Annotated in this window: 61 protein-coding genes (2 of these 61 only partly in view); 44 read left to right on the top strand and 17 right to left on the bottom strand. The window is 71.9% G+C overall.

The genetic code is table 11. The annotated features are described in order from the left end of the window. Both BU204_RS04790 and BU204_RS04785 read left to right on the top strand, forming a co-directional pair. Positions 1–349 carry the 3' end of a LysR family transcriptional regulator gene (locus BU204_RS04790; protein ID WP_075124299.1) on the top strand. The gene continues 551 nt to the left of window position 1, outside the view, so only the last 349 of its 900 coding nucleotides appear in the window; the start codon falls outside the window, past its left edge; the stop codon is at positions 347–349. 94 nt (positions 350–443) lie between these two features. Then, positions 444–1,352 carry an AraC family transcriptional regulator gene (locus BU204_RS04785; protein ID WP_083660993.1) on the top strand — a complete coding sequence of 303 codons (909 nt, stop codon included), beginning with the start codon at positions 444–446 and terminating at the stop codon, positions 1,350–1,352. A 26-nt stretch (positions 1,353–1,378) separates the two neighbouring features. Here BU204_RS04785 and BU204_RS04780 read toward each other — a convergent pair whose 3' ends face one another. After that, positions 1,379–2,131 (bottom strand): VOC family protein, encoded by a 753-nt coding sequence (locus tag BU204_RS04780; protein ID WP_075124297.1) that lies wholly within the window; start codon positions 2,129–2,131, stop codon positions 1,379–1,381. A 27-nt stretch (positions 2,132–2,158) separates the two neighbouring features. Then, the gene (locus tag BU204_RS04775) at positions 2,159–3,070 is read right to left on the bottom strand and encodes a serine/threonine dehydratase (RefSeq protein WP_075124296.1); all 912 of its coding nucleotides are present in this window, start codon (positions 3,068–3,070) and stop codon (positions 2,159–2,161) included. A gap of 152 nt (positions 3,071–3,222) precedes the next feature. Here BU204_RS04775 and BU204_RS04770 point away from each other — a divergent pair, with 152 nt between their 5' ends. Together BU204_RS04770 and BU204_RS04765 are read left to right on the top strand one after the other, a co-directional pair. Beyond that, positions 3,223–4,275 carry a methionine synthase gene (locus BU204_RS04770; protein ID WP_075124295.1) on the top strand — a complete coding sequence of 351 codons (1,053 nt, stop codon included), beginning with the start codon at positions 3,223–3,225 and terminating at the stop codon, positions 4,273–4,275. A gap of 185 nt (positions 4,276–4,460) precedes the next feature. After that, positions 4,461–5,198 carry a chymotrypsin family serine protease gene (locus tag BU204_RS04765; protein ID WP_075124294.1) on the top strand — a complete coding sequence of 246 codons (738 nt, stop codon included), beginning with the start codon at positions 4,461–4,463 and terminating at the stop codon, positions 5,196–5,198. 150 nt (positions 5,199–5,348) lie between these two features. Here BU204_RS04765 and BU204_RS04760 read toward each other — a convergent pair whose 3' ends face one another. Further along, positions 5,349–6,746 (bottom strand): MFS transporter, encoded by a 1,398-nt coding sequence (locus BU204_RS04760; protein WP_075124293.1) that lies wholly within the window; start codon positions 6,744–6,746, stop codon positions 5,349–5,351. Positions 6,747–6,854: 108 nt separating this feature from the next. On the opposite strand from BU204_RS04760, the gene BU204_RS04755 reads away from it, so the two are divergent. The 7 genes from BU204_RS04755 (at position 6,855) to BU204_RS04725 (ending at position 12,791) form a co-directional block, all read left to right on the top strand. Continuing rightward, positions 6,855–7,418, top strand: coding sequence for a TetR/AcrR family transcriptional regulator (locus BU204_RS04755; RefSeq protein ID WP_332888566.1), 564 nt, complete (start codon positions 6,855–6,857; stop codon positions 7,416–7,418). Between the two features lie 71 nt (positions 7,419–7,489). After that, on the top strand, positions 7,490–8,140 hold the full coding sequence (locus tag BU204_RS04750; RefSeq protein ID WP_075124339.1) for a hypothetical protein: 651 nt from the start codon (positions 7,490–7,492) through the stop codon (positions 8,138–8,140). A gap of 108 nt (positions 8,141–8,248) precedes the next feature. Beyond that, complete coding sequence (locus BU204_RS04745; protein ID WP_158073397.1) at positions 8,249–9,073, top strand: helix-turn-helix domain-containing protein; 825 nt, start codon at positions 8,249–8,251, stop codon at positions 9,071–9,073. A gap of 2 nt (positions 9,074–9,075) precedes the next feature. Continuing rightward, a complete protein-coding gene (locus BU204_RS04740; RefSeq protein ID WP_075124291.1) occupies positions 9,076–9,237 on the top strand; it encodes a DUF397 domain-containing protein in 162 nt (53 codons plus the stop codon). Between the two features lie 47 nt (positions 9,238–9,284). Further along, positions 9,285–11,402 (top strand): NAD-dependent DNA ligase LigA, encoded by a 2,118-nt coding sequence (ligA, locus tag BU204_RS04735; protein ID WP_233159292.1) that lies wholly within the window; start codon positions 9,285–9,287, stop codon positions 11,400–11,402. After that, on the top strand, positions 11,395–11,901 hold the full coding sequence (locus BU204_RS04730; protein ID WP_075124289.1) for a GNAT family N-acetyltransferase: 507 nt from the start codon (positions 11,395–11,397) through the stop codon (positions 11,899–11,901). The genes ligA and BU204_RS04730 overlap by 8 nt, the downstream gene beginning before the upstream one ends. 101 nt (positions 11,902–12,002) lie before the next feature. Beyond that, positions 12,003–12,791, top strand: coding sequence for a methyltransferase domain-containing protein (locus BU204_RS04725; RefSeq protein ID WP_075124288.1), 789 nt, complete (start codon positions 12,003–12,005; stop codon positions 12,789–12,791). 15 nt (positions 12,792–12,806) lie between these two features. Here BU204_RS04725 and BU204_RS04720 read toward each other — a convergent pair whose 3' ends face one another. After that, positions 12,807–13,721 (bottom strand): SDR family NAD(P)-dependent oxidoreductase, encoded by a 915-nt coding sequence (locus BU204_RS04720; protein WP_075124287.1) that lies wholly within the window; start codon positions 13,719–13,721, stop codon positions 12,807–12,809. 100 nt (positions 13,722–13,821) lie between these two features. Between BU204_RS04720 and BU204_RS04715 the strand changes: the two genes are divergently transcribed. Beyond that, positions 13,822–14,487 carry a TetR/AcrR family transcriptional regulator gene (locus BU204_RS04715; RefSeq protein WP_075124286.1) on the top strand — a complete coding sequence of 222 codons (666 nt, stop codon included), beginning with the start codon at positions 13,822–13,824 and terminating at the stop codon, positions 14,485–14,487. A 14-nt stretch (positions 14,488–14,501) separates the two neighbouring features. Here BU204_RS04715 and BU204_RS04710 read toward each other — a convergent pair whose 3' ends face one another. The 4 genes from BU204_RS04710 to BU204_RS04695 form a co-directional block, all read right to left on the bottom strand. Continuing rightward, positions 14,502–14,984 carry a hypothetical protein gene (locus BU204_RS04710; protein WP_075124285.1) on the bottom strand — a complete coding sequence of 161 codons (483 nt, stop codon included), beginning with the start codon at positions 14,982–14,984 and terminating at the stop codon, positions 14,502–14,504. Positions 14,985–15,203: 219 nt separating this feature from the next. After that, complete coding sequence (locus tag BU204_RS04705) at positions 15,204–15,974, bottom strand: SGNH/GDSL hydrolase family protein (protein ID WP_075124284.1); 771 nt, start codon at positions 15,972–15,974, stop codon at positions 15,204–15,206. After that, positions 15,956–16,528, bottom strand: a complete 573-nt coding sequence (locus BU204_RS04700) for a PadR family transcriptional regulator (RefSeq protein WP_075124283.1) — start codon at positions 16,526–16,528, stop codon at positions 15,956–15,958. Before BU204_RS04700 ends, BU204_RS04705 begins: the two co-directional genes overlap by 19 nt. 57 nt (positions 16,529–16,585) lie before the next feature. Further along, positions 16,586–17,239, bottom strand: coding sequence for an ACT domain-containing protein (locus BU204_RS04695; protein WP_075124282.1), 654 nt, complete (start codon positions 17,237–17,239; stop codon positions 16,586–16,588). 191 nt (positions 17,240–17,430) lie between these two features. Between BU204_RS04695 and gatC the strand changes: the two genes are divergently transcribed. The 4 genes from gatC (at position 17,431) to BU204_RS04675 (ending at position 23,752) form a co-directional block, all read left to right on the top strand. Then, positions 17,431–17,730: an Asp-tRNA(Asn)/Glu-tRNA(Gln) amidotransferase subunit GatC gene (gatC, locus tag BU204_RS04690; protein ID WP_075124281.1), complete on the top strand. Its 300-nt coding sequence runs from the start codon at positions 17,431–17,433 to the stop codon at positions 17,728–17,730. Continuing rightward, entirely contained in the window at positions 17,727–19,244 is a 1,518-nt protein-coding gene (gene gatA, locus BU204_RS04685; RefSeq protein WP_075124280.1) for an Asp-tRNA(Asn)/Glu-tRNA(Gln) amidotransferase subunit GatA, read from the top strand. The genes gatC and gatA overlap by 4 nt, the downstream gene beginning before the upstream one ends. Continuing rightward, positions 19,241–20,746, top strand: a complete 1,506-nt coding sequence (gene gatB / locus BU204_RS04680; protein WP_075124279.1) for an Asp-tRNA(Asn)/Glu-tRNA(Gln) amidotransferase subunit GatB — start codon at positions 19,241–19,243, stop codon at positions 20,744–20,746. Before gatA ends, gatB begins: the two co-directional genes overlap by 4 nt. Positions 20,747–20,815: 69 nt before the next feature. Further along, on the top strand, positions 20,816–23,752 hold the full coding sequence (locus BU204_RS04675) for an AfsR/SARP family transcriptional regulator (protein ID WP_332888567.1): 2,937 nt from the start codon (positions 20,816–20,818) through the stop codon (positions 23,750–23,752). A gap of 123 nt (positions 23,753–23,875) precedes the next feature. Here the strand turns inward: BU204_RS04675 and BU204_RS04670 are convergent, their stop codons facing one another. Beyond that, positions 23,876–25,051, bottom strand: a complete 1,176-nt coding sequence (locus tag BU204_RS04670; protein WP_075124277.1) for a PQQ-dependent sugar dehydrogenase — start codon at positions 25,049–25,051, stop codon at positions 23,876–23,878. Between the two features lie 53 nt (positions 25,052–25,104). Between BU204_RS04670 and BU204_RS04665 the strand changes: the two genes are divergently transcribed. The 3 genes from BU204_RS04665 to hemW are packed head-to-tail and all read left to right on the top strand — an operon-like array spanning position 25,105 to position 28,021. Continuing rightward, positions 25,105–26,025: a 2-hydroxyacid dehydrogenase gene (locus tag BU204_RS04665; protein WP_075124276.1), complete on the top strand. Its 921-nt coding sequence runs from the start codon at positions 25,105–25,107 to the stop codon at positions 26,023–26,025. 10 nt (positions 26,026–26,035) lie between these two features. Further along, positions 26,036–26,767, top strand: coding sequence for a DoxX family protein (locus BU204_RS04660; protein WP_083660991.1), 732 nt, complete (start codon positions 26,036–26,038; stop codon positions 26,765–26,767). 21 nt (positions 26,768–26,788) lie between these two features. After that, the gene (hemW, locus tag BU204_RS04655; RefSeq protein WP_075124275.1) at positions 26,789–28,021 is read left to right on the top strand and encodes a radical SAM family heme chaperone HemW; all 1,233 of its coding nucleotides are present in this window, start codon (positions 26,789–26,791) and stop codon (positions 28,019–28,021) included. 94 nt (positions 28,022–28,115) lie between these two features. On the opposite strand, the gene BU204_RS04650 is transcribed toward hemW, so the two are convergent. Beyond that, complete coding sequence (locus BU204_RS04650) at positions 28,116–28,754, bottom strand: TetR/AcrR family transcriptional regulator (RefSeq protein WP_083660990.1); 639 nt, start codon at positions 28,752–28,754, stop codon at positions 28,116–28,118. A 63-nt stretch (positions 28,755–28,817) separates the two neighbouring features. On the opposite strand from BU204_RS04650, the gene BU204_RS04645 reads away from it, so the two are divergent. After that, the gene (locus BU204_RS04645; protein ID WP_075124274.1) at positions 28,818–30,023 is read left to right on the top strand and encodes a cytochrome P450; all 1,206 of its coding nucleotides are present in this window, start codon (positions 28,818–28,820) and stop codon (positions 30,021–30,023) included. A 44-nt stretch (positions 30,024–30,067) separates the two neighbouring features. After that, positions 30,068–30,511, top strand: a complete 444-nt coding sequence (locus BU204_RS04640; RefSeq protein ID WP_075124273.1) for a PGPGW domain-containing protein — start codon at positions 30,068–30,070, stop codon at positions 30,509–30,511. Here BU204_RS04640 and BU204_RS04635 read toward each other — a convergent pair. Continuing rightward, positions 30,483–30,710: an EF-hand domain-containing protein gene (locus BU204_RS04635; RefSeq protein WP_158073396.1), complete on the bottom strand. Its 228-nt coding sequence runs from the start codon at positions 30,708–30,710 to the stop codon at positions 30,483–30,485. The two genes, BU204_RS04640 and BU204_RS04635, sit on opposite strands and share 29 nt — an antisense overlap. Then, positions 30,707–31,984, bottom strand: a complete 1,278-nt coding sequence (hisS, locus tag BU204_RS04630) for a histidine--tRNA ligase (RefSeq protein WP_075124335.1) — start codon at positions 31,982–31,984, stop codon at positions 30,707–30,709. Before hisS ends, BU204_RS04635 begins: the two co-directional genes overlap by 4 nt. A 271-nt stretch (positions 31,985–32,255) precedes the next feature. Here hisS and hrcA point away from each other — a divergent pair, with 271 nt between their 5' ends. From hrcA to BU204_RS04550, 16 genes are all read left to right on the top strand, one after another. After that, positions 32,256–33,281 (top strand): heat-inducible transcriptional repressor HrcA, encoded by a 1,026-nt coding sequence (gene hrcA / locus BU204_RS04625; protein ID WP_075124272.1) that lies wholly within the window; start codon positions 32,256–32,258, stop codon positions 33,279–33,281. 92 nt (positions 33,282–33,373) lie between these two features. After that, complete coding sequence (gene dnaJ, locus BU204_RS04620) at positions 33,374–34,516, top strand: molecular chaperone DnaJ (RefSeq protein ID WP_075124271.1); 1,143 nt, start codon at positions 33,374–33,376, stop codon at positions 34,514–34,516. Then, positions 34,513–35,250 carry a 16S rRNA (uracil(1498)-N(3))-methyltransferase gene (locus BU204_RS04615; RefSeq protein ID WP_075124270.1) on the top strand — a complete coding sequence of 246 codons (738 nt, stop codon included), beginning with the start codon at positions 34,513–34,515 and terminating at the stop codon, positions 35,248–35,250. Before dnaJ ends, BU204_RS04615 begins: the two co-directional genes overlap by 4 nt. 202 nt (positions 35,251–35,452) lie before the next feature. Then, a complete protein-coding gene (locus BU204_RS04610; RefSeq protein WP_075124269.1) occupies positions 35,453–36,406 on the top strand; it encodes a DNA polymerase domain-containing protein in 954 nt (317 codons plus the stop codon). Positions 36,407–36,415: 9 nt separating this feature from the next. Further along, positions 36,416–36,769, top strand: coding sequence for a histidine triad nucleotide-binding protein (locus tag BU204_RS04605; protein WP_075124268.1), 354 nt, complete (start codon positions 36,416–36,418; stop codon positions 36,767–36,769). A 128-nt stretch (positions 36,770–36,897) separates the two neighbouring features. Next, positions 36,898–37,989, top strand: a complete 1,092-nt coding sequence (locus tag BU204_RS04600) for a PhoH family protein (RefSeq protein WP_075124267.1) — start codon at positions 36,898–36,900, stop codon at positions 37,987–37,989. Between the two features lie 5 nt (positions 37,990–37,994). Beyond that, on the top strand, positions 37,995–38,561 hold the full coding sequence (ybeY, locus tag BU204_RS04595; RefSeq protein ID WP_075124266.1) for an rRNA maturation RNase YbeY: 567 nt from the start codon (positions 37,995–37,997) through the stop codon (positions 38,559–38,561). A 15-nt stretch (positions 38,562–38,576) separates the two neighbouring features. Then, positions 38,577–39,905: a hemolysin family protein gene (locus BU204_RS04590; protein WP_075124265.1), complete on the top strand. Its 1,329-nt coding sequence runs from the start codon at positions 38,577–38,579 to the stop codon at positions 39,903–39,905. After that, positions 39,898–40,221, top strand: a complete 324-nt coding sequence (locus BU204_RS04585; RefSeq protein ID WP_075124264.1) for a cytidine deaminase — start codon at positions 39,898–39,900, stop codon at positions 40,219–40,221. The genes BU204_RS04590 and BU204_RS04585 overlap by 8 nt, the downstream gene beginning before the upstream one ends. 20 nt (positions 40,222–40,241) lie before the next feature. Next, positions 40,242–41,150, top strand: a complete 909-nt coding sequence (gene era / locus BU204_RS04580; RefSeq protein WP_075124263.1) for a GTPase Era — start codon at positions 40,242–40,244, stop codon at positions 41,148–41,150. Positions 41,151–41,161: 11 nt separating this feature from the next. Beyond that, positions 41,162–41,863, top strand: a complete 702-nt coding sequence (locus BU204_RS04575) for an MOSC domain-containing protein (RefSeq protein WP_075124262.1) — start codon at positions 41,162–41,164, stop codon at positions 41,861–41,863. Between the two features lie 124 nt (positions 41,864–41,987). Continuing rightward, positions 41,988–42,737, top strand: coding sequence for a DNA repair protein RecO (gene recO, locus BU204_RS04570; protein ID WP_075124261.1), 750 nt, complete (start codon positions 41,988–41,990; stop codon positions 42,735–42,737). A 33-nt stretch (positions 42,738–42,770) separates the two neighbouring features. Further along, positions 42,771–43,595, top strand: coding sequence for an isoprenyl transferase (locus BU204_RS04565; RefSeq protein ID WP_075124260.1), 825 nt, complete (start codon positions 42,771–42,773; stop codon positions 43,593–43,595). Further along, positions 43,592–44,017 carry a hypothetical protein gene (locus BU204_RS04560; protein ID WP_075124259.1) on the top strand — a complete coding sequence of 142 codons (426 nt, stop codon included), beginning with the start codon at positions 43,592–43,594 and terminating at the stop codon, positions 44,015–44,017. Before BU204_RS04565 ends, BU204_RS04560 begins: the two co-directional genes overlap by 4 nt. Then, on the top strand, positions 44,014–45,042 hold the full coding sequence (locus tag BU204_RS04555) for a permease (protein ID WP_198942766.1): 1,029 nt from the start codon (positions 44,014–44,016) through the stop codon (positions 45,040–45,042). The genes BU204_RS04560 and BU204_RS04555 overlap by 4 nt, the downstream gene beginning before the upstream one ends. Further along, complete coding sequence (locus tag BU204_RS04550; protein WP_075124258.1) at positions 45,039–45,842, top strand: TIGR03943 family putative permease subunit; 804 nt, start codon at positions 45,039–45,041, stop codon at positions 45,840–45,842. Before BU204_RS04555 ends, BU204_RS04550 begins: the two co-directional genes overlap by 4 nt. Before the next feature lie 185 nt (positions 45,843–46,027). Here the strand turns inward: BU204_RS04550 and BU204_RS04545 are convergent, their stop codons facing one another. Further along, positions 46,028–47,056 (bottom strand): LacI family DNA-binding transcriptional regulator, encoded by a 1,029-nt coding sequence (locus BU204_RS04545; RefSeq protein WP_075124257.1) that lies wholly within the window; start codon positions 47,054–47,056, stop codon positions 46,028–46,030. A gap of 152 nt (positions 47,057–47,208) precedes the next feature. Between BU204_RS04545 and BU204_RS04540 the strand changes: the two genes are divergently transcribed. Genes BU204_RS04540 through BU204_RS04525 form a run of 4 tightly spaced genes read left to right on the top strand, consistent with a single transcriptional unit; the run spans position 47,209 to position 51,798 of the window. Continuing rightward, entirely contained in the window at positions 47,209–48,504 is a 1,296-nt protein-coding gene (locus BU204_RS04540) for an ABC transporter substrate-binding protein (protein WP_083660988.1), read from the top strand. After that, entirely contained in the window at positions 48,504–49,517 is a 1,014-nt protein-coding gene (locus tag BU204_RS04535) for a carbohydrate ABC transporter permease (RefSeq protein ID WP_075124255.1), read from the top strand. Before BU204_RS04540 ends, BU204_RS04535 begins: the two co-directional genes overlap by 1 nt. Continuing rightward, positions 49,514–50,380, top strand: coding sequence for a carbohydrate ABC transporter permease (locus BU204_RS04530; protein WP_075124254.1), 867 nt, complete (start codon positions 49,514–49,516; stop codon positions 50,378–50,380). Before BU204_RS04535 ends, BU204_RS04530 begins: the two co-directional genes overlap by 4 nt. A gap of 2 nt (positions 50,381–50,382) precedes the next feature. Then, complete coding sequence (locus tag BU204_RS04525; RefSeq protein ID WP_083660987.1) at positions 50,383–51,798, top strand: GH1 family beta-glucosidase; 1,416 nt, start codon at positions 50,383–50,385, stop codon at positions 51,796–51,798. Positions 51,799–51,975: 177 nt separating this feature from the next. On the opposite strand, the gene BU204_RS04520 is transcribed toward BU204_RS04525, so the two are convergent. Genes BU204_RS04520 through BU204_RS04510 form a run of 3 tightly spaced genes read right to left on the bottom strand, consistent with a single transcriptional unit; the run spans position 51,976 to position 53,162 of the window. After that, entirely contained in the window at positions 51,976–52,389 is a 414-nt protein-coding gene (locus BU204_RS04520) for a Fur family transcriptional regulator (protein ID WP_075124252.1), read from the bottom strand. After that, positions 52,386–52,829 (bottom strand): ArsR/SmtB family transcription factor, encoded by a 444-nt coding sequence (locus BU204_RS40580; RefSeq protein WP_075124251.1) that lies wholly within the window; start codon positions 52,827–52,829, stop codon positions 52,386–52,388. The genes BU204_RS04520 and BU204_RS40580 overlap by 4 nt, the downstream gene beginning before the upstream one ends. 60 nt (positions 52,830–52,889) lie before the next feature. Continuing rightward, positions 52,890–53,162, bottom strand: coding sequence for a hypothetical protein (locus tag BU204_RS04510; protein WP_233159281.1), 273 nt, complete (start codon positions 53,160–53,162; stop codon positions 52,890–52,892). A 189-nt stretch (positions 53,163–53,351) separates the two neighbouring features. Here BU204_RS04510 and BU204_RS04505 point away from each other — a divergent pair, with 189 nt between their 5' ends. Together BU204_RS04505 and BU204_RS04500 are read left to right on the top strand one after the other, a co-directional pair. Continuing rightward, a complete protein-coding gene (locus BU204_RS04505; protein WP_075124250.1) occupies positions 53,352–54,737 on the top strand; it encodes a glycine--tRNA ligase in 1,386 nt (461 codons plus the stop codon). Between the two features lie 191 nt (positions 54,738–54,928). Further along, positions 54,929–55,150, top strand: a complete 222-nt coding sequence (locus tag BU204_RS04500; protein WP_233159279.1) for a response regulator transcription factor — start codon at positions 54,929–54,931, stop codon at positions 55,148–55,150. A gap of 204 nt (positions 55,151–55,354) precedes the next feature. Here BU204_RS04500 and BU204_RS04495 read toward each other — a convergent pair whose 3' ends face one another. After that, positions 55,355–56,011, bottom strand: a complete 657-nt coding sequence (locus tag BU204_RS04495; protein WP_075124249.1) for a hypothetical protein — start codon at positions 56,009–56,011, stop codon at positions 55,355–55,357. Between the two features lie 333 nt (positions 56,012–56,344). On the opposite strand from BU204_RS04495, the gene BU204_RS04490 reads away from it, so the two are divergent. Next, positions 56,345–56,472 carry the beginning of a hypothetical protein gene (locus BU204_RS04490; protein ID WP_075124248.1) on the top strand. It continues 499 nt past the right edge of the window, so only the first 128 of its 627 coding nucleotides appear in the window; it begins with the start codon at positions 56,345–56,347; its stop codon lies off the right edge, out of view.

The raw sequence follows: 56,472 nt of genomic DNA, 5'->3' as shown, positions 1-56,472 counted from the left end.
GGCGAGCATCGCCCTCGAGGCGCTCCGGGAGGACCCGTGGATCGCCTCCACCGCCGGCACCATCTGTCACGACTGGCTCACCACCACCTTCCGCACCGCGGGCCACGAGCCGCGGATCCTGCACCAGGCGGAGTTCCCGACCCAGCTCGCGCTCGTCGCGGCGGGTCTCGGGGTCGCCGTGGTGCCCCGGCTCGCCGCCCATGCCGTGCCGGACGGGGTGGTCCTGGTGCCGGTCGAACCGACGCTGAGCCGCCGGATCTTCGCCCTCTGGCGGGAGGAGGCGGACCGCCGTCCCTCCGTGCGCGCCTTTGTGGACATGCTCTGCCGGGCTTGGGCCGACCGCGGCTGAGGCGGACGGCCGGGCCGGAGGTGTCGGCTCCGGGCTGGTCCGGTACGGATTCGTTGTCCTACGGGTGGTTGTCCCGGTCTAAGATCCATTGACCGTGACCGTTGTCCGACCGGCCGATCCCCTGGCCGAAGTGCTGCAGGACATGCGGCTGTCGACGACGCACTACGTCCGGGCCGAGCTGACCGCCCCCTGGGGTCTGGAGCTGCCCCCGACCGACCTGGTCACGTTCCACTTCGTGGTCGCCGGCCGCTGCTGGCTGAGCGGCCAGGGCGAGAGCCGTTGGTTGGGGCCCGGCGACCTCGCCGTGGTCCCGCACGGCGGTACCCACCGCATCTCCGACCAGCCTGACCGGCCGGTGGAGCAGTTCGAGGCCCTGCGGCGCAAGCAGCTGGGCCGGCACTCCTGGCTGCTGCGCCACGGCGGCGGCGGCATGCCGGCGCTCGTCCTGTACGGGCGGGCCGTGCTGGACCAACCGGACCAGCCGCTCGCCGGGCAGCTGCCGCCGTTGATGGTCCTGTCCGGACAGTCGGCCGGCGCGGTCGCCGCGGCGATGGCCCACGAGGCGACCCAGACCACCCCGGGCGCTGAGACAGTGGTGTCCCGGCTGGCCGACGTGCTCATCGTGTACGCGATCCGGTCCTGGCTGCGCGGCGCGCCGAGCGGCGGTTATCTGGGCGCACTGCGCGACCCGCACCTCGGCCCGGTGCTCGCCCGGATGCACCGCGACCCCGGCCACGCCTGGTCGGTAGCCACGCTCGCCGCGGCGGCCAACCTCTCCCGCTCGACGTTCGCCGAACGGTTCACCGCGACCGTCGGCAGCACCCCGATGGCCTACCTCACCGAGATCCGGATGCGCCTGGCCACCACCCTGCTGACCGACGGCCTCTCGCCGTCCCAGGTCGCGGCCCGCACCGGGTACGACTCGGTCGCGGCGTTCTCCCGCGCCTACAAGCGGACCACCGGAATCTCCCCGGCGGTGACCCGTCGAGGTGAGCAGTCCTAGAGCACGTCGGTTGGTTCCTCCGGGACTCAGGCCGGGGTGAGGACGCAGAACTCGTTGCCCTCCGGGTCGGCGAAGCAGGTCCACGGGACCTCGCCCTGGCCGAAGTCGATGTCCACAGCGCCGAGAGCCCGCAGCCGGTCCGCCTCCGCCTGGTGATCTTCACCGGGGTACGGCCGGAGGTCGAGATGGATGCGCGGCCGAAGGGCCGGGTCCCACCCGGTCCGCACGTCGGTCGAGCGGACGAACTCGACGTAGGGCCCGACGTCCTGGGCGGACCGCAGCAGCGCGCGCCGGTCGGTCACCTCGTGCAGGGTCCAGTCCATTGCCTCGTCCCAGAACCGGGCCATGGCGTGGGGATCGGCGCAGTCGACCACCACCACGGCGATCGGCCCGGTGTCCCGGTGGTTCGCTCGAGGCTCCAGCACACAGAACTCGTTGCCCTCCGGGTCGGTGAGGACCGTCCACGGGACATCGCCCTGGCCGAGGTCCGTAGGCGTCGCGCCCAGTTCCCGCAGGCGTGCGACCAGGTCCGCGTGGTGGCCGGCGGAGGTCGTGGCGAGATCGACGTGCACGCGGTTCTTCCCCGTCTTGGGTTGCGGGTCGGCGACGACGTCGATGCACAGGGCGGTGGGGTCGGGGTAGGCGAAGCCCGGGGGCTCGAGGTTGGTCACACCGGGTGCCTCGCTGGAGACGACCCAGCCGAGCGCTTCCGCCCAGAACCGGCCGAGCGCCGCGTCGTCCCGAGCCTTCAGGTGGAGCTGGACGAGTCGGGTGGCCACGCCGACGATCCTAGAGCGTGTGTTGCCCTACGACGGTGTCCAGTCGGTGTTGGCGCCGCACAGGACGAGGCAGGGCAGGTCGCCCTCGACCGAACCGGCCAGCCAGGCGGCGAACGGGACCGCACCGGCCGGCTCGACGGCCAGCCGGAACTCGTCCCACAGCCGGTCCCGGGCGGCGAGGATCTGGTCGTCGGTGACGACGACCGAACGGGCCGAGTCGCGCAGTACCGCGAACGGAAGCTCACCGATACGGGTCGCGCCGAGTGCCGAGGAGGCGACTGAGTCCACATCGGAGTCCACGGGCCGGCCGGCCTCCTGGGCCGCCTGGAAGGCCGCGCAGTCAACGGGTTCCACCGCGACGACCGGCCGGCCACCCGAGCCCAGAACGGTACCCGCGGCAAGTCCGCCCCCGCCGACCGCGACAACCAGGCTGTCCACATCGGAGGAGTCGGCGACGGCCTCGGCGGCGCAGGTGCCCTGGCCGGCCACCACCAGCGGGTCGTCGTAGGCCGGCAGGTAGCGCCGCCCCTCCGCGGCCGCGTCGGTCATGGCGGCCTCGGCCGCGGCGGCATAGGTGGCGCCGTGCCGGATCAGCTTCGCCCCCGTCGCCTCGATCCGCCGCGCCTTCGCCGCCGGCGCCGAGTTGGGCACGTAGACCGTCGCCGGCAGGTCGAGCAGCGCGGCGGCCGTCGCCACCGCGAGCCCGTGGTTGCCGCCGGACGCGGTCACCACCCGCTCGGGCCGCTCGCCCCCGCCGAGCAGGGCGTTGAGCGCACCCCGGAGCTTGAACGAGCCGGTCAGCTGGAGCTGCTCGAGCTTGAACACGAGCGGCCGGCCGTCGACCCGCACGCGCAGGTTGGGCGTGCGCCGGGCATGCGGAGCGATCCGGGCGGCGGCGCGCTCGACGTCGGCGGGGGTCGGGAGGGGCTGGCTGGGCATGGGCATCCTCGAGGAGAACGGGCGGAGATGGCCGGTGTCGTCGACCCTACGCCGATCACTCCGCCGGTCACGCCACCGATCACGCCACCGATGACGGTGCCGCCGCGGACCCGCTGGCGGGGCGTGGGGGACACCTGCTGGAGACTGTGCCCGTGGCAACCCATCCCTGGCCGCCGGGCGCGGCAACCGCCATCGGTTCGATGCCGGGACAGGACCCGGTCGAGGCGGCGACTGTCGCCGTCGGCGAGCTGCCCGACCTGCCCCACCTGCCCGAGCTGCCCAAGCGGGGCGTCGGCGCCGACACCATCGGCCGGGCCGCGGCCCTGCTCGTGGACATCGCGGTGGAGGTCGTGCCGTCCGGCTACCGGGTGACCGCGCGTCCCGGCGCCGACCACCGCCGGGCGGTCGACCACCTGCGCCGGGACCTGGACGCACTCGAGTTGGCGCTCGAGCGGGCTGGCACCACCCCGCCGGCGCTCAAGGTGCAGGTCGCCGGGCCCTGGACGCTCACCTCGGAGGTGGAGCTGCCGCGCGGGCACCGCGTGCTGACCGACGCCGGCGCGCTGCGCGAGTTCCGCGAGTCGCTGGCCGAGGGGCTCGCCGCGCACGTCACCGAGATCCGCCGGCGCACCGGCGCGGACGTGGTGGTCCAGCTCGACGAGCCGTCGCTGCCCGCGGTGCTCGCCGGCGCGCTGCGCACCCCGTCCAAGCTCGGCACGGTCCCCGCCGTGCCCGAGCCGGACGCCCGCGAGACGCTCGCCGCGCTCGTGACCGCCGCCCGGACCGCGACCGGCCAGCCCGTGGTCGTGCACTGCTGCGCGCCGCGACCCCCGGTGGCGCTGTTCCGCGCCGCCGGCGCCGACGCGGTGGCGTTGGACGCCACCCTGCTCGAGGGCACGCCCGCCGTGTTCACCGACCAGCTCGGCGAGGCCGTCGACGACGGCTGTGTGCTGTTCCTCGGCCTGGTGCCGAGTACCGAACCGGCCACCCCGCCCGCGCTGGCCGACCTGGCCCGCCCGGCACTGGAGCTGGTGGACCGGCTCGGCTTTCCCCGCGAGCTCCTGGCCACCCAGGCGGTGGCCACCCCGACCTGCGGCCTCGCCGGGGCGACCGCCGCGTGGACCCGTCGTGCCCTGGCCCTCGTCCGCGACCTCGGCAAGGGCTTCGTCGAGCCACCCGAGTCCTGGTCCACACCCGGTCACTGACCGCCGAAGAACGCGAAACGTACCTCGAAGAACGATTCTGAACTGGGATTCGTACAGGTTTGTTCAACGCCTGATACCCCTAGTGAACAACCCGGCGACCTGTTGTGATTGCTGCGGAGAACCGGTGTGAGTTGCTTTTCTTGGGGGTTTCAATGAATTCTGTCAGAAGGACGGCCGCCCGCCTCATGGTGGCAGCGGTCGTCGTGGTGGCGTCGCTCGGTGTGCTCGTCGTACCCGCGTCCGCCGCGACCTATTACTTCTACCCCGGGCATCCGACGTTCTTCGGTGGTCCGGGGGTCGGGGCCTACTGCACCGGCGGCTACGCGATTCGCGGTGACAGTGGAATGTTCATCCTCACAGCAGGCCATTGCGCCGGGGTGGGGACGCCGGTCTACGGGACGAGCAGACAGTTCGGGACCGTCGCGCATTCCCGGTGGTCCGACCGTGACACCGCCCTGATCCAGGAACTCCCTGGCGACGACGCCCACCAGATCGTCGTCGACCCGCACACCGGCACCAGCCCGGGGCGGATCGAGGGAATCTTCCCGACGTCGAGCCTGGGGGTCGGCACGCTGGTCGGCAAGATGGGCGTGACCACCGGTTGGAGCGAGGGCACCATCACCGGGACGATCGCCTGGTACGGGATGACCGCGTACTGCTCGACCGCCGAAACTCGACCAGGCGACAGCGGTGGCCCGGTATGGGCTACGGACGGTGGTGGCGTGCTGGCCGTCGGCATCACTGTGGCGTACTACGAGGACACCGGCGACGGGTGCTTCCTCCCGATCCAGGATCTGCTCGACGAGTGGGATGCCTGGCTCCCGGTGTTCGGCTCCGCCGCCCGCGACGGTGCGCCCCCCGCCGCCCAAGAACCACCCGCACTGAGCATCGAGGGACTCCGGCCCGCCCTCTCAAGGCGATAAGCGCTGGCTCACATCCCGTCGGGCTACCGTTTCGACCAGGCCGTTTCCCCTGGGGAAACGGCCTGGTCGTGGTGCCGACGAAGATCTTGGTGATGCTGGCTGGCCGGAACCGACCGGCCGCCGGGCTTCTGAGCGCGGGTGCCAGGGCGTCTACCGGCCGGCCCGCCGCTGCGGGAACGTCAGCGCCACCGCCACCGTGAGCAGGGCGAACAGCGTCGCCACGGTGAACGCGGTGGTCATCCCGTCCACCAGGGCCTCGAGGCCGGTCGCCGACCGTGCGGCCGACCCCGCCACGGTCACCAGTACGGCCAGCCCCACGGCGGCCCCGACCTGCTGCATGGTCTGCAGCACCCCGCCGGCCGCGCCCGCGTCCGCCGGTGGCACCGTCGACATGATCACCACGTTCAGCGGCGAGAACGCGAGCCCGCCGCCGATGCCGAGCAGCAGCATCGGGACCAGCAGCGAGCCGAAGTAGCCGCTGTCCGGGGTGAGCTGGGTCAGCCAGCCGAGCCCGATCACCATCAGCGCGGTTCCCGCCACCGCGAGCGGCCGGGGTCCGTAGACCGGCAGCCAGCGCGGTACCAGCCGGGAGAACGTGAACAGCGCGACGGCCATGGGCAGGAACGCGAAACCCGTACCCAGCGCGCCCAGCCCGGTGACCTCCTGCAGGAACTGGGTCAGGAAGAAGAACGTGGACATCATCGCCATCGGGCCGAAGAAGAAGTTCAGGTAGCCGGCGGCGCGGGCCCGGTCGGTGAACAGCCGCAGCGGCATCAGCGGTTGCCTGGTCCGCGCCTCGAGCACCAGGAACGCGGTCAGCAGCAGGCCGCCGGCCACCAGCCAGAGGACCGTCGGGCCGTCCCAGCCGCGCTCGGCCGCCTGGATGAACCCGTAGACCAAAGCCGAGGTGCCGGCCGTGGCGGTCAACGCGCCGGGCAGGTCCAGCCGCGCCGGGTGCCGGGCGGGCTCCGGGATCAGCCGGGGAGCCAGGGCCAGCACCGCCAGCCCGAACGGGATGTTGATCAGCAGTACGGCGCGCCAGGAGAACCACTCGGTGAGCAGCCCGCCGACGATCAGCCCGATCGCGAAGCCGGCGCTCGCCACACCCGAGAACACGGCAAGCGCCCGAAGCCGCGCCGACGGTTCGGTGAACGTGGTCGTGACCAGGGCGAGCGTGTTCGGTCCCGCGGCCGCCGCGCCGAGGCCCTGCAGGACCCGGGCGAGCACCAGCAGTTCGGCCGAGTCGGCCAGGGCACCGAGCAGGGAGGCCGCCGTGAACACGGCGACGCCGGCGAGGAAAACCCGGCGGCGGCCGAACAGGTCGCCGGCCCGGCCGCCGAGCAGGAGCAGGCCGCCGAACACGAGCGTGTAGGCGTTCATCACCCAGGACAGCCCGGCCGGCGTGAAACCGAGGTCGGTGCGGATCCGGGGGAGGGCGACGTTCATGACTGTGACGTCGAGCATGAGCATCAGCTGCGCGGTGACGATGACCGCGAGCACGAGCCCGGGCCGACCCAGGGCGGGCCGCACCGAGGTTTGCTGGATCACGAATACTCCTAAGCGGAGAGACTCTCCATTTGAACTCGGCTAGCATATGGAGAAGGTCTCCGGATGCGCAAGCCTATCCGGAGAGTCTCTCCGATTGGAGTGCGTTGTGTGGCCGAGGACGCCGTGAAGCCGATGCGCGCGGACGCGCGCCGCAACCGCGAGCGGATCCTGACGACCGCCCGCGAGGCCTTCGCCGAGCACGGGGTCGAGGTCCCCCTGGACGACATCGCACGTCGGGCTCGGGTCGGCCCCGGGACCCTCTACCGGCATTTCCCCAACCGGGACGCCCTGGTCGAGGCCGTCTACCGGGAGGAGATCGGCGCGCTGTCCGCGCGGGCGTACGCGCTGGTCGAGGAGCTGCCGCCGGAGGAGGCGCTGGCCGCCTGGTTCCGCGAGCAGGTGGGCTGGGTCAGGGACAGCAGCGGCCTGGCCATGACGCTCAAGGCGGCCATCGACCGCGACTCGGAGACCTTCGCGTTCTGCAAGAAGCAGCTGCGGGAGGCCGTCGCCGCCCTGCTCGAGCCGGCCAGGGCCGCGGGGGCGGTTCGTGCCAACCTCGAGCCGAGCGACCTGCTCCGCCTGGGCCACGGCGTCGCGACGGCCTGCGAGCACGCCGACGGCGAGGGCATCGAGCGCCTGCTGTCGGTGGTCCTGGCCGGGCTGCGGCCCTGACCGCCCCGCGCCACCTCCGTCCGCTCGCGGGTACGCGATAGCGTGAGGCGGTGGTGGGCAAGGGGTGGCGTCTGAGGCCGTGGAAACGGCGGCCCGGGCGCGGCGACGGGAGCGGACAGCCGCCGGTCGACCCCGCCCCGCTCGCCGAGCGCTTCTGGGCGGGGTGGCGGGAGCTGCTGCCCGAGGTCGCCGCCGCGCTGGGGGACCGGGAACCCGCCCGGGTCGAGGACCGGCTCTGCCGCCTCGTCGCCGGCCTGCACCCCGACCTGCACTTCTCCCTGGAGCGGGGCCAGCGGGCGATCTATGCATTGGTCGTCACCGGCCAGGAGGACCCGCGGCTGCGCCCCTACACCGACGCCTGGCGCGCCGCCGCCCCGCCGGAGGACGCGATCTGGGAGTACCACGACGCCGTTCCGCCGGTGCCCGACCCGACCCTGGTCACGGTCAACCTCGGTCCACACCGGATCCGCCTGGCCGACGTGCGCGTGGTGGCCCAGGTCGACCGGGCCGAGGGTGTGGTCGACGTCGCGGTGCACCACCCCGCGATGGCCGAGCTGGAGCCGGCCGCGCGCTCCGCCATGACCTACCTCCCGCTGGACGCGACGCTGGGCGAGCGGCTCGCCGGTGAACGGCTGCGGCGGGTGGAGACCGCGGTGAGCGAGCCGAGCGGCACGATCGGTCTGCTCGAGCTCCGCGAGCTGGTGCGCGGTCTCGCCGGCTAAACTGTTTCTTGTTGTCTGTCGTGGCCCTTTCTGTGGCTCGTCGAGAATGACGCTAGGGTGCGCTGAAGAATGCCCTGGGGCATTTCAGAGCCTGAAAGGAACTCGATCTTGGCCGCACAGACTCCGACCCCTCGCGACCGGCAGGTGGGGATGCGACTGAGGAAGATTCGTGAGGATCACGCCGGGATAACGCTGGAGGGAGCGGCAAAGCTCACGGGTATGAGCGACACGACCCTGTTCCGTATGGAGACCGGCAAGCGCCGAATCACGACCGAGGAGGTCGCCATGGTCACCACGGCCTACGGGGTCTCGTGGGAGGAGCGGCAGGAGATCATCGAGTTCGTCCGCTCCGGCGACTCCGGCGGGTGGTGGGAGAAGCCCCTGCCCGGGGTCCCCGAGGAGATGGGCCTGCTGGCCAGCTACGAGCACGAGGCCCTGACGCTGACGGACTGGTCTGTCATGCTCATCCCCGGTCTTCTGCAGGTGGAGCCCTATGCCCGCGCGGTTCTGGCGTGTGACGCCGTTACCCAGGAAGATGTCGACGTTCGATGGAAAGCCCGGAAACGGCGGCAACGGGTACTGGGCACGAAGGACTACACGGCGTTCATCTATGAGGCGGCCCTGCGTATGCCGTTCGGAGGCCGGCAGGTTCACAGGCAGCAGCTTAAACACCTGTATGGGGCGCGAGACCGAGGGATTGGTCTTCGTGTGCTCAGGGCGAACCGGCCGGTGAGCGTCTTGTCTCACAGCTGGCTTTACCTGACCTTTTCGAGCGTTTCTCCCGTGGTGAACGTCGAGACCTTGGGCGGTGCTGTCTACCTACAAGATGATCGAGTGGACCCCTACACCCGCCGATTGCGGGTACTGCACGAGCTTGCTCTTTCGGTGTCGGAAACACAGACTATGCTCGGGCTACTTTTGAAGGAGATTTGATCATGTGGCGTAAGTCGAGTTTCTCAGACCTGAATGGCAACTGCGTGGAGGTCAGGGAAGACCTGTCGGCTCTCCGTGACTCCAAGCACCCGGACGTGCACCTGCCCGTGACCCGTGCGGCTCTGGCCGCCCTGCTGAAGGGCGTGACCACGACGAACGGGTGAGGTTCACGATCACCTCGTAGTCGGACCCGGCGGCTAGTCTGCCTACCGTGACCAGTGGTGACGACAACCGGCAAGAAGGGCTCGAGGACGTTCCGGCGGAGGTTCGCGAGCGGCACGGCGCGCTGGCCGAGGAGATCAACGGCCACCGCTTCCGCTACTACGTGCTCGACGCGCCGACGATCTCCGACGGGGAGTTCGACGCGCTGTGGCACGAGCTGCTGGCCATCGAGGAGCGCCACCCCGGCCTGGTCACGCCCGGCTCGCCGAGCCAGCAGGTCGGCGGCACCTTCTCCACCGACTTCGCCGCGGTCGACCACCTCGAGCGGATGCTGAGCCTGGACAACACCTTCGACGCCGACGAGCTCGGCGCCTGGGTGGACCGGATGGAGAAGGAGCTCGGTCCGACGTCCTACCTGTGCGAGCTGAAGATCGACGGTTTGGCGATCAACCTGCTCTACCGCGACGGCCGGCTCGACCGCGCCCTGACCAGGGGTGACGGTCGGACGGGTGAGGACGTCACGCTGAACGTGCGGACGATGCGGGGTGTGCCCGAGCAGCTGCACGCCAGCGACGAGTTCCCCACCCCGGCGCTGGTCGAGATCCGCGGCGAGGTGTTCTTCACCGTCTCCGACTTCACCGAGCTGAACGCGAAGCTGGTCGAGGCGGGCAGGCCGGCCTTCGCCAACCCGCGCAACACCGCGGCCGGCTCGCTGCGCCAGAAGGACCCGAAGGTGACCGCGAGCCGGCCGCTGCGGCTGATCTGCCACGGCCTCGGCCGGCGCGAGGGCTTCGAACCGGAGCGCCTGTCCGACGCCTACCGCGCGCTGGCCGCCTGGGGGCTGCCGGTCTCCGCGCACACGAAGGTGGTCTCCTCGCGGGAGGAGCTGCTGTCCCACATCGAGTACTGGGGTGCGCACCGCCACGACGTCGAGCACGAGATCGACGGCATCGTGGTCAAGGTGGACCAGGTGTCCGCCCAGCGCCGCCTGGGCACCACCTCGCGCGCGCCGCGGTGGGCCATCGCCTACAAGTACCCGCCGGAGGAGGCCACCACCCGGCTGGTCGACATCCAGGTCAACGTGGGTCGCACCGGACGGGTGACGCCGTTCGCGGTGATGGAGCCGGTCAAGGTCGCGGGTTCCACGGTCTCGCTGGCGACGCTGCACAACGCGAGCGAGGTCAGGCGCAAGGGCGTGCTGATCGGGGACCGCGTGGTGATCCGCAAGGCCGGCGACGTGATCCCCGAGGTGCTCGGCCCGGTCGTCGACGTGCGCACCGGCGACGAGCGCGAGTTCGAGATGCCGACGCGGTGCCCCCAGTGCGACACCCCGCTCGCCTACGAGAAGGAGGGCGACGCCGACATCCGCTGTCCCAACGCCCAGGGGTGCCCGGGCCAGCGCCGCGAGCGGCTGAGCTACATCGCGAGCCGCTCCGCGCTGGACATCGAGGTGCTCGGCTACGAGGCCGCCGCCGCCCTGGTCGACGGGGGCGCCCTCCAGGACGAGGGCGACCTGTTCGACCTCGACGAGGAGCGGCTCACCGACGTGGAGCTGTTCCGCACCAAGGCCGGGACGCTCTCGGCGAACGGCCAGAAGCTCCTGGCCAACCTGGAGACGGTGAAACAGCGTCCACTGTGGAAGGTGTTGGTGGCGCTGTCGATCCGCCACGTGGGGCCGACCGCGGCCCGGGCGCTGGCTCAGGAGTTCGGCTCGATCCCGCGGATCATGGAGGCCTCCGAGGAGGAGCTGGCCCAGGCCGAGGGGGTCGGCCCCGCCATCGTCACCGCGATCAGGGAGTGGTTCGCCACCCCGTGGCGCCGGGAGATCGTGGCGAAGTGGCAGCGGGCCGGCGTGCGGATGGCGGACGAGCGCGACGCGTCGATCCCGCGGAACCTCGACGGACTGTCCATCGTGGTCACCGGGTCGCTGCGGACGTTCTCCCGCGACGAGGCCAAGGAGGCCATCCTCGCCCGCGGCGGCAAGGCGGTCGGCTCGGTGTCGAAGAAGACCGCGTTCGTCGTCGTGGGGGAGGCGCCGGGTTCCAAGTACGACAAGGCGGTCCAGCTGAAGGTGCCCGTGCTCGACGAGGACGGTTTCGCGGTCCTGCTCGAGCGGGGCCCCGAGGCCGCCACCGAGGTCGCCACGATCGGCGCCGCCGATGAGTGAGATCGTCGTCCGGCCGGCGAGACCCGACGAGTCGTCCGCCGTCGGCCGCCTCACGCTCGACGCGTACCTGGCCGACGGCCACCTCGCCGCCGAAAGCCCCTACGCCGCCAAGCTGGCCGACGCGGCCCGCCGGGCTCGGGAGGCCGAGCTCCTGGTGGCCGCGGACGCCGAGGGAGCCGTTCTCGGCACGGTCACCCTGGCGCCGCCGGGCTCGCCGTGGGCCCAGGTGTCCGGCCCCGACGAACTGGAGTTCCGCATGCTCGCCGTGGCGCCCGCCGCCCGCGGCCGGGGCGTCGGCGAGGTGCTGACCAGGGCGGCCGTCGACCGGGCCGTGGAGCTGGGCCTATCCGCCGTGGTGCTCTCCAGCTCGCTGGCGATGCGTGCCGCCCACCGCCTCTACGAGCGCCTCGGCTTCCACCGAACCCCCCACCTCGACTGGCAACCGGTCCCGGGCGAGACCCTGATCACCTACCGCCTCGACCTGCCCACCGAGGGCTGACAAACCGTGCCCACGCCGGCTCGCGACCACCTCGGTGGTCCAGTCCGCGAGCCGCGGTGTGGACCTGTTCGGCCCCGGGCGCCGTTGGCATCGTCGACCCCATGCGCACCGCGACCGCCTACGTCCACGGCTACTCGGCCACCGAGGCCCGGCGCCTGGGCGACCAGGCCGACACCCTCGCCGAGCTCCTCCACCACGACACCGGGTACCCGGCCGGCAGCCGGGTGCTCGAGGTGGGCTGTGGGGTAGGCGCCCAGACCGTCCACCTGGTGGCCGGGAGCCCCGCGGCCGCGATCACGGCGGTGGACGTGTCGGCCGCGTCGCTGGCCGCCGCTCGGGACAGGGTGGGGGACCGGGTGCGGTGGTGCCGGGCCGACCTGTTCGCGCTTCCCTTCCAGGACGGCGAGTTCGAGCACCTCTTCGTCTGCTTCGTGCTCGAGCACCTGCCGGACCCGGTCGCCGCGCTGCACGCCCTGCGCCGCGTCCTGCGTCCCGGTGGGACGGTCACCGTCATCGAGGGCGACCACGGTTCGGCCTTCTACCACCCCGCGAGCCCGCACGCCCAGCACACCATCGACTGCCTGGTGCGCCTGCAACCGGGCGACGCCCTGATCGGTAGGCGCCTGCACCCCCTGCTGACCGCCGCCGGCTTCCGGGACGTCGCGGTCACCCCGCGCACGGTCCACGCCGACGACGCCCACCCCCACCTGGTGGCCGGCTTCACCCACAACACCTTCGTCGCCATGGTCGAGGCGGTCCGCGACCGGGCGTTGACCGCGGGCCTGACCACCGAGGCCCGCTGGCGCGAGGGCATCGCCGACCTCCGCCGCACCGGGGACCCCGGCGGGACCTTCACCTACACCTTCTTCAAGGCGACCGGCGTCGGCTAGGCGGTCTCGCACGGCTCACGCCGCGGCGACTGCCTGGCCGATCGGGAACCGCACGCCGGTGAGGTCCTCCGAGACGGCCCAGAGGCGTTGCTGCACGGCCAGGTCGTAGGAGTCGGGGCTGGAGGTGACCAGCCTCGGGTGGCCGCGCCGCTCGGCCAGACCGTCGGGCCCGTAGTACTGCCCGCCGAGGACGGACGGGTCGGTGGCGGCCCGCAGGGTGGGAAGCGCGCCCGCCGTCGCGGGCTGGCTGATCACCGGAGCGAGCCAGGTGATCAACCGGCGGGCGACCGGCGGGATGTTGCGGGCCAGTTCGGTGTTGGAGATACCGGGGTGTGCGGCCACCGCGGCGGTGGTGCCGTGCGCGGCGAGCCGGCGCTGCAACTCGTAGGTGAACATCAGGTTGGCGAGCTTGGACTGGCCGTAGGCGGCGGCCCGGCTGTAGGAACGCTCCCACTGCAGGTCGTCGAAGTGGATGGCGGCGCGGATGCGGTGACCGGTGCTGCTGACCGTGACCACCCGGGAGCCGGGCACGGGCAGCAGCAGGTCGAGCAGCAGTCCGGTGAGCGCGAAGTGGCCCAGGTGGTTGGTGCCGAACTGCAGCTCGAAGCCGTCGCGGGTGGTCTGCTTGGGGGTGTACATCACGCCGGCGTTGTTGATCAGCAGGTCGATCCGCGGGTAGGTGGTACGCAGGTCGGCCGCGGCGGCGCGCACCGATTCCAGCGAGGTCAGGTCCAGTTCCTGCACGGAGACGTCGCCGTTGATCCGGGCGGCGGCCAGCTTGCCCTTCTCGGTGTCGCGCACGGCCAGCACGACCGCCGCCCCGCGCTCGGCCAGCCGCCGGGCGGTCTCGAGGCCCAGTCCGGTGTTGGCGCCGGTGATCACGGCCACCCGGCCGTCCTGGCGCGGGATCTGCTGCTCGGTCCACTTCATCGCGTACTCCTTATGTACCGCCGGTAACTTATGATGGGAACGATAATGTTCCGCCGGTACATTGTCAAGGTACCGGCGGTACCCAAGCTAGGGTGAGGTCATGACGTTCCAGCGGGCACGCACCGAAGAGCAGCGTGAAGTCCGGCGCCGGGCGATCCTGGAGACGACCTCGGCGATGCTCGACGAGATGTCGGTGGCCGAGGTGACCCTGAACGAGCTGAGCCGGCGGGTCGGCCTGGCCAAGACGGCGGTGCTGCGTTATTTCGAGTCCCGCGAGGCGGTGCTGCTCGACCTGATGGACGACCGTACGGCGACCTGGCTGGCCGAACTGGAGCAGGAGCTGGCCCGCGCCGTCGACCGGGGCCGGCCGGTGGGGGAACGGGCCGAACAGACGGCCGAGGTGCTCAGCCGGTCGCTCGCCGCCCAGCCGACGCTCTGTGACCTCTACGGCGCGCAGGGCGGAGTGCTCGAGCACAACGTCTCGGTCGAGGTGGTCCGCCGGCACAAGCAGGCCTCACTGCGCAACCTCGCGGTGATGGCCGGCCTCGTCCGGGGGTACCTGCCCGAGGTCGGCGACCACGCCGAGCAGTTCTGTCTGACCGTCCTGCTGATCGCTGGCGCACTGTCCGCCTACACCCCGCCGCCGCCGAGCCTGCTCGCCGTCTACGAGTCGGAGCCGGCACTGGCGGTGCACCGCATCGACCTTCGGTCAGCCCTGCGGCTCGCGATCATCACGACGCTTGTGGGCGTGCTGCCACGCTCCTGAGCTCGAAGGGCTGCTCAGACCCGGCGGAACCACTCCTGTCGGGTCTGGTCCGGGCGGTTCGGGTCGACGAAATCGCGCCGCCAATATACGGACAGCAGACTCGGCCGACTCGCTGGCAGCTTCGCGTACACATACGTCTTCGCGAGCCCCTGGTCGTAGAAGCCGTAGATATGGCCCGACGATAGGCGGTACCCGGGTTCGCTCCAGCCCCAGTCGCAGTTCATCGGTCGACATTTTCCGACAACCCGCACGTTCCAGCCAACGTCGTACGCGATATGACACAGGTCGTCGTCGGTGCACACGGTGACCGCCTGGCAGTCCCGGAGCTCGACCCGGACGACGACGCTCGCGAACGGATCGACGTTGACCCAGTCCCCGTACTCGCTGCCGTGGCCGCTGCACGCCAACGGGCGCACGTCGCCGACCGGGGGGTCGACCGGGGTGTCGGCCCCCGCTGTCGGTCCGCCGGTGAGGACCATGCCGACGGCCAGCACCACCGTCGCAGCGAATCCGAGATATTCGCGCCGGATCGACCTGTCACGTACGTGTCGCATGCGACCCCAAACTGTTTTCCATGAAATATCCCCGGCGCATCAGAACCAGCGTAGACGGCTCGGACAATTCTGCCGAGGATCGCCGAGTAATCTCACCCCAACGGGTAAAACTCGCACGACGAGAATTCCTCGCCAGGAGAATGTGCGGCTACCGCGGTGACCTCAGTCGGCGGGGGAGTCCGGAGGTGCGAGGGCGGGTCGTTTGGCCACCCGCCCGTCCCCCGAGGAGCGGCCGCGGAGCCGGCGGGCCAGCCACGGGCCGGCGAAGCCGCGGACCCAGCGCAGCTCCGCGCCCGCCCGCTGCCACGCGCCGACCGGTGGGCGCGGACCCAGCGGATCGGACCAGGTGTGGAAGCCGGGCAGCCCGAGGGCGTGCGCGGCTCCGGCGGCGAACCGGGCGTGGCCCAGCGGGCTGAGGTGCAGCCGGTCCGGGCTCCACAGCCGGGGATCGGTGCAGACGGGGTGCTCGGTCAGGTTCACGACCGTCACCCCGTGGCGCGCGGCGGCCGCCCGGATGCGGGCGTTCAGCTCCGCCGTCCGCGCGCTGAGCGGCCGGGCCGCCGGCATCAGCAGCGCCGGGTCGGGGAACACGACGGTCAGCACCCGGGCACCAGCGCCGGTGAGCGCCGCGAACATCGCCTCCAGGTGGGCGGCGACCGCCGCGCCGTCGAACCGCCGGCGCAGCAGGTCGTTCACCCCGGCGACCACCGTCGCGAGGTCCGGTCGCAGGTCCAGGGCGGGGCCGAGCTGGCCGTGGTGGACCTGGTGGGCGCGGTGCCCGCGGACGGCCAGGTTGGCGTAGTGCAGCCCGGGGTTCACCGCGGCCAGGTGGCCGGCCAGCCGGTCGGCCCAGCCCCGGTAGCCGCGCAGCTCGTCGCCGTCCATCAGGCCCTCGGTCTGGCTGTCGCCGAGGGCTACGTAGCGGGAGTACACGCGACCTCCCTTGCCCGGAGAACCGACGCGGCCAGGACGCACCAGTCGCGGTGCTCGCGCTCGAAGCGCAGCCCCCGCAGGCAGGTCAGGTACGGTCCGACGTGTTCGCCCTCGCGCAGGAACGCGTCCTCGTCCAGCTCGCCGCGCAGCCGGGCGAGCAGCTTCGCCAGGACCTCGATCTTCGCGTCGGCCACGCGGACGCGCTCGTCGAGCTGCTCGAGGACGGGACCAGCCGGGATCCGGTCCGCCGCCTGGACCTTCACCATCAGGTCGTCGCGGATGAACGAGGGTTTCGCCGCACTGGCCGCCCAGCGGGTCAGCTCGGCCAGACCTTCGGCGGTGACCTTGAACAGCCGCTTGTTCGGGCGGGTCTCCTGGATCACCTGCCGCCCGGCGACCATGCCCTCCTTCTCGAGCTTCGCCAGCTCGAGGTAGAGCTGCTGGGGGAGGGCGTGCCAGAAGTTGGCCACCCCGATGTCGAACACCTTGGCCAGCTGGTAGCCGCTGTACTCACCGTCGAGCAGGGCCGCCAGCACGGCATGACGCAGTGCCATGCCCTGACTATAGTCAGATTGTTGACTAATCTGAAAGTGAGTCCTGCCGGTCCTGGCTCAGCCGGAGAGCACGACCGCGATGATCCCGGCGAGGTGCGCGAGCCGGGCCACCTCGGCGGCCCGGAACTGCGGCCCGCCCGGCCGGCCGACCAGCATCACCCGGTCCGGCTTGCCCACCGGCGTCGCCGCGAGCTCTGTGCCCAGCTCCCGCCAGGTCTCCGGAACCCAGCTCTCCTCGCCGTCGAGCACGGTGGCCCGCTCGAGCGGCAGCCAGGGCAGGTCCAGCACCCGCAGCTGAGGTGCGGCGGTGCTCGCGGTCAGCGTCCGCGCCCCCTCCGGGCCCGGCCCGACGACCATGGCCCAGCCGGCCCGCACGATCCGCGGCACGCCCTCGGTGAAGATCGCCAGTCCTTCGCCGGGGCGTCCGGCGACCTCCTCCACGAGCTCGAGCTCGCGGTGGGTGTCCAACACCCCCGCGTAGGGGCGCACCGCGTCGACCTCGACGTCGGCCACCGACTCCGCCGCGGTGATCAGCACGTCCGGCAGGCGGCCCTTCGGCAGCTCGACCACGAGGTCGTCGATCGCCACACCGGAGTTGCGCTCCACCACGTCCACACTCAGGATGTCGGCACCGATCGCGCCGAGGGCGGTCGCCACGGCTCCCAACGCCCCCGGGACGTCCGGGAGCTGCACCCGGATGAGGAAGGACAAGGCGAACGCCTCCTAGTCTCGTGCCGGCCGACGATTGTCGCAGATGCGACGATCGCTCCGCGCCTGCCGTCCAGGTGCCGGGACGGGTCGGCGAGGCCGCGCGCATGCCCGCGATAACCCGTTCGGGTCCCGCCACGCCCTCGAAATAGACTCGGTGCACCAACTCAGCACATACCCAGGGAGTTCGTCCAGTGCCCAACATCTCGCGCGACGAGGTAGCCCACCTCGCCCGCCTGGCCAGGCTGGCCGTCACCGAGGACGAGCTGGACATGTTCGCCGGCCAGCTCGACGTCATCCTCCAGTCGGTGGCCAGCGTCGGTGAGGTGGCGGCACAGGACATCCCGCCGACGTCGCACGCGGTGCGGCTGACCAACGTCTTCCGCGAGGACGAGCCCCGCCCCGGCCTGGCCCAGCAGCAGGCCCTCGCCGGCGCGCCGGCTGTCGAGGACGGCCGGTTCCGAGTCCCGCGCATCCTGGGGGAGGAATCATGAGCGAGCTCATCCGGCTGACCGCGGCCGAGCTGGCCGCGCGGATCCACTCCGGCGAGGTGTCCTCGGTGGAGGTCACCCGCGCCCATCTGGACCGGATCGCCCAGATCGACCCGGCCGTGCACGCCTTCCTGCACGTCGACACGGACGGCGCGCTGGCCGCGGCCCGTGCGGTCGACGAGGACGTGGCCGCCGGCCGGCCGGTGGCCTCGCCGCTGGCCGGTGTTCCGCTGGCGCTCAAGGACGTGTTCACCACCGAGGGCATCCCGACCACCTGCGGGTCGCGGATCCTGCAGAACTGGGTCCCGCCCTACGACGCGACGCTGGTGCGCAAGCTGCGCGAGGCGGGTGTCGTCGTGCTCGGCAAGACCAACATGGACGAGTTCGCGATGGGCTCGTCCACCGAGAACTCGGCCTACGGCGTCACCCACAACCCGTGGGACCTCGACCGGATCCCCGGCGGCTCGGGCGGTGGCTCCTCGGCCGCGCTCGCCGCGTTCGAGGCCCCGCTCGCGATCGGCACCGACACCGGTGGCTCGATCCGCCAGCCCGCCTCGGTGACCGGAACCGTCGGGGTGAAGCCCACCTACGGCGGGGTCTCCCGCTACGGGCTGGTCGCGTTCTCCTCCTCGCTCGACCAGGGCGGGCCGTGCGCGCGGACGGTGCTCGACGCGGCACTGCTGCACGAGGTGATCGGCGGGCACGACCCGCTCGACTCCACCTCGATCGACGCGCCGGTGCCGCCGGTGGTCGCCGCGGCCAGGGAAGGCGCCGCCGGAGACCTGCGCGGCGTCCGGGTCGGCGTCGTGCGGGAGTTCTCCGGCGAGTGGTACCAGGCGGGGGTCATCTCGGCCTTCAACCGCGCCGTCGACGTGCTGCGGGAGCTCGGCGCGGAGGTCGTCGAGGTCTCCTGCCCGCACTTCGACTACGGCCTGCCGGCCTACTACCTCATCGCGCCCAGCGAGTGCTCCTCGAACCTCGCGCGGTTCGACGCCATGCGCTACGGACTGCGCGTGGGCGACGAGAACGGCAACAGCGCCGAGCAGGTCATGTCGCTCACCCGCGAGGCGGGGTTCGGAGCCGAGGTCAAGCGGCGCATCATGATCGGCACCTACGCGCTCTCCTCCGGCTACTACGACGCCTACTACGGCCAGGCGCAGAAGGTCCGCACGCTGATCGCGCGGGACTTCGCCGCTGCGTTCGAGAACGTCGACGTGCTCGTCTCGCCCACCACGCCCACGACCGCCTTCCCCATCGGCGAGCGGGTGGACGACCCGGTCGCCATGTACCGGGCGGACCTGTGCACGATCCCGGCGAACCTCGCCGGTACCCCGGCCATGAGCGTTCCGGCCGGACTGTCCGAGCAGGACGGCCTGCCGGTCGGCCTGCAGGTGATGGCGCCCGCCCTGCAGGAGCAGCGGATGTACCGGGTCGCCGCCGCCTACGAGGTGGCCCGGGACCGCGCCGAGGGCGGGCCGTTCATCAACCGCGTTCCGGAGCTGGAGGTCGCCCGATGACGCTGTCTACTTCGGACGTGCTGGACTACGACGAGGTCCTCGAGCGGTTCGACCCGGTGCTCGGGCTCGAGGTGCACGTCGAGCTGTCCACCCGGACCAAGATGTTCTGCGGGTGTCCGACCACGTTCGGTGCCGAGCCCAACACGCAGGTGTGCCCCGTCTGCCTGGGCCTGCCGGGCTCGCTGCCGGTGGTCAACGGCAAGGCCGTGGAGTCCGCGATCCGGATCGGACTGGCGCTGGGCTGCGAGATCGCGCCCTGGTGCCGCTTCGCGCGGAAGAACTACTTCTACCCGGACATGCCGAAGAACTTCCAGACCTCCCAGTACGACGAGCCGATCGCGTTCAACGGCGAGCTGGTGCTGGAGCTCGCCGACGGCGAGACGGTCGTCGTGGGCATCGAGCGCGCCCACATGGAGGAGGACACCGGCAAGTCGCTGCACGTCGGCGGCGCCACCGGGCGGATCCACGGCGCGGAGCACTCGCTGCTCGACTACAACCGCGCCGGCGTGCCGCTGATCGAGATCGTCACCAAGCCCATCGTCGGCACCGGCGCCAGGGCACCGGAGGTCGCGCGTGCCTACGTCACCGCACTGCGCGACCTGCTGCGTGCGCTCGACGTCTCCGACGTCCGGATGGACCAGGGCTCGCTGCGCTGCGACGCCAACGTCTCGCTCATGCCCAAGGGCGCCACGGTCTTCGGCACGCGCACCGAGACCAAGAACGTCAACTCGCTGCGCAGCGTCGAGCGGGCGGTGCGCTACGAGATGACCCGGCAGGCCGCGGTGCTCGTGGGCGGCGGCGAGATCCTCCAGGAGACCAGGCACTTCGACGAGTCCACCGGAACCACCTCGGCCGGCCGGCGCAAGGAGACCTCCGAGGACTACCGGTACTTCCCCGAGCCCGACCTGGTGCCGATCGCGCCCTCGCCGGAGTGGGTCGAGGAGCTGCGTGCGACGCTGCCCGAGATGCCCTGGCAGCGGCGCAAGCGTGTCCAGGCCGACTGGGGACTGTCCGACCTGGAGCTGCGCGACCTGGTCAACGCCGGCGCGATCGACCTGGTCGCGGCCACCGTCGACGCGGGCGCGAGCCCGGACCAGGCCCGCGCGTGGTGGGGCAACTACCTCGCCCAGGAGGCCAACTCTCGTGGTGTCGAGCTGCCCGACCTGCCCATCACCCCCGCACAGGTCGCGCGGGTGGCCGCACTGGTCGCCGAGGGAACGCTGACCAACAAGCTGGCCAGGGAGGTCGTCGACGGCGTGCTCGCCGGCGAGGGCGAGCCCGACGCCGTCGTCGCGGCCCGCGGCCTCGAGGTGGTCTCCGACGACTCGGCGCTCTACGCGGCGATCGACGAGGCGCTCGCCGCCCAGCCCGACGTGGCGGACAAGATCCGCGGCGGCAAGGTCCAGGCGGCCGGTGCCATCGTCGGCGCGGTGATGAAGGCCACCAGGGGCCAGGCCGACGCCAAGCGGGTGCGCGAACTGGTCCTGGAGCGCTGCGGATAGGTAGGCACGACGTGGCCTAAGCTGCCGCTCTTGCTGATGGGTGAGGGGCGTCGACCGGTGAGGTTCGGGGTGTTGGGCCCGCTGTTGGTCACCGACGGCAGCGGGCAGTGGCTGCGGTTGCGCGGCGACCGGCAGCGGTCGCTGCTGGCCATGCTGCTGTTCAACGCCAACACCCACGTCCCGGTCGAGCGGCTGGTGGACGCCCTCTGGCCGGACCTGCCGCCCAAGTCCTATGCCTCCAACCTGCACACCTACCTCTCCCGGCTGCGCGAGCGCATCGGGCCGTGCATCACCCGCACCGGCGGCGGCTACCGGATCGACGTCGACCACGACGACCTCGACCTGCTGGTGTTCACCACGGAGGCGGAGCTGGGGCGCCGGGCGGTGCGTGCCGGCGACCCGGTCGCCGGTGCCCGTCACCTGCGCACCGCGCTCGCCCAGTGGCGCGGCCACCCGCTCGCCGACCTGCAGCTGCCCGCGCTCGACGCGGACGTGACCCGGCTGGCCGCCGAACGGCTGACGGTGTTCGAGGACTGTCTCGCGGCCGAGCTCGACGCGGGGCGGGACGCGGAGCTGGTCGGCGAGCTGGAGACGGCCGTCGCCGAACACCCGCTCCGGGAGCGGCTCACCGCGCTGCTGATGACCGCCCTGCGGCGCGCCGGCCGGCAGGCCGAGGCCCTGGAGGCCTACCGGCGCACGCGCGAGATCCTGGTCGAGCAGACCGGCGTCGAGCCCGGCGCCGAGCTGCGCGCGGTGCACGCCGAGGTGCTCCGCGGGGAGGCCGAGCCCGCTGCGAGCACGCGGCCGGTGTACCAGCTCCCCGCCGACATCGCGGACTTCTCCGGCCGCGACCGCGAGCTCGACGAGCTCGTCGACCTGCTGACCACCGGCTGCTCGCCGGTCGTGCTCAGCGGCCAGCCCGGCGTCGGCAAGTCGACGCTCGCGGTTCGCCTCGCCCACCGGCTGCGTGGCGAGTTCCCCGACGGCCAGCTCTACGTCCACCTCGCCGGTGCGTCCAACCCCCGCGCCGTCGACGCCGCGCTCGCCGACCTGCTCCGCACGCTCGGCGTGACGGGTCCTGCCGTCCCGGACGACCTGGAGGCCAAGGCCGCGGTCCTCCGCGACCGCCTCGCCGACCGCCGCGTGCTCCTGGTGCTCGACGACGCCGCCGACCCCGCCCAGGTCCGCCCGCTGCTGCCGGGCACCCCGTCCAGTGCCGTGATCGTCACCAGCCGACAGCGGCTGTCCGGGCTCGCCGGTGCGCACCGGGTGGACGTCGAGCCGTTCACCGATGCCGAGGCGGGCCGGCTGCTTGCCAGGATCGCGGGAGAGCGCGTCACCGGTGGACCGGCGGACGCCGCCCGGATCGCCGCGGCCTGCGGGAACCTCCCGCTCGCCCTGCGCATCGCCGGCACCCGGCTCGCCCTGCGCCCACAGCTGGGCATCGGCACGCTCGCCGACCGGCTCGAGGACGAGGTTCGCCGGTTCGACGAGCTCACGGTCAGCGACCTGCAGGTGCGCTCCAGCCTCGCGCTGAGCTGCCGGGCGCTCAGCCCGGCGGCCCGGGAGACGTTCTGGCAGATCGGCATGGTGGACCTGTACAGCCTGCCCGCCTGGGCGATCGAGATGCTCCGTCCCGGAGCCGACGCCGCGGTCGAGGAACTGGTCGAGTCGAGCCTGCTGCGGCCGGCCGGCGTGGACGGGATGGGGCAGGCCCGCTACCAGATCCACGACCTGGTCCGCGCCTACGCCCGGGAGCTCGCGTTCACCGAGGACGGCGTGGACGAGCGGCGCGCGGCCAGCCACCGGCTGGTGGATGCCGCGCTCGCCCTGGTCGACCTCGCGGCCCGGCGCCTGCCGCGGACCGCGCCACTGCCGGACCTGGGACAGGGCGTGCCGGCCGTCCCGCTGGACGAGGCCACCACCAGACGCGTGCTCGCCGACCCCGACGCCTGGTTCGCCACCGAACGGCCCGTGCTGGTGCAGGGGATCGGCGTGCTGTGCCGGGTCCGGCGGTACCGCATGGCCTGGCTGCTCCTCGAGCGGTTCGCCCGCTACCTGTGGCTGCACGGGCACTACGCCGATCTACGCACCTGTGCCGTGGCGATCGCCGAGGCCCCCGACGAGTCGGTCGCGGTCCGGGCCAACGCCCTGCTGGCGTTGCTGGCACACGTGCGCGGGCAGTACACCGAAGCGGTCCGGCGCTACCGGTGGTGCGCGCGCCGCCTCGTGGGGCCGGCCGACCAGCAGGCGCTGGGCTGGGTGCGAACGAACCTGGCGGACTGCCTCGTCGGCCTCGGCGAGCCCGAGGAGTCGCTGCGGCTCGTCGCGTCGGCCGAGCCGCTGCTCTTCACCGACGAGTTCGGCCTGGCGTCGATGCTGCGGGTCAAGTCGGGGGCGCTGAACCGGTTGGGTCGGCTGAGGGAGTCGGTCCGGATCAACGAGGGCGCTCTGGCGAAGGCCCGCTCCTCGGGGAGCCCTCGCCGGGTCGCGCTCGCGCTGCAGAGCCTCGCCTGGAGCCTCGCGTTGAACGGCTCGCTGGACGCGGCCGTGGTCGCCGCCGACGAGGCGGTCTCGCTGCTCAGATCCACCACGGCGGGGTCCTCGCTGGCCCGGGGCCTGCGCACACTCGGGGCGATCCGCGCCGGTCGCGGCGAGCGCGGGGCGGCGGTGGCGGCCTTCGAGGAGGGACGGGAGATCGCTCGGAAGATGAACGAGCGGCCGCGGGTGCTCTCCTGCACCCGGGCCATCGCGGCGAGCTGGGTGGGGGTCGGCCGGGCGGAGGAGGCCGTTCCCGAGCTGCACACCTGTGTGCGCGAGTACCGCGAGATGGGGAGCCTGTCCTCGGCGACGGTCACCCTGCGGCTACTCGCGACGGCCTACGACGCGCTGGGCGAGGGCGACGCGGCGGGGTCCGCGCGGGCGGAGGCGGACCGCCTGGCCGACCCGCGCGACGCGAACGCGGAGACCCTGTACTCCCTGCTGGTCAACCTGACCAGGACCTGAACGCGGGCGGGGGTGCCGGACGGCCCCCTGGCTCGTCCGGTACCCCCGTCGCGGGTCCCCAGGCCCGGCACGCTACGCAGGAGCGCCACACGGAACGCACACGGACACGCGTGCGTGTTCGGGTCAGTCCGCCGAACCGCCGCCGCCACCGCCGGTCAGCACGAGCGTGACCACCCGGTCGTCGCTGGACACGGGCTTGCCCCCGTCCTTGTTGACCGTGCCGAGGACCCCCACCTGCTCGTTGACCAGGTCCATCCCGCCGAGCAGCCCCAGGCCCTCCTCGTCAGCCATGCTGACCACCGGCTTGCCGCTGAAGGACCCGTCGTCGGCCAGCGGGAGCGTCTGCAGGTTGCCCGCCCTCGACATCGCGACCCAGACGGCGCCGGGGACCGCCAGGCACCCGGCGACCCCGGGCCGGTCGGGCCAGCTCCACGCCGCGGTGCGGAGCGGCTTGCCGGGCTGGAGCCGGTAGAGCAGATCCCGGTCGGCCCCGCGGTCGGTCACCCAGACCATCGACCCGTCCGGGCTCGCACAGATCCCGCCGGGGGAGCGCAGCCCGCCGGACACGACCGGCGAGCCCGCCGTCGGGTTGCCCGGGGCCGGTGCGCCGGCGGCGTCCACCCGCAGCACCTTGCCGGCCTGCGACCGTGGGTTCCCCGCGAGCGCCGGGTTGCCGGCGTCACCGGTGGCCAGCAGCAAGGCACCGCGGCGGTCCGAGGTCAGCGCGCCGCGGTTGCCGGTAGCGCCGCGCGGGATGCCGGTGATCACCGGCTTGGGGGTGTCGCCCGGCGCGATGCGCACCAGGCGGTTGTCGGTCGGCGTGGTGATGTAGGCGAAGAGCAGCTGGTCCTCGCTGTAGGTGGGGGAGAGGGCGAGGCCGGTCAGGCCGCCGTCGCCGGCCGGGTTCACCGGGATCGTCGCCAGCACCTGGGGCTCGGTGTCCTTCTTCACCCGCAGGATCCGGCCGGTGGTGCGCTCACCCACGATGGCCGTCGGGTCGCTGCCGTCCCCCGGCAGGGCCGCCACCGCGGTGACCTTGTCCAGGCAGGTGGCGATGACCGCGGGGTCGAAGTCCGTGCACCCGTCGGGGGGCGGGATCTCCGAGGGACGCGGCCGCTGCTCCCCGCCCCCGCCGGAGGTCCCGCCGCCGGGTCCGTTCGGCTCCGGAGCCGCCTGCGGCGTCACCTGGTCCTGCGGCCGCCAGTCCTTCGGCTGGTCGGTGAACGTGGCGCACCCGGAGGCGGCCAGCACCCCGCCTACCGCCAGCCCGGCCACCAGCCCCCGCCACCTGCGTGCCATGGCTGCCAAGCTAGGTGAGCTGGGGTGAACCTCCCGTGAGAGGCTGGGCAACCGTGACGATCACTGTCCTGGTGCCCGACGAGCAGGGCGTCGCCGCGCTCGCGGGTGTTGGCAACATCACCGTGGTCCGGTACGACCCCGGGGCACCGCTGCCCGGGGACGCCGAGGTGCTCGTGCCGAGCTTCCTCGCCGAGACCGATCCGGCCGTCTACGTCGAGCAGCTGCCGAGCCTGCGGCTGATCCAGCTCCTCACCACCGGCGCCGAGAACTGGGTCGGTCGCATCCCCGAGCACGTCCTGCTGTCCACGGCACGGGGCGCGCACGGCGGGAGCACGGCGGAGTGGGCCCTGGGCGCGCTGATCGCGATCTACCGCGAGCTGATCCCGTTCGAGCGGGCGCGGGTGGACCGGAACTGGACCCGCCGGCCCACCGACACCCTCCAGGACAAGCGGGTCCTCGTGCTCGGCGCGGGCGACCTCGGCCAGCGGATGCGGCGCCGGCTCGAGGCGTGCGACGCGACGGCGACGCTGGTCGGCAGCCGAGCTCGGCGCGACGCCGACGGTGTCGAGATCCACGGCATCGACGAGGTGCCCGATCTGCTGGGCGAGCACGACGCCGTCGTGCTCATGGTGCCGCTCACCGAGGCGACCACGGGGCTGGTCGACGCTCGGTTCCTGGCCCGCATGCCGGACGGGGCGGTGCTGGTCAACGCCGCCCGCGGCAAGGTCGTGCACACCGACGCGCTGGTCGCCGAGCTGCGGAGCGGGCGCCTGCGGGCCGCGCTGGACGTCACCGAACCCGAGCCGCTGCCGCCCGACCACCCGCTGTGGACCGCGCCGGGGCTGCTGCTGACCCCGCACGTGGCGGGCAGCGTGCACGACTACTCCCGGCGGGCCTACGCGGTCGTGGCCGCCGAGGTCGCCCGGTTCGCCGCGGGCGAGGAGCCGGAGAACCTCGTCCACGGCGCGTACTAGTCTCCGCTGGGTGACTACTGACGACGACCGCCCGCGCACCACGGGTGGCTACTCGGACGGCAGCTTCTACAACGCCGACACCGAGGACCTCTCCGGCTACGGCCGCCCGTCCTCGAGCGGCTCGAACACCTCGATGTTCGACGACGCCGGCTACACCAGCTCCTCGACCGCCACGCCGGGCGGCACCCAGAGCTACGACGACGGTGATGACCAGTACGGATCGGGTTTCGAGGCGGAGCTGGCCCGCCGCTCGCCCCAGTGGCACGGCGGGCTGGACGTCGGCCTGCTCGTGCTGCGGCTCGTGTTGGGTGGGGCGTTCGTCGCGCACGGCCTGGACAAGCTGTTCGGCTGGTTCACCGACCTGGGCATGGGTGCCACCGAGCAGATGCTCACCCAGTTCGGCTTCACCGAGCCCAAGATCCTGGCCTGGGTCCTCGCGGTGAGCGAGACCGCCGGTGGGGCGCTGCTGGTGCTCGGCCTGTTCACCCCGGCCGGTGCGGCCGCGGTGCTCGGCGTGATGGCCAACGTCATCGCGATCACCTGGGACCGGGAGGTGTTCCTCGGCGGCGTCGAGTTGGAGCTGATGTTCGCCGCGGCGGCGTTCACGCTGCTGTTCACCGGCCCCGGCCGGGTCGCGCTCGACCGCCACACCCCGTGGTTCCGCCGGGCACCCGTCTTCGGGATCGCGTTCCTGGTGATCGCCGCCGGCGCGACCGTGGTGACCCTGCTCGTCTTCCGCTGAGGCGGCGTGGAGGATGGGGGAGTGCCATCCGCGCTCCCCGACGGCGACGCCGCGCCTCCCGACGGCACGTTGCCCGAGTCCGCCCTGCGCGGCCTCGGACGCCGACCGTTCGGCGTCTACGTGCACGTGCCGTTCTGCGCCACCCGCTGCGGGTACTGCGACTTCAACACCTATACCGCCGCCGAGCTCGCGACCTCGCCGGCGTCCCCGCGGTCCTGGCTCGACGGGGTGCGGCGCGAGCTGGAGCTGGCCGCGCGCGTGCTGGGCGACCCGCCGCCGGCCGACACGGTCTTCGTGGGCGGCGGCACCCCGTCACTGCTCGGCGAGAAGGGCCTGGCCGACGTCCTGGACGCGGTACGGGCCGGCGTCGGCCTCGCCCCGGACGCCGAGGTGACCACCGAGTCCAACCCCGAGTCGACCTCGCCGGCGTTCTTCGCCGGGATCCGGGAGGCGGGCTTCACCCGGGTCTCGCTCGGCATGCAGTCGGCCGCTTCGCACGTCCTGGCGGTGCTCGACCGCACCCACACCCCCGGCCGCGCCGTGGCCGCCGCCCGGGAGGCCGCGGCGGCGGGTTTCGAGCACGTGAACCTGGACCTGATCTACGGCACGCCGGGGGAGCGCGAGGAGGACCTGGCCGCGTCGCTGGCGGCGGTGCTCGAGGCCGGGGTGGACCACGTCTCGGCGTACGCGCTGATCGTCGAGGAGGGCACCGCGCTGGCCCGCCGGGTGTCCCGCGGCGAGCTGCCGGCGCCGGCGGACGATGTGCTGGCCCAGCGCTACGAGCAGGTGGACGCGGCCCTCTCGGCGGCCGGGCTGCACTGGTACGAAGTGTCCAACTGGGCGGCGGGCCTGGCAGCGTGGTGCCGGCACAACCTCGGCTACTGGCGTGGGGCCGACTGGTGGGGCGTGGGGCCCGGGGCGCACAGCCATGTCGGGGGCGTGCGCTGGTGGAACGTGCGACACCCGGCCAGGTACAGCGAGGCGCTGGCGGAGGGGCGGTCCCCCGCGGCGGCGCGCGAGGTCCTGTCCGAGGAGGAGCGTCACCTGGAGCGGGTCATGCTCGAGCTGCGTCTGGTCGACGGGCTGGTGGTGGACGCGCTGGAGCCCGAGGCGAGAAGGGAAGCCACCCGCGCGGCGGCCGAGGGCTTGTTGGACGCGGCGGCGCTGGAAGGCGTCAACGGCCGGTTCGGCCGCTGCGTACTCACCCCACGGGGCCGCCTACTAGCCGACGCAGTAGTCCGCCGCCTGACGTGAATTCTGGCTGTATTTGATGGTCGCTCCCGCGACTGCGCTAAGACACCGTCTTCCCTCGTCGCGTCCTCGGCGCTGGCGCGCCTGCGGGCGCTCCTCAGTCCAGACGGTGTCCGCTCCGTCGCTCCCGCTCCTCGGCCCGCAACCCCACCAGCATTCTCGCGATCACGTCGCGGTACTCGGTCCTCAGGCGGGGGCGTTCCTCGGGAGGCGCGGCGGCCAGGGCCTGGCCGGCGGCGCCGAGGAGGCCGAAGGCCAGTTGGGTCGTCGGCTCCAGTGGGACGGGGGCCAGGGAGCCGTCGGCCAGCAGGGCGCGGACGTAGTTCTCGACCAGCCCGTAGGCGTACTTCTGCTCCGCCTCCAGCCAGCCCGACCAGCCGAGCGCGAGCGGGCCCTCCTGCCACACCACCCGGCCGTACACCGGCTCGCAGCAGTGGGTGAGGAACTCCTCGAGGGCCAGCAGCGCGGCCTGCCACGGGTCCGCGCCCCGGGCTCCCGCCCTCGCCGCGCGCTCCACGGCCTCGTTCTCCAGCCGCTCGAAGACCGCCTGGAACAACGCCTTCTTGCTCGAGAAGTGGTGGTACACCGCGCCCCGGGTGGCCTGGATGTCGGCCGCCACGTCCTCCAGCGAGGTGCCGGCGAAGCCCAGACTCGCGAACCGCCGGGTGGCGGCGTCCAGCAGCGCGGCCCGGGTGGCCTCAGAGAACTGGTCGCGCCGGCTCTTCACCGTTGACATGCGCGAAGTGTACGACATACGGTCTGTATGTTACCTACACGGTGTATGTGAGGGGGAGGAACGGTGACCGACACTCTCGTGTTCAACCCGACCGTCGAGGGGTTCTTCGGCGACCCGTACGCGCACTACCGCGAGGTGCGGGACGCCGAGCGGGTCCAGGAGCACCCCCTCGGTTTCTGGTTCGTCTCCCACTACGCGGATGTGACGCAGCTGCTGCGGGCCGGGCTCTCCGTCGAGGACCGCCATCTCGCCGAGGGCCCGCTGCTGGACCAGGCCCGGGCCATCGCCGGCGACCGCGCCGGCGCCCTGTCGCTGTCCATGCTCGACCGCGACCCACCCGACCACACCCGGCTGCGCTCGCTGGTCACCAAGGTGTTCACCCAGCGTGCGGTCGCGGCCCTGGAGCCGATGGTCACGCGGCTGGTCGACGAGTCGCTCGACCGCATCGCCGACGGCGGCTCGGTCGACCTGGTCGAGGAGCTGGCGTTCCCGCTGCCGTTCGCGGTCATCTCCACGATGCTCGGCACCCCGCCGACCGACCACGTGCGCCTGCGGGAGCTGAGCGGCACGCTCGTGCGCTCGCTTGAGGTCGTCACCGACCCGGAGGTGCTGGCGGCCATCCGCGAGGCCGAGGTGGCCCTGTCCGGGATGACGCGGGAGATCATCGCCTGGAAGCGGGCCAACCCGGCCGACGACCTGCTCACCGCGCTGATCCAGGCCGAGCAGGACGGCGACAAGCTCAGCGACGACGAGCTCGTCGCCCAGGTGCTGCTGCTCTACATCGCCGGGCACGAGACCACGGTGAACCTGATCTCCAACGGGACCGTCGCGCTGCTGCGCAACCCCGCGCAGCTCGAGCTGCTGCGGGCGCGGCCCGAGCTCGCCGGCAACGCCGTCGAGGAGCTCCTGCGCTACGACAGTCCGGTACAGCAGACCCGCCGGATCACCACCGCGCCCCACGTGCTGGCCGACCGGGAGATCCCGGCCGGTGCGTTCGTCATCGCGTGCCTCGGCTCGGCCAACCGGGACGAGCGGTACTGGGGACCGACCGCCGACACCGTCGACATCGAGCGCGCCGACGCGCACCGGCACGTGTCGTTCGGCGCCGGGCACCACCACTGCCTCGGCGCGGCTCTGGCCAGGCTGGAGGGCAGGGTCGCGATCGGCCGGCTGGTCTCGCGGTTCCCGTCCCTGGCGCTGGACGGCGAGGTCACCTGGAACGGTCGGCTCAACCTGCGGGGCGCGGCCAGCGTGCCGGTCCGCGTGTAGCCGTTGGGCGAGATCGCCCCGCGCAGGCCAGGATTATGGGCACTATGCCCGCCAAGGACCAAGTGAAACGTGTGACGCTGTCGATCGTCGGCGGCGTGGTGATGTTGATCGGGGTGGCACTGCTCGTGCTGCCCGGACCGGGCCTGCTGCTGGTGCTGGCAGGTCTGCTCATCCTCGCCTCGGAGTTCCCGGCGTTGGAGAAGTACGTCGACCCGGTGCGCGACCGGGCGATGAAGGCGGCCGAGGACAGCGTGTCCTCGCCGCTGCGCATCGCCGGCTCGGTGCTGGCCGGCCTCGGCCTGCTCGCGGCCGGGGTGATCTGGGGGATCAGGCTCTTTCCCTGGCTGCCGTTCGCCGGCTGGAGCACGGGGTCGAGCCTGATCGTGTCCAGCGTCATCCTGTTCGCGCTGCTGATCTGGAGCTACAAGAAGGTCGAGGCCCGGCGCGACCAGCAGAAGGCTAGCCGGCCCGGTTCCACGCCGCGGTGAACTCCGCGAACGAGATCCGGCCGTCCCCGTCGGCGTCCGCGTCGGCGAAGATCGACCGGAGCTCCGCGTCGGTGATCTCCTCGCCGCGCGCGGACATGGCGGAGACGAACTCCTGCTCGCTGATCTGACCGTCCTGGTTCAGGTCCAGCTCGCGGAAGGTCCTGGTCAGCTCCTCGTCGGTACTCACGTGCTCGGTCACTGGGCCTCCTGGTCGCCGCGGAGCTGGCGCACGTCCGGCAGCTCGGTGAGGTCCTGCTCGGCCTTCACCGACACGAAGCCGGTGAAGCCCCAGCCCTCCAGCCGGGCGAGCTGGGCGGGGAACTTACCGCTGCGCCGCACGGTCGACACCACCGCACCCCGCTCCGCGCGCAGCCGCCGGGCGACCGCGAGCGCCGTCGGCACCGGGACGCCGGCCTCGAACAGCACCGCGAGCTGCTCGGCCGGCGGTGCCGGGGTGACCAGGTCCACGATCCGCTCGAAGCCGATCGAGAAGCCGCAGGCCGGCACCTCCGTGCCCAGCGAGCGGCCGACGAGCTCGTCGTAGCGGCCACCGCCGGCGATCGAGCCGGCCGACCCCGGGTGCGAGATCTCGAAGATCTGCCCGGTGTAGTACCCCATCCCGCGCACGAGCGTGGGGTCGAACGACCAGCGCACCTCGGGGAGCTCGGCCAGGGACCGCGCCGTGGTCGCCAGGTCCTGGGCGACCTCCTCGGGCAGCGTCGGCACGACCTCGGCGAGCACGTCGGCGACCTTGTCGGCGGGCAGGTCGGTCAGGGAGCCGATCTTGTCCCGGGCCGACGCCACCACCTCCACCGGCAGCCCCCGCGCCGCCACCAGCTCCGCCGACACGCCCTCCCAGCCGATCTTGTCGAGCTTGTCGACGGTGACGAAGAAGCCCGCCCTGGCCTCCGCCGGCACCCCGGCGGCGCCGGCGAGCGCGGCCAGGAAGCGCCGGTCGGACAGCCGGACCGTCGTGCCGGTGAGCCCGACCGCGGCCAGCGCGGCGGTGGTCGCCTCGATCAGCTCGGCCTCGGCGAGCACGCTCGGCTCGCCGAGCAGGTCGATGTCGCACTGGTAGAACTGCCGGTAGCGGCCCTTCTGCGGGCGCTCCGCCCGCCAGACCGGCCCGAACTGGAACGAGCGGAACGGCTGGGGCAGCTCGGCGCGGTACTGGCTGTAGAACCGGGTGAGCGGCACGGTCAGGTCGTAGCGCAGGCCCAGGTCCACCAGGTCGGCGAGCGGTCCCGCCGGGAGTTGCTCGTCCAGGCCACGGCGCAGGACGCGGAACAGCAGCTTCTCGTTCTCCCCGCCCTGGCCCCCGGTGAGCCGCTCGATGCGTTCGAGTGCCGGGGTCTCGATGCGCTGGTAGCCGAAGCGCCGGTAGATCTCCTGGATCAGCCCGAGGACGCGGTCGCGGGTGGCCACCGCGTCCGGGAGCAGGTCACGGGTGCCCCTGGCCGGGCTGTTGTCCATCTTCACGGCGAGTCCTAGCTTCGGATGTGGTCGTGGTCGGCACGGGACGATCAGTAGGGCCGATGGCTGAACACGCCGAATCCTCCACGCCGAAGCTCTCCGGGACGGTCCGATTCTCGCACGGTGCGCAAACGCGTTCTCCTCGCCGCCGTGCTCTACTTGGTTGAGCCCCGCGCGCTCAGCACACCCCGCGGGGACGCCGCTCGTGACCGGTTCGACCGGCGAGTGCGCGCACGTCCGTAAACTTGTGGTGAGGACGGGAGGTGACAGGGTGGCCAGCACGGAGGAACGGCGGTTCGCGGTGCTCCGCGCGATCGTGGCGGACTACGTCTCGAACCAGGAGCCGGTGGCGTCCAAGGCGATCGTCGAGCGGCACAACCTGGGCGTCTCGAGCGCCACGGTCCGCAACGACATGGCCTCCCTGGAGGAGGACGGCTACATCGCCCAGCCGCACACCAGCGCGGGCCGCATCCCGACCGACAAGGGCTACCGGCTGTTCGTCGACCGGCTCTCCGACGTCAAGCCGCTGTCCGCGGCCGAGCGCAGGGCCATCGCCAGCTTCCTCGACGGCGCGATCGACCTGGACGACGTCCTGCGGCGCAGCGTCCGGATGCTCGCCCAGCTCACCCGCCAGGTCGCGGTCATCCAGTACCCGACGCTGACCCACTCCCTGGTCCGGCACATCGAGCTGGTGCAGCTCACGCCGGCCCGGCTGATGCTGGTGCTGATCACCGACAACGGGCGGGTGGACCAGCGGATGATCGAGCTCGGCGACGTGATCACCGACGACGCCGTCGCCCGGCTGCGCACGATGCTGAACTCCACCCTGGTCGACCACCGGGTGACCGACGCCGCGGCCAAGGTGAGCGAGCTGCTGGAGGAGGCGCCGGCCGAGCTGCGGGACGTGATGACCAGGGTGTCGACAGTCCTGATCGAGACGCTGGTCGAGCACCCCGAGGAGCGGCTCGTCCTCGGCGGTACGGCCAACCTCACCCGTAACGCCGCCGACTTCCCCGGGTCGCTCCGCCAGGTCCTCGAGGCGCTCGAGGAGCAGGTCGTCGTGCTCAAGCTGTTCGCCGCCGCCGGGTCGCCGGGCACCGTCACGGTGCGGATCGGCGAGGAGAACGAGGCCGAGGAGATGCGCAGCACCTCGGTCGTCTCGATCGGCTACGGCGCGCACCAGACGCTGCTCGGCGGAATGGGTGTGGTCGGGCCCACGCGCATGGACTACCCGGGCACGATCGCGGCGGTCCGGGCCGTCGCCAACTACGTGGGAGACATCCTGGCCGGGCGATGAGGCGGGGCTGGGACGACCGGGACCGAAACGAACACAGGCACTGACGCGAACCCCAGGTGCACGGCGCACCGGGGCAGGAGGACGGGACAACGGTGGCGAGGGACTACTACGGCACTCTCGGGGTGCGACGCGACGCGACATCCGAGGAGATCAAGCGCGCGTACCGCAAGCTCGCGCGGGAGCTGCACCCGGACGTCAACCCGGACGAGTCAGCGCAGGAGAAGTTCCGCGAGGTGACCGCCGCCTACGAGGTGCTCTCCGACCCGCAGAAGCGTGCGGTCGTCGACCGGGGCGGCGACCCGTTGGGCAACGGCGGGGCCGGCCGGGACCCGTTCGCCGGGTTCGGCCTCGGCGACATCATGGACGCCTTCTTCGGCGGCGGCGGCGCGGGCGGGGGCCGCGGACCGCGCAGCCGCGTCCAGCCGGGCTCCGACGCGCTGATCCGCATCGAGCTGTCGCTGGAGGAGTGCAACACCGGCGTCAGCCGCGAGCTGACCGTCGACACCGCCGTGCTCTGCGACGTCTGCCGCGGCTCCGGGTGCGCTGAGGGCAGCTCGCCGAAGGTGTGCGACACCTGCTCCGGGCGCGGCGAGATCCAGTCGGTCCAGCGGTCCTTCCTCGGCCAGGTCGTCACGGCCAGGGCGTGCCCGGTCTGCCGCGGTGTCGGCGAGGTCATCCCCGACCCGTGCCGGCAGTGCGGCGGCGACGGCCGGGTCCGCGCCCGGCGCACGATCACCGCGAAGGTGCCCCCGGGCGTGGCCGACGGCATGCGGGTGCGGCTGTCCGGCCAGGGTGAGGTCGGGCCGGGTGGCGGCCCCGCGGGCGACCTCTACGTCGAGGTCGTCGAGCGGCCGCACCCCACGTTCGAGCGCAACGGGGCCGACCTGCACTGCACGATCCGGATACCGATGACCACGGCGGCCCTGGGCTCGCTCGTGCCGTTGGAGACCCTCGACGAGACGGTCGAGCTCGAGCTGGAGCCGGGCACGCAGCCCGGGACCGAGCTCGTGCTGACCGGACACGGCCTGCCCCGGCTGCGCTCCTCCGGTCGCGTCGACGGTCGCGGCGACCTGCACGTGCACGTGGAGGTGGACGTCCCAACCAAGCTCGACGCGCGGCAGACCGAGCTGCTGCGGGAGCTCGCGAGCCTGCGCGGCGAGGAGGACCACGTCATCGCGTCGTCAAACGGCCGCGCGGGCGGGATCTTCTCCCGGCTGCGCGCCCGGCACCGTTGACCGCTCCGCTGTTCCTCGTCCCCGAGCTGCCCACGGGGTCCTCGTTCGTGCTCGACGGGCCCGAGGGCCGGCACGCGGCCGGGGTGCGCCGGCTCGGGCCGGGGGAGGCGTTGGTCCTCGCGGACGGCCGGGGCGGCGCGGCGGCCTGCGTCGTGGAGTCGGTGGAGGGCAGGACCGCGCTCACGGTGAGCGTCTCCCGGCGTTGGCTGGAGCCGGAGCCCGCCCCGCGGGTGGTCCTGGCCCAGGCGCTGGTCAAGGGCGACCGCGGTGAGCTCGCGGTCGAGCTCGCCACCGAGTGCGGCGTGGACGCGGTCGTGCCCTGGCGTGCCGAGCGGTGCGTCGCGCGGTGGGAGGACGGACCGCGCGGGGAGAAAGCGTTGGCACGGTGGCGAAGCACGGCACGCGAGGCGGCCAAGCAGTCCCGCCGCGCCAGGGTGCCGGAGGTGGCCGAGCCGGTGACCACGGCCGGCCTCGCCGCACTGGTCGGCGAGGCCGCGTGCGCGCTGCTGCTGGACTCCCGCGCGCCGGTGGGGTTGGCCGGGATCTCCTTGCCGGAACAGGGAGACGTGGTGATCGTGGTCGGTCCCGAGGGCGGGGTCTCCGACCGGGAGACGGACGCGCTCGTGGCCGCGGGAGCGCGGCTGGTGAAGCTCGGACCGACCGTGTTGCGTGCCTCCACCGCAGGGGCCGCCGCTACAGCCGCGCTAGGAGTACTGACTCCACGCTGGCGCTGAGCGTGCGCGACGGTCTACGCTTTGCATTGCACGGTTTTGGGGGCCATGTTCTTCCCCGTGCTGTGCATGTGACTACCGCCGGACACCTCCCCCCTCGGTCCGGCGGCGCCGCGTTGCGGTGGAGCGACCCCCAGGCTTCACCGCAACGCGGCATCCTTTCTTTCGCCACCCGAACACCTCCACTCGCCAGTACGGTTGCCCCGTGGCGGCGAAGTCCGCTCCCTACGAGGAGCTCGAGGTGGGCGACCGGGTCGTCCGCATCACCAACCCCGGCCGGGTCTACTTCTCCGCGCGCGGAGAGACCAAGCTCGACCTCGCGCGGTACTACCTGTCGGTGGGTGAGGGCATCGTGCGCGCGCTGCGCGAGCGGCCGTGCATGATGCACCGGTTCCCCGACGGCGTCGACGGCGAGAAGGTGCACCAGAAACGGCTGCCGCGCGGGGCGCCGCCGTGGGTGGAGACCGTGCGGGTGGACTTCCCCCGCTACGGCCGGCACGCCCACGAGCTGTGCGTCACCGAACTCGCCAGCGTCATCTGGGCGACCCAGATGTCGTGTGTGGAGTTCCACCCGTGGAACTCGCGCCGGGCGGACACCGAGAAGCCCGACGAGTGGCGCATCGACCTCGACCCCATGCCGGACTGCTCCTTCGACCGGGTTCGTGAGGTCGCCGGTGTTGCCAGGGAGGTGCTCGACGAGCTGGGTGCGGTCGGCTGGCCCAAGACCTCCGGCGGGAGCGGCCTGCACATCTATGTCCGGATCGAGCCGCGGTGGGGGTTCGCCGACGTGCGGCGGGCGGCGCACGCGTTCGCGCGGGAGGTGGAGCGGCGGGCCGGCGACCTCGTCGACCTCACCTGGTGGCGCCGGGAGCGCGATCCCCGGGCGGTGTTCGTCGACTACAACCAGAACACCCGCGACCACACGATCCGCAGCGCCTACTCGGTGATCGGCGTGCCCGAGGCCAGGGTGTCGACACCTATCCGCTGGGACGAGCTCGCCGACGTCGACCCGCGGGAGTTCACCATCGCGACCGTCCCCGCGCGCTTCGCCGAGCTGGGCGATCTGCACGAGGGGATCGACGAGGCCGTCTACTCGCTCGACGAACTGCTCGAGTGGGCCGACCGCGACGATCTCCCCAGCGGCGAGGACGTGCCCTAGCCTGCACGCATGTCGGACTGCCTGTTCTGCCGGATCGTGGCGGGGGAGATCCCGTCGACCGCCGTGCACGAGACCGAGACGACCCTCGCCTTCCGGGACATCAACCCGCAGGCCGCCGTGCACGTGCTGGTCGTGCCCAAGGAGCACCACGAGGACGTCGTCGCCCTCGGTGCGGCAGACCCGGACCTGCTGGCCGACGTGGTCGCGACCGGCGCCGAGGTGGCCAGGCTCGAGGGCATCGACGGCCCCGGCTACCGCTTCGTCTTCAACACCGGCGAGCACGCGGGGCGGACCGTGTTCCACGCCCACCTGCACGTCCTGGGTGGTGAGCCGCTCGGCATGTTCGGGCGCCCGACGCGCTGAGCCGGACCTGCTCGGCGGCGGGCCGGACGGCAACGTCGATGCGGGAGGTCGGCACGTGCGACTAGCATTGCTGCCAGACGAGCACCGACGAGTGGGCGCCAGAGCGCAGAAGGCAGGACCGAGAGCACGTGACCGGTACCGCACGGGGCGGCACGCCCCAGACTTCTGCCCAGTCCACCACCGTCCCCGCCGAGGCGGGCACGCTCGACACGCCGGCCCAGTCGCGGTTCGTCGTGCCCGACGAGGCGGTCCTCGCCCTGCTCGGTTCACGCGACGAGAACCTGCGCGTGGCCGAGGACATCCTCGACGCCGACATCCACGTCCGCGGCAACGAGGTCACCCTCTCGGGTGAGCCGGCCGACGTGGCCTTCGCCGAGCGGGTGTTCGCCGAGCTCGTGACGCTGGCCCGCAAGGGGCAGCAGCTTGGCCCGGACGCGGTCCGCCGCACGGTGGCCATGCTCTCCGCCGGTGCCACCGAGTCCCCGGCCGAGGTGCTCAGCCTCGACATCGTCTCCCGCCGCGGCCGCACGATCCGTCCCAAGACGCTCAACCAGAAGCGCTACGTGGACGCGATCGACCAGCACACGGTGGTCTTCTGCATCGGCCCGGCCGGTACCGGCAAGACCTACCTGGCGATGGCCAAGGCCGTGCAGGCGCTGCAGGCCAAGCAGGTCAACCGGATCATCCTCACCCGCCCGGCCGTGGAGGCGGGGGAGCGGCTGGGCTTCCTGCCCGGGACGCTCTACGAGAAGATCGACCCCTACCTGCGGCCGCTGTACGACGCGTTGCACGACATGGTCGACCCCGACTCGATCCCGCGGCTCATGCAGGCCGGCACGATCGAGGTCGCGCCGCTGGCCTACATGCGCGGGCGCACGCTCAACGACGCGTTCATCATCCTGGACGAGGCGCAGAACACCTCGCCCGAGCAGATGAAGATGTTCCTCACCCGCCTCGGGTTCGGCGCCAAGATCGTCGTCACCGGCGACGTGACCCAGGTCGACCTGCCCGGCGGGCAGCAGAGCGGCCTGCGGATCGTCCAGGACATCCTCGGCGGCGTCGACGACGTTCACTTCTCCAACCTGACCAGCCACGACGTGGTGCGGCACAAGCTGGTCGGCGACATCGTCGACGCCTACGACCGGTGGCAGGCCACCCAGGACGCCCAGGAGCCCGTGCGGCACCAGGGGCCGCGCGGACAGGCCCGGCGGGGGCGCTGACGACCGTGAGCATCGAGATCGCCAACGAGTCCGGCATGGCGGTTGACGAGCCGTCGATCGTGGCGGCGGCGCGGTTCGCGCTGGACCGGATGCGGGTCAGCCGTCTGGCCGAGCTGTCGGTGATGCTCGTCGGCCTCGAGGTGATGGCCGACCTGCACGAGCGCTACCTCGACCTGCCCGGCCCGACCGACGTCATGGCCTTCCCCATGGACGAGCTCGACTCGGCCCGCCGGCCCGACGCCCCCGACCCGGGGCCGACGCTGCTCGGCGACCTGGTGCTGTGCCCGAGGTTCGCCGGCGACCAGGCCAACAAGGCCGGCCACAGCCTGATGGACGAGCTGCACCTGCTCACCGTGCACGGCGTGCTCCACCTGCTCGGCTACGACCACGCCGAGCCTGCCGAGGAGCGGGAGATGTTCACGCTCCAGAAGCGGATCCTCGCCGACTTCAAGGCCGAGCAGGCCGCCGCGGCGCGACGCGCGGCCCAGCGCCGGGAGGACGACAAGCTGCTGGGTGCCGTCGGCCTCACCGGGCCGGACTCCACCAGCCGGTCGGACGACCCGGCCGAGTAGCGCCACGGGGGAGACGTGTCCGACACGGCCGGGTTACTGGTGCTCGCGGTGCTGCTGGTCGTGGCCGCCGGGTTGTTCGGCTGCGCCGACGCGGCGCTGTCCGCGGTGTCCAGGGCCCGCGTCGAGGGGTTGGTGCGCGCCGGACGGGCGGGCGCCCGGCAGCTCATCGCCGTCGTGTCCGACCGCCCCCGGCACATCAACCTGCTCCTGCTGCTGCGGTTGAGCTGCGAGCTGGCGGCTACCGTGCTGGTCACCGTCGCCTGCATGGACCTGATCGAACGCGGCTGGCTGGCCGGGCTGGTCGCCGCGGTCGGCATGCTGGTGGTGTCCTACGTCCTGGTCGGCGTCGGCCCGAGGACGCTCGGCCGGCAGCACCCGTACGCGGTCGGGCTGATCGCGGCCGGGCCGGTGCGCGTGCTCGGGTCCGTGCTCGGCCCGCTCTCGCGGCTGCTGATCGTGGTCGGTAACGCGATCACCCCGGGGCGGGGTTTTCGGCAGGGGCCGTTCTCCTCGGAGGTGGAGCTGCGCGAGCTGGTCGACATGGCGCAGGAGAGCGGCGTCGTCGACGAGGACGAGCGCGAGATGATCCACTCGGTGTTCGAGCTGCGGGGCACGATCGCCCGGGAGGTGATGGTGCCGCGCACCGAGATGGTCTGGATCGAGCAGACCAAGTCGGTCCGCCAGGCTCTCGCCCTCTCGCTGCGCACCGGGTACACCCGGCTTCCGGTGATCGGGGAGTCGGTCGACGAGATCGTCGGCGTGGTCAACCTCAAGGACCTGGTCCGGGCGGCGATGGAGGCGCCGGGCCGGGGCGAGCTCCAGCGCAGCGTCGCCGAGCTGATGGGGGACGCGACGTTCGTGCCCGACACGAAACGGCTCGACGACCTGCTGCGGGAGATGCAGCTCTCGCGCAACCACCTCGCGATTGCCGTCGACGAGTACGGCGGGACGGCCGGCCTGCTCACGATCGAGGACATCCTGGAGGAGATCGTCGGGGAGATCACCGACGAGTCCGACACCGAGGACCGCCCGCCGATCGACCACCTCGAGGACGGGGCGGTGCGGGTCAGCTCGCGACTGCCGGTAGAGGACCTCGGCGAGCTGTTCGGCGTCGAGCTGGACGACCACGACGTGGAGACGGTCGGCGGTCTGCTGGCCCAGCGCCTCGGCCGGGTGCCGCTGCCGGGGACCGAGGCGGAGATCGCCGGGCTGCGCATGCGAGCCGAGGGCGGCAAGGACGGCCGGGGCCGGATGCGGATCACCTCGGTCGTGGTGCGCGGGGTGCGGCCGGCACCCGTCGCCGAGAACGAGGACGAGCAGGAGAGGAGCGAGGAACGTGCCTGAGCTGGATCCCGAGGACGCCAAGCTGGTCACGCTGGCCCGGTCGGCGCGGGCGCGGACCGGTGCTGTGGAGGGTGCCGCGGTGCGCGACCTCGACGGCCGGACCTACGCCGCCGCGACGGTCGACCTGCCCTCGCTGTCGCTGACCGCCCTGCAGGCCGCGGTGGCGGCCGCCGTGTCCTCCGGAGTGTCCGGTCTGGAGGCGGCGGTGGTGGTGACCGACGAGCAGAAGCTCGACCCGGCCTCGCTGGCCGCGGTGGCGGACCTGAGCGCGGAGGCACCGGTCCTGCACGTCGACCCCTCGGGCACCGTGCGCTGACCGCCCGGGACAATGGTCTGATGACCACACCGGACGTTCGGCACCGCTCGGGCTTCGCCTGCTTCGTCGGGCGGCCGAACACGGGAAAGTCGACGCTCACCAACGCACTCGTCGGCACGAAGGTCGCGATCACCTCGAGCAAGCCGCAGACCACGCGGCACGCGATCCGCGGCATCGTCCAACGCGACGACGCCCAACTGATCATCGTGGACACCCCGGGGTTGCACCGGCCGCGAACCCTGCTCGGCCAGCGCCTCAACGACGTCGTCCGCGCCACGTGGTCCGAAGTGGACGTGGTGGGCTTCTGCGTGCCGGCCAACGAGAAGATCGGTCCTGGGGACCGGTTCATCGCGACCGAGCTGGTGAAGCTCTCCCACCACACGCCGGTCGTCGGGGTGGTCACCAAGACCGACCTGGCCTCCCGTCAGCAGGTCGCCGAGCAGCTGGTCGCCCTGCAGGACGTGATGGAGTTCGCCGACCTGGTGCCGGTCTCCGCGCAGGACGGCTTCCAGGTCGACCAACTGGCCGACGTCCTGGTCTCGCGCCTGCCCGAGGGCCCCCGGCTCTACCCGGACGGCGAGCTGACCGACGAGCCGGAGGCCACGCTGATCGCCGAGCTGATCCGCGAGGCCGCCCTCGAGGGCGTGCGCGACGAGCTGCCGCACTCGATCGCGGTGTTGGTGGAGGAGATCGTCGCCCGCGAGGACCGCGACGACCTGCTGGACGTGTACGCGAACCTCTACGTGGAGCGGGACAGCCAGAAGGGCATCGTCCTCGGGCACAAGGGGGAGCGGCTGCGCACCGTCGGTGCGTCGGCGCGGCGTCAGATCGCGGCGCTGCTCGGCAGCAAGATCTACCTCCACCTGCACGTCAAGGTCGCCAAGGACTGGCAGCGCGACCCCAAGCAGCTGCGTCGCCTCGGCTTCTGACCGGCGCGGTGATGCTGGGAGTGGTGGAGCGGCTGTGGCGGTACCCGATCAAGTCCACCGGCGGGGAGCGGCTGGATCGGGTGGCGATCGGGCCGCGGGGCCTCGCGGGTGACCGGTTGTGGGCTGTGCGGGACGGGAACGGCAAGTTCGGGTCCGGCAAGAACACTCGCCGGTTTCGCCGGGTGCCGGGGCTGCTCGAGCTCGCCTCCTGCTGGCCCGACGGCAGCGGTGAACCACGGCTGCTCGACCCCGCCGGGAGACCGGTGGACGACAACGACCGGTTCCTGCGGGAGTATCTCGACCGCGACGACGTGTCGGTGGCCCGCGAGGGTGCGGTGTCGCATTTCGACCAGCTGCCGCTGAGCGTGCTGACCACCGCGACCCTCGACTGGGTCCGCCGCGCCGTGCCGGGCGTGCCGGTCGACGAGCGACGCTTCCGACCGAACATCCTGGTCCGCACGCCGCCCGGTACCGCCCCCTTCGTCGAGGACGACTGGTTCGGCAGGATCGCCGTGATCGGCGAGGAAGCCCGGATCGAGTTCGTCCGGTCCAGCGAACGCTGCGTCATGGTCAACGAGGCCCAGGCGGAGCTGCCCCGCTCCTCCCTGGTGCTCAAGGCGATCGCCGCCGCACACGACAACCGTCTCGACGCGCTGGCCACCGTCCTGCACCCGGGCGAGGTCGCCGTCGGCGATGCTCTCGTTCTGACCTGAGAGGACCCGCGCCGCTACTGGTGCGGCCCGACCTGGATGAACACGGACGTGCCGGGCTGGGAGGCCCGACGACGCGGCGCCGGGACTCCTCGTGCTTGTCGGTGGGGGATGAGACGATGAGCGGGTGAGCCTCTACCGCGACACCGGAGTGGTGCTGCGTGTGCAGAAGCTCGGCGAGGCGGACCGCATCATCACGCTCGTCACCCGCAAGCACGGCAAGGTGCGCGCGGTGGCCAAGGGCGTACGCCGCACCACCTCCCGCTTCGGCGCGCGGGTGGAGCCGTTCGCCCACATCGACGTGCAGTTCTACACCGGCCGCACGCTCGACATCATCACCCAGGTGCAGACCCTCGACGCGTTCGGCGCGGGCATCATGTCCGACTACCAGCGCTACACGGCGGGCTGCGCGGTGCTGGAGACCGCCGACCGGCTCTCGGCCGAGGAGGGCGAGCCGGTCCTGCGGCTCTACCTCCTGGTCACCGGCGCCCTGCGAGCGCTGGCCGACGGCCGGCGCGACGCCTCCCTGGTGCTCGACGCGTTCCTGCTGCGGGCGATGGCCTTCGCCGGCTGGGCGCCCGCGGTGCTCGAGTGCGCCCGGTGCAACGAGCCGGGGCCGCACCGCTCGTTCTCGGTGCCGGCCGGCGGCTCGGTCTGCCCCCGCTGCCGCCCCGCGGGCTCCGCCGTCCCCGCGCAGGACACCCTGGTCCTCATGGACGCGCTCGCCAGCGGCACCTGGGAGGTGGCCGAGGCCGCCTCGCCCGCCGCCCGTCGTGAGGGCAGCGGGCTGATCGCCGCACTGCTCCAGTGGCACCTCGAGCGCCAGCTCCGGTCGCTGCCACTGGTGGAGCGCAGGGGCGTCCCGAGCGGTCAGTAGGGTCGGCGGCGACGACCCCATGGAGGAGAGAAGTTGCTCCGGCGACGATCGAGCACGACGACAGCGGAACGCCCGACGCTCCGCCCCCCGACACCGCACCCGTCCGGGGCGCGCCCGCCGGCCATCCCCGCGGAGTTCGTGCCCAAGCACGTGGCGATCGTGATGGACGGCAACGGCCGCTGGGCCAACCAGCGCGGCCTGCCCAGGATCGAGGGCCACAAGCGCGGCGAGGCGGTCGTCGTCGAGGCGGCCGCCGGCTGTATCGAGCTGGGCGTCCGGTGGCTGTCGCTGTACGCGTTCTCGACCGAGAACTGGCGGCGCAGCCCTGACGAGGTCCGGTTCCTGATGGGCTTCTCCCGCGACGTCATCCGCCACCGCACCAGCGAGCTGGACGAGATGGGCGTACGGGTCCGCTGGGCCGGGCGCCGGCCGCGGCTGTGGCGCAGTGTGATCAACGAGCTGGAGTCCGCCGAGCGGCGAACTGTCGACAACGACGTGCTGAACCTCGCCATGTGCATCAACTACGGCGGCCGGGCCGAGATCGGCGACGCGGCCCGCGAGATCGCCCGGCTGGCGGCCACTGGCCGGATCAACCCGGAGAAGGTCGACCACCGCACGGTCGCGCGGTACCTCTACCAGCCCGAGATGCCCGACGTGGACCTGTTCATCCGGCCCTCGGGCGAGCAGCGGACCTCCAACTTCATGCTCTGGCAGGCGGCCTACGCTGAGCTCGTGTTCCAGGACATCCTCTGGCCGGACTTCGACCGGCGCGATCTGTGGCGGGCGTGCGAGCAGTACGCGAGGCGCGACCGCCGCTTCGGCGGAGCCGTCGACGCGGTCCCGGAGGGCGCGTCGTGACCGAGCAGGAGGCGTTGACCACGGCCGGTCTGCTGACCAAGGCCCGCGTGGCCCTGGAGACCTTCCACGAGGTGCACGTCGACGACGACGGCGCGCTGAGCTTCCGGCACGTCGACGTGCCGTGCGCGGTGCAGGCCATGCAGCTGGCCGAGGGCCTGACCGTGCTGAGCCTGACGTGTGTGGTGGCCTGGGACCTGCCCGACGACCCGAAGCTCGCGTCCTCGGCCGCGGAACGGGCGGGGCAGGGGCTGTTCGGCACGCTCGGCGTGGTGCACACCGAGAAGGGCATGGACGTGACGCTGCGCTACGCGTTCCCGGCCGAGGGCATCAGCGAGCCGGCGCTGGGAACGCTGCTGATGCTCGTCGTGTCGACGGCATCGCAGCTCCGCGCCGAGCTCCTCGACCAGGCGCCGGGCCGGTGAGCACGTCCGCGCCCCCTGACGGCGGCGCGGAGGGCTCTGCCGCGACGACCGTCGCCCCGGGGCGACGCCGGATCACCTCGCTCGAGGTCCTGTGCGTGCTGCTGGTCCTGGCGTTGGTCGGCCAGACCTGGCTGGCCTCGGTACTCGACGTGCCGGCCGTACGAACCGGCGCGACGATCTTCGTGGCGGTGTGCGTCCAGGCCATCCCGTTCCTGGTGTTCGGCGTGCTGGTGAGCGGGGCGATCGCCGCGTTCGTGTCCGCCGAGGCGCTGCGCCGGGTGTTGCCCCGGCGCGCGGCCCTGGCGGTGCCGGTGGCCGGCGCGGCGGGGGTGGTGCTGCCCAACTGCGAGTGCGCCGCGGTGCCGGTGGCGCGCCGGCTCATCCAGCAGGACGTGCCGCCGTCGGTGGCGCTGACCTTCCTGCTCGCCGCCCCCGCGGTGAACCCGATCGTGCTGGTGGCCACGGCCGTCGCGTTCCCGGGCGAGCCGCTGATGGTGCTGGCCCGCTTCGCCGGCTCGATGGCCACCGCGCTGGTGATGGGCTGGCTCTGGTCCCGCTTCGGAAAAGGAGAGTGGTTCGCCACGTGGGCGATCCGCCGGGTCCCCACGCCCGCGGACAACCGTTCCCGCTGGGGCGTGTTCGCCGAGACCGCCCGCCAGGACCTGGTCGACGCCGGCGGCTTTCTCGTGGTGGGCGGCCTGACAGCCGCGGTGCTGAACGTCGTGGTGCCCCGGTCCTGGATCGACACGCTGGGCGACCAGGTGGTGCTCGGCGTGGTCGTGATGGCCGTGCTGGCGGTGCTGCTGGCCCTGTGCAGCGAGGCGGACGCCTTCGTGGCGGCGTCGCTGTCGGCGTTGCCGCTGCTGCCCCGCCTGGTGTTCCTCGTGGTGGGGCCGGCGATCGACATCAAGCTGTTCGTGCTGCAGGCGGGAACGTTCGGCCGCGCGTTCGCACTGCGGTTCGCCCCGCTGACGTTCGTCGTGGCGCTGGTGTGCGCGGTCGTGGTGGGGGCGGTGGTCCTGTGAGACGCGAGACCCAGAACGTGTTGCTCGTCCTGCTGGGCGGCGCCCTGCTGAAGATCTCGTTCACCGGCACCTACCTGCGCTACGTGAAGCCCGCCCACCAGTGGCTCCTGATCATCGCCGGCGTGGTGATGCTGGCCCTGGCCACCGTCGCGATCGCCCGCGACCTCTCGACCCGCCGCCCGCCCTCCCCCCACCCCGACGAGCACCACGAACCGACCCCCGAGGAACTGTCGGTCCCCCCGAGTAGCGTGGTGACCGGGGGCCGGAGGCCAACCCATGATCATGGGCACCACCACTCGGCCCGCAGCGCCTGGCTGCTCGTCCTGCCGGTGCTCGCCGTGTTCCTGGTCGCCCCGCCCGCGCTGGGCGCCGACTCCGTCCAGCGCGCCGCCGACACCGCCCCCCGGCCGGTCGCCGAGGAGGACGGCTCGGCCCTGTTCCCCGCGCTTCCACCCGACGAGATCCTCACGCTGCCGCTCTCCGAGTTCTCCGAGCGGGCGGCCTGGGACTCCGGCAACTCACTCGACGGCCGCGCGATCCGCCTCACCGGCTTCGTCGTCCGCGAGGGCGGCGCGGTCTACCTCGCCCGCATCGCGATCGGCTGCTGCGCCGCGGACGCCTACCCGGTCAAGGTCCGGCTCGAGGGCGGGGACCTGGCCCGCCACCCCGACGACAGCTGGCTACAGGCCGTCGTCGAACTCGTTCCCGGCTCGGCGACCAGGGCCACCGACTACGTGCCCGCGGCCACCGTCACCTCACTCCACCCCGTCAACGAGCCAGAAGACCCCTACGAGCACTGAGCCGCCTCCCAGCCCGCCTCCCCGGGATCAAAAGTGTTGGTTGCGTTCCTGCGCTGGCGGGGGTTGGGGAGGTGGGGGGTGGCTGGGTTGCGTCACGTTCCCCTGGGGTGGCTGTTGGGTGGGTGGGGGCTTGGGCGCAGAGATGGGGGTGGCTGGGGGCTTGTCGACAGATTCGATCCTCGGGGTCAGGCTGAGTCTCGGAGGGTGAGGGTTACGGGGAGGATGGTGGATTCGGGGCGGACGTTGTCGCCGCTGAGTAGGGACATCATCGTGCGGACCATGTGGCGCACCTGCTCGCGCGGGTCCTGGTGGACCGAGGTGAGCGGGGGGTCCATGGCCGGCGCGAGCGTCGGCTGGTCGTCGAAGCCGATCACGCCGACGTCGGTCGGGACGCGCTTGCCGGCCGCGCGCAGGGCCCGCATCGCCCCGGCCGCCATCGCGTCGCTTGCCGCGAACACGCCGTCGAGGTCGGGCACCCGGCGCAGCAGGGTGGTCATCGCCCGTTCGCCGCTCGGCATCAGGAAGTCGCCGGCCTCCGAGAGCCCGGCGGGGTCGAGCCCGGCCTCGGTCAGCGCGTCCCGCCAGCCCGCGAGCCGGTCCGCGGCGGCGGGGTGGTCGAGCATGCCGGTGACCGTGGTGATCCGCCGCCGTCCTGTCGACAGAAGGTGGCGCACGGCGAGTCGCGCGCCGGCGCGGTTGTCGAAGTCGACGGCGTGCACGCCGCGCCGGACCGAGCCCGGACGGCCGCCGTAGACCACGGGCAGCCGCAGCAACCGCAGCGCCGTCGGCAGGGGGTCGCCCTGGTGGGGGGCGAACACCAGGGCGCCGTCGACGTGCCCGCCCTCGAGAAAGCGCACCGTCCTCGGCACGTCCTCGCGGCTGTCGACGAACATCAGCAGCATCTGTGCCCCGGTCGCGGCCAGCTCCCGGTACGCGCCGTGCATGACCGTGGCGAAGTAGGGGTCGTCGAGCACCTTCGACTCGGGTTCGGACAGCACCACCGCCACCGCACCGGTCCGTCTCGTGACCAGCGAACGAGCCGCCTGGTTGGGGGAGTAGCCAAGCTCTCTGGCCGCGCCCAGCACCTTCTCTCTCGAGCGTGAGCTGACGTAGGCGTCGTCGTTGAGGGCGCGAGAGGCGGTGGATCGGGAGACTCCAGCGTAGGCGGCGACGTCCTCGAGCGTGGGACGCTCGTCCTGAGATCGGGGTGGCACGGGGCGAGTCTATCGGTTCGCTGGGAGCGCTCCCTAACGATACGGACAACTGCTCTCACGTTTTCCTTGACAGCGGCGACAACACGCGTCCAAACTCAGAACTCCATTCTGGGAGCGCTCCCAGAATCCGGCGACACAAGGGACACAGAGACGTGCGAGGACAGCAGACAAGGGTGTTAGCCGGTGCGATCGCCCTCGTCGCGGCGGCCGGACTGACGGCATGCGGCGACGACGGGGGTTCCGCCGGGTCCGGATCCGACGGCGGGCAGATCGAGCTCACCATCGGCACGTTCACCGAGTTCGGGTACGAGGACCTGCTCAAGGAGTACGAGGACCTCAATCCGAACATCAAGATCACGCATCACAAGACGGGCCAGGGGGGCCCGTACCACCAGCAGTTGCTCACCAAGCTCGCGGCCAACTCCGGTCTCGAGGACGTCGTGGCCATCGAGGAGGGGCACCTCCCGGACGTCCTGGACAAGCCGCACCTGTTCAACAACCTCGCCGACATCGGCCCTTCCGACGTCAAGCCCGAGCGCTGGCTGGACTGGAAGTACGAGGCCGGTACGGCCAAGGACGGCACCTGGGTCGGCTACGGCACCGACATCGGCCCGCTCGCGATGTGCTACCGCAAGGACCTGCTCGAGGCGGCCGGCCTGCCCTCGGACCCGGAGGCGGTCAAGCCGCTGTTCGAGTCCTGGGAGTCCTACTTCGAGGCCGGTGACACCTACGTCGAGAAGACCGGCAAGGCCTGGTTCGACTCGACCTCGCAGATCTTCAACGCGATGCAGAACCAGCTCGACGTCGGCTATGTCGACGAGGACAACAAGCTGACCCTGGAGTCCAACCAGGACATCCGCGACAACTGGGACCAGGTGACCGCCGCGGGCAACCGGGGGCAGACGGCGAAGCTGGTCGCGTTCAGTCCGGAGTGGAACAACGGCTTCAAGCAGGGTGCGTTCGCCACCAAGACCTGCCCGTCCTGGATGCTCGGGGTGGTCAAGGAGCAGGCCGGGCCGGAGAACGCCGGCAAGTGGGCGGTCACCGACGCGTTCCCGGGCGGCGGCGGCAACTGGGGCGGCTCGTTCCTGGCCGTGCCCAAGCAGAGCCAGCACCCCAAGGAGGCCGCCGAGCTGGCCGCGTGGCTGACCGCGCCGGAGCAGCAGATCAAGGCGTTCCAGAAGACCGGCAACTTCCCCAGCCAGGTGGACGCCCTGGAGGAGCCCCAGCTGCTGGACTTCACCAACGACTACTTCGGCAACGTGAAGGTCGGCACGCTGTTCGCCGCGCAGGCGCAGAAGGTGGAGAAGGCGCAGTTCAAGGGCCCGGGCGACGGCAAGATTCAGGAGAACGCCACGAGTCCCGCACTACAGGCGGTGGAGAAGGGCAAGTCGCCTGAGGACGGGTGGGAGCAGGCGGTGGAAGCCGCCAAGAGGATCGCCGGCTGATGACCAGTTCGGTCGACACGGACGCGGAGCGGGCGCCCAGCAGGGCGGCGCCCGCCCCGCCCCCACCACACGCACCGCGGCTGACCTGGCGGCAGCGGTTGAGCGTGGCCGACGCGAAGTGGTCCCCCTACCTCTACGTCGCGCCGTTCTTCGTCGTGTTCGGGGTGGTGGGCCTGTTCCCGCTGCTGTACACGGCCTACCTGTCGCTGTTCGACCGCGAGCTGCTCGACCTGGAGGGCACCTGGGTCGGCATCGCGAACTACGTCACGCTGTTGGGCGACGCGCAGTTCTGGAACGCGCTGGTCAACACGATCAGCATCTTCCTGCTCTCGACGATCCCGCAGATCATCGTCGCGATCGCGATCGCCGCGCTGCTCAACACGCGGCTGCGCGCGCCGACCGGCTGGCGGGTCGGGGTGCTGCTGCCCTACGTCGCGAGCCTCGTGGCGCTCGGCATCATCTTCGCCAACCTGTTCGGGCCCAACTACGGTCTGGTGAACGGTGTGCTCGAGATGCTCGGCTTCGAGCGGATCGACTGGCAGGCCAACCGGTTCGCCTCCCACGTCGCCATCGCCGTTATGGTGAACTGGCGGTGGACCGGCTACAACGCGCTGATCGTGCTTGCCGCGATGAAGGCGATCCCGAACGAGATGCACGAGGCCGCGGTGATCGACGGCGCGGGCGCGGTGCGGCGGTTCTTCAGCATCACGCTGCCGCTGCTGCGGCCGACGCTGATCTTCGTCGTGATCACCTCGACCATCGGCGGGTTGCAGATCTTCACCGAGCCCAAGCTGTTCGACGCCATGCCCGGTTCGAACAACGGGGGATCGTCCGGCCAGTTCCAGACGGTCACGCTGTACATGTACCAGACCGCGTTCGAGACCCAGAACCTCGGCTACGCCTCGGCGATCGCCTGGGTGCTGTTCCTGATCATCATCGTGATCGCGGTGGCGAACTTCCTGCTGACGCGGCGGATCGCGTCGTCGGGTGTGGCTGAGGACGGTGCCCGATGACCGCCCTGTCGATGGCCGTGCGGCGGCGCACGGTGGACGCCGCCGGCGTGCGTCGGGCCCGGTTCTGGGTCTACGGGCTGCTGATCGCGTTCCTGCTCGGCTCGATCTTCCCGTTCTACTGGTCGTTCCTCGTGGCCAGCCGGGACAGTTCGATGCTGACCGAGCAGCTCCCGCCGTTGCTGCCCGGCGGGAACTTCATCTCCAACGTGGGCCGCGTGTTCGACTCGGTGCCGTTCTGGCGAGCGCTGGGCAACAGCGTGGTCGTCTCCGGAACCGTCACGTTCACCACCGTGCTGTTCTCCACGCTGGCCGGTTTCGCCTTCGCCAAGCTGCGTTTCCGCGGGCGGAACACCCTGTTCCTGATCGTGGTGGCGACGCTGGCCGTGCCGACGCAGCTCGGGATCATCCCGCTGTACATGGCGATGGCGGAGTTCGGCTGGGCCGGTGAGCTGCAGGCGGTGATCGTGCCGCACCTGGTGACCGCGATCGGCGTGTTCTGGATGCGTCAGTACACGATGCAGGTGGTGCCCTACGAGCTCATCGAGGCGGCCAGAGTGGACGGCTGTTCGATGATCCGGGTCTACTGGCACGTGTGCCTGCCGGCGGTGCGTCCGGCCGCGGCGTTCCTCGGCATGTTCACGTTCATGACGTCCTGGAACGACTTCCTCTGGCCGCTGGTGGTGCTGAACGCGGAGAACCCGACGGTTCAGCTCGCACTGGAGCGGCTGCAGAGCGGGTTCTACATCGACTACTCGCTGGTGCTGGCGGGGACCACGCTCGCGACCATTCCGATCCTGATCGTTTTCATCGTGCTCGGCCGCCAGATCGTGGCCGGGATCATGCAAGGCGCCGTGAAGGGGTGACCATGTCAGTACTGCCATCGTCCGTGGAATCGTCGACCGCGGCACCGTCGCTTCAGTTCCCCACCGGGTTCGTCTGGGGAGCCGCGACGGCGTCGTTCCAGGTCGAGGGGTCCACCGCCGCCGACGGCCGCACCGACTCCATCTGGGACGAGTTCTGTCGTCGTCCCGGTGCTGTGGTGAACGGCGACTGCGGGGAGCCGGGCGCGGACCACTACCGCCGGTATGCGCAGGACGTGGAGCTCATGTCCTCGCTGGGGCTGGGTGCTTACCGGTTCTCGGTGGCCTGGCCGCGGGTGCGCCCGTCCGGCGGTTCGCTGAACGAGGCAGGACTGGACTTCTACGAGCGCCTGGTCGACACGCTGCTGGCCGCCGGGATCCAGCCGTGGGCGACGCTGTACCACTGGGACCTGCCGCAGGCGCTGGAGGAGCAGGGCGGGTGGACCTCCCGGGACACGGCGTACCGGTTCGCCGACTACGTCACCTCGGTGGTCGAGCGGCTCGGTGACCGGGTGGCCGGCTGGATGACGCTGAACGAGCCGTGGTGTGCGGCGTTCCTCGGGTACGCCTCGGGCCGGCACGCCCCCGGCGTGACGTCGCCGACGGCCACCGTGGCGGCGGTCCACCACCTGCTGCTCGGGCACGGGCTGGCCATGGAGCGCCTGCGCGCGGGGACGAGTGCTCCCGCGGGGATCACGCTGAACCTGTTCCCGGTCCGCGCGCAGTCCGCGTCGGCGGAGGACACCGAGGCCGCGAGGCGCGTGGACGCCCTGCAGAACAGGATCTTCCTCGACCCCGTGCTGCGCGGCGGGTACCCCGCGGACGTGCTGCAGGACCTGGCGCCCTACGGCCTGCCCCAGCTGATCCAGGACGGTGACCCGGAGATCATCGGCGCTCCGGTCGACCTGCTCGGCGTGAACTACTACCGCGCGCTCCTGGTCGCCGCTCCCGAGCCCGGCACGGAGCACGACGGCTCCCCGTCGGAGTGGATCGGCGCCGAGGGCGTGCGCTTCCTGGAGAGCGGGTCGCCCCGGACGTCGATGGGCTGGGAGGTGCAGCCCGAGGGCCTGACGGAGCTGTTGGTGCACCTGCACAGCGCCTACCCGCGGGTGCCCCTGTACGTGACCGAGAACGGCGCCGCGTATCCCGACGAGATGACCCCGTCCGAGACGGTCCTCGACCACGACCGCATCGCGTTCCTGGACGGTCATCTGCGCGCCGCGCACGCCGCCATCGAGCACGGGGTGGACCTGCGCGGGTACTTCTACTGGTCGCTGCTGGACAACCTGGAGTGGGCTGAGGGGTACTCCAAGCGGTTCGGCCTGGTCCACGTGGACTTCGAGACGCAGCGTCGCATCGTGAAGGAGAGCGGGCGCTGGTACGCGGACGTGATCAGCCGCAACGGACTGCCCGCGGAGTAGCCGTCCGGGGGTGGACGAGCGCTCGGCCGTGAACCGCACCCCACGGCCGGGCGCTCCTCATCGGCCCCCGCCGCCTCCGCTGGTTTGGCGAACCCCGCCCCTGGGCGGGGTTCGCCTCTTTTCCGGGGTTGTGGTTCGAAAGGCGCCGCTCGGGACCGGCACTGGTGCCGAGAAACGTCAGCTGGTGCAGCCCGCGCAGGTACCGAAGACCTCGACCGTGTGGCTGACCTCGGAGAAGCCGTTCTCCGCGGCGACCTTCTCCGCCCACTTCTCCACGGCGGGACCCTCGACCTCCACCGTGCGGCCGCAGGCCCGGCAGACGAGGTGGTGATGGTGGTGCCGCGAGCACCGGCGGTAGACGGCCTCGCCGCTGTCGATGCGCAGCACGTCGATCTCACCCGCGTCGGCCAGGGACTGGAGGGTGCGGTAGACCGTGGTCAACCCGATCCCCTCGCCGCGGGTGCGCAGCTCCTCGTGCAGCTCCTGGGCGGAACGGAAGTCGTCGAGCTGTTCGAGCAGGCTCGCGACCGCGGCGCGCTGCTTGGTCGAGCGCCGGCCCGGAACCGTCGGCGTCGAACGGTCGTCGCTCACCGGTGGCCCTCCTCCACGTGCGCCACCGCGTCGACGACGATGTGCGCGAGGTGCTCGTCGACCAGGCTGTAGACGACCTCACGCCCGTGCCGCTCGCCGTGCACGACGCCGGCCGACTTCAGCACCCGCAGGTGCTGGCTGATCAGCGGCTGTGCCACGGCCAACGCCTCGACCAGCTCGTGTACGCACCGGTCGTGCTCACGTAACTCGAGCACGATCGCGATGCGCACCGGGGCGGCCAGCGCGCGCAGCAGGTCGCCGGCCGCCGCCAGCGTGGTGCTCGGTCGTTCGGTCCTGGCCCGGACCGGCGACCGTTCCGCCGAGTGCTCGCTGGCGTCGTCGGCGCCGGCCGGCGGTGGCGCGGCCGGGGCGGCGAGGACGTCGTCGAGGTGCTCGTCAGCCCGCTCGGCGGTAGTCCGTGGGGCGGCGTCCGAGGTCACGGCACCTCCTCCCGGTGATGGTTACCGTGTTCAACATCCTACGTGGACCACCTGCCCCGGTCAGAGCACCGAGACGGCGACCGCGACGAGCACGGCCAGCACCAGAGCCCGCCCGAGGCGCTGGGCTGGCGCGAGCACCCGCCAGGTCGCCGCGAGCAGCACGGCGACGCCGGCCGCGAGCAGGCCCAGGAAGAGCGCCCCGAGCGGACCGCGGATCACCACGCCGAGCACGAACAGCACGGTCACGGCCAGGAACGCGACCAGTGGCGACACCCTCGCCAGCGGCCCGTCGCCGGGCAGCAGCCTGGCTGTCAACGATCGCTTGCTGGCCACCCTTGTCCTCCTGACGGACGCATCTCGATTACACTCCGCAACGATAGTGCCGCGCGATCGGGGCGCCCCCACGCCCATTCGTGGAGTATGACGCTGGGGCTACGCTGTGGCGGCTGTGCCCCGCTGCGGGCCCACCGAACGCCCCTATTGAACGCCCTGGCCCCGAGCGCGCAGTAGTTGGAGTGCCACATGCCCGCCGATCGCGTGGAGACCGTCGTCAGCCTGTGTAAGCGGCGCGGGTTCGTCTACCCCAGCGGAGAGATCTACGGCGGTACCCGTTCGGCCTGGGACTATGGGCCGCTGGGCGTCGAGCTCAAGGACAACATCAAGCGCGAGTGGTGGCGGACGATGGTGCACGGCCGTGAGGACGTCGTCGGCCTCGACTCGTCGGTGATCCTGCCCAAGCAGGTGTGGGCGGCGTCCGGGCACGTGACCGCGTTCCACGACCCACTCGTCGAGTGCACGGCCTGCCACCGGCGCTTTCGCGCCGACCAGATCGCCGAGGAGCACGCGGCACGCAACGGCGAGCCGGTGCGCGAGGACGACCTGAGCGAGGTGCCGTGCCCGAACTGCGAGGTACGTGGTGCCTTCACCCCGCCGCGCGAGTTCAACATGATGCTCAAGACCCACCTCGGCCCGGTGGAGTCCGACGAGGGAATGCACTACCTGCGGCCGGAGACCGCCCAGGGCATCTTCGTGAACTTTCTGAACGTGTTGACGACCGCGCGTCGCAAACCCCCTTTCGGCATCGGCCAGATCGGCAAGTCCTTCCGCAACGAGATCACCCCGGGAAACTTCATCTTCCGCACCCGGGAGTTCGAGCAGATGGAGATGGAGTTCTTCGTCGAGCCCGGCACCGACGAGGAATGGCACCAGTACTGGATCGACGAGCGGCTGAACTGGTACACGGACCTGGGTATCCGCCGGGACAACCTCCGCCTCTACGAGCACCCGACCGAGAAGCTCGCGCACTACGCCAAGCGCACGGTCGACATCGAGTACCGGTTCGAGTTCGGCGGCCTGGAGTGGGGTGAGCTCGAGGGCATCGCCAACCGCACGGACTTCGACCTGACCACGCACGCCAACCACTCCGGTGTCGATCTGTCCTATTTCGACCAGTCCACCAGCTCCCGGTACCGCCCGTTCGTCATCGAGCCCGCGGCCGGCGTCGGCCGCCCGCTGATGGCGTTCCTGCTGGACGCCTATCGCGAGGACGAGGCACCCAACGCCAAGGGCGGTGTGGACAAGCGCGCGGTGCTCAGCCTGGACCGCCGCCTCGCGCCGGTGAAGGTGGCAGTGCTCCCGTTGTCCCGCAACGCCGATCTCACCCCCAAGGCGCGTGACGTCGCCACCGCGCTGCGACGCCACTGGAACGTCGACTTCGACGACGCGGGAGCCATCGGCCGGCGGTACCGCCGCCAGGACGAGATCGGAACCCCGTTCTGCGTCACAGTGGACTTCGACTCACTCAACGACCACGCGGTCACCGTGCGGGAGCGAGACTCGATGGTCCAGCAACGCATCTCGGTGGACAAGCTCGAGAACTACCTGGCGGGCCAGCTCATCGGTTGCTGAGCCGTTTCACCGGTTCGCTCAACTGTCTCGTTAGGACATCCGGCCGCCGGACTCTGGTGTGGGTCGCGACATCTGCACCGGAATCACCGGAGACCCTGGTGTCCGATCGCACCACTCCGTTGAATCCACTCGGCAGACTGCGCGTGGCCCAGTGTGCGTGGGGCTGAGTGATCAGTTCAAAATGAGCTGGCGTGTCCACCCGTCCTGGCTCCACGCCCGTCGCCATGCTGACGGACCGGGAGACCGAGGTGCTGCGGTTGATCGCGGCGGGCGCCACCAACCGGGAGATCGCGTCCCGCCTCTACCTCAGCGAGGGCACCGTGAAGAACCACATCGCCCGGATCCTCGGCCGCCTCGGGCTGCGCGACCGCACCCAGGCCGCCATCTACGCCCGCGACCACGGCGTGTTGTGACCTGGGCAGCCGTCGCGGGCGGCGTCGTACGGGCGACCCAGTACAGACGGGGTCTTCTCCAGCAGAGACGCCGGCCCCTGGACCGTGGTGGCGGGAGAAACTGTTCAGCCTGCAGACCACGGCCCTGGCCGACGTACTGACTGACCGGTGTCGCACCTGCCAGGCCATTCACCTGTGCCTGTCGACGCCGTGACGCTGGTGACCTCAGCAACCGCCAGGCCTGAGCCCGGCCGGGATCTCCGCCGCGTACTGCTCGTCCAGGTCCGGGGTCGTGGTCGCGAGCGTGACGATGAACAGGCCGTCGTCGGGCGAGAGCGTCCACCAGCGCAGCCGGGAGTCCGCCGCGTCCGTGGAGTTGTAGTCCAGTGCCATGGGATCGGTGTCGGTGCCCGCGGATCCCGGCAGACCGGCGACGGTGGTCGGGGTGGCGGAGATCGGCTCGCCGCGGCTGCTGCCTCCGGTGGCCTGCTTGAAGTTGAGCACCGACAGCTCGAGCGCGTTCTGTCCCTCACGCTCGCCCGGGCCGTAGCCGTAGACGGCCAGCATCGCCGTGGGGAGGGTGCGGCCGTCCTCCGGGCGCTCGGCGAGCGAGAGCAGGTTGACCCGGTAGGTCTCGCGGATCTCCGCCGAGCTCGCCGGCGGAGTGGCCACGGTGAAGCCGGCGGGCACGGTCACGCCGAGTTCCCGACCCGCGTGCTCGACGTGGACGCACTTCGCGTCCACGAGCGGGCGGCCGGACGAGCTCGGTACCTGGGTGGGCTCGGACGCGTCGTCGCTGTCGCATCCGGCGAGCAGCCCGGCGACGACGGCCGCGGTGAGCAGCGGGACCGGTAGTGGCAGTCGGGGGATCCACGACGTCATCTGGCGGTCCCTCCGGAGTCAGCGGATGCGCGCAAGGGTAGACCGCTCGGTCCGTTGCCGCGGGGCACGGTTCGGCCCGATCGCTATGCTCGCTACCTCGGTGTGCGGCGGCGAGCGTGGACGGATCGGTTCGTGTCGGCGGATGATCTCCCGCACGACCAGGGCAGTGTCGCCCGTGCCGAGGTACAGGTGGCTCGAACCGGCTTCGTCCCACGCCATGGAGGGCGGCCGGCCGGGACCCGTCGGAATCGGTCGGGTGGGTCGCTCTGGTCGCTTCTGTGCGTCGAGGGTCTGGCGTCGTGATCGGTTGCGCGTTCGGCTGGAGGTGGTGGGGTGGATCCGGACGGGGATGCCGCGGGCCTGGCGGCGCTGCGGAGGCTGGCCGGACAGGATCCCGGGGAGCACCTGCCCCGGTTGGCGGCGGCTTTGCGGACCGAGGCGATGGGCCGGGCGGAGGCGGG

This window comes from Actinophytocola xanthii, from assembly GCF_001921205.1.
GTDB lineage: Bacteria > Actinomycetota > Actinomycetes > Mycobacteriales > Pseudonocardiaceae > Actinophytocola > Actinophytocola xanthii.
Note: the sequence above shows the minus strand (reverse complement) of the source record. Positions and strands in the feature narration are given on the sequence as shown.

Coding starts and splice junctions, on each gene's coding strand:
- BU204_RS04535 (WP_075124255.1), top strand. CDS start 48,504: ATGACCAGTTCGGTCGACACGGACGCGGAGCGGGCGCCCAGCAGGGCG.
- gatA (WP_075124280.1), top strand. CDS start 17,727: ATGAGCGAGCTCATCCGGCTGACCGCGGCCGAGCTGGCCGCGCGGATC.
- BU204_RS04725 (WP_075124288.1), top strand. CDS start 12,003: ATGCGCACCGCGACCGCCTACGTCCACGGCTACTCGGCCACCGAGGCC.
- BU204_RS04530 (WP_075124254.1), top strand. CDS start 49,514: ATGACCGCCCTGTCGATGGCCGTGCGGCGGCGCACGGTGGACGCCGCC.
- BU204_RS04650 (WP_083660990.1), bottom strand. CDS start 28,754: ATGTCAACGGTGAAGAGCCGGCGCGACCAGTTCTCTGAGGCCACCCGG.
- BU204_RS04575 (WP_075124262.1), top strand. CDS start 41,162: ATGCTGGGAGTGGTGGAGCGGCTGTGGCGGTACCCGATCAAGTCCACC.
- BU204_RS04670 (WP_075124277.1), bottom strand. CDS start 25,051: ATGGCACGCAGGTGGCGGGGGCTGGTGGCCGGGCTGGCGGTAGGCGGG.
- gatB (WP_075124279.1), top strand. CDS start 19,241: ATGACGCTGTCTACTTCGGACGTGCTGGACTACGACGAGGTCCTCGAG.
- BU204_RS04640 (WP_075124273.1), top strand. CDS start 30,068: ATGCCCGCCAAGGACCAAGTGAAACGTGTGACGCTGTCGATCGTCGGC.
- BU204_RS04775 (WP_075124296.1), bottom strand. CDS start 3,070: ATGCCCAGCCAGCCCCTCCCGACCCCCGCCGACGTCGAGCGCGCCGCC.
- BU204_RS04525 (WP_083660987.1), top strand. CDS start 50,383: ATGTCAGTACTGCCATCGTCCGTGGAATCGTCGACCGCGGCACCGTCG.
- BU204_RS04715 (WP_075124286.1), top strand. CDS start 13,822: ATGACGTTCCAGCGGGCACGCACCGAAGAGCAGCGTGAAGTCCGGCGC.
- BU204_RS04700 (WP_075124283.1), bottom strand. CDS start 16,528: ATGGCACTGCGTCATGCCGTGCTGGCGGCCCTGCTCGACGGTGAGTAC.
- BU204_RS04505 (WP_075124250.1), top strand. CDS start 53,352: ATGCCCGCCGATCGCGTGGAGACCGTCGTCAGCCTGTGTAAGCGGCGC.
- BU204_RS04730 (WP_075124289.1), top strand. CDS start 11,395: ATGAGTGAGATCGTCGTCCGGCCGGCGAGACCCGACGAGTCGTCCGCC.
- hisS (WP_075124335.1), bottom strand. CDS start 31,984: ATGGACAACAGCCCGGCCAGGGGCACCCGTGACCTGCTCCCGGACGCG.
- BU204_RS04605 (WP_075124268.1), top strand. CDS start 36,416: ATGTCGGACTGCCTGTTCTGCCGGATCGTGGCGGGGGAGATCCCGTCG.
- BU204_RS04765 (WP_075124294.1), top strand. CDS start 4,461: ATGGTGGCAGCGGTCGTCGTGGTGGCGTCGCTCGGTGTGCTCGTCGTA.
- BU204_RS04740 (WP_075124291.1), top strand. CDS start 9,076: ATGTGGCGTAAGTCGAGTTTCTCAGACCTGAATGGCAACTGCGTGGAG.
- BU204_RS04495 (WP_075124249.1), bottom strand. CDS start 56,011: ATGACGTCGTGGATCCCCCGACTGCCACTACCGGTCCCGCTGCTCACC.
- BU204_RS04720 (WP_075124287.1), bottom strand. CDS start 13,721: ATGAAGTGGACCGAGCAGCAGATCCCGCGCCAGGACGGCCGGGTGGCC.
- era (WP_075124263.1), top strand. CDS start 40,242: ATGACCACACCGGACGTTCGGCACCGCTCGGGCTTCGCCTGCTTCGTC.